Source organism: Bradyrhizobium sp. P3_C3 (assembly GCF_056402655.1).
Genome location: NZ_JBFUGY010000008.1, coordinates 1 through 52687, shown reverse-complemented (window position 1 = coordinate 52687; position 52687 = coordinate 1). Strand labels below are relative to the sequence as shown.

General features: G+C 64.1%; 64 protein-coding genes, 1 tRNA gene and 1 pseudogene (1 of these 66 cut by a window edge). 31 read left to right on the top strand and 35 right to left on the bottom strand.

The genetic code is table 11. The annotated features are described in order from the left end of the window. Positions 1-8, bottom strand: the beginning of a protein-coding gene (locus AC1DW2_RS11515) for an outer membrane protein (protein ID WP_477006060.1). Its footprint begins 775 nt before the window's first position; only the first 8 of its 783 coding nucleotides appear in the window; its start codon is at positions 6-8; its stop codon lies beyond the left edge, outside the window. Positions 9-434: 426 nt separating this feature from the next. Next, positions 435-2480 carry a DNA topoisomerase IV subunit B gene (gene parE / locus AC1DW2_RS11510; protein WP_071914292.1) on the bottom strand — a complete coding sequence of 682 codons (2046 nt, stop codon included), beginning with the start codon at positions 2478-2480 and terminating at the stop codon, positions 435-437. Between the two features lie 271 nt (positions 2481-2751). Here parE and AC1DW2_RS11505 point away from each other — a divergent pair, with 271 nt between their 5' ends. Beyond that, positions 2752-3282 (top strand): DedA family protein, encoded by a 531-nt coding sequence (locus AC1DW2_RS11505; RefSeq protein WP_063983507.1) that lies wholly within the window; start codon positions 2752-2754, stop codon positions 3280-3282. A 40-nt stretch (positions 3283-3322) separates the two neighbouring features. On the opposite strand, the gene AC1DW2_RS11500 is transcribed toward AC1DW2_RS11505, so the two are convergent. Further along, complete coding sequence (locus AC1DW2_RS11500) at positions 3323-4324, bottom strand: MBL fold metallo-hydrolase (protein WP_477006059.1); 1002 nt, start codon at positions 4322-4324, stop codon at positions 3323-3325. Between the two features lie 414 nt (positions 4325-4738). Here AC1DW2_RS11500 and AC1DW2_RS11495 point away from each other — a divergent pair, with 414 nt between their 5' ends. After that, positions 4739-5407 carry an FMN-binding negative transcriptional regulator gene (locus AC1DW2_RS11495; RefSeq protein ID WP_282519444.1) on the top strand — a complete coding sequence of 223 codons (669 nt, stop codon included), beginning with the start codon at positions 4739-4741 and terminating at the stop codon, positions 5405-5407. Then, complete coding sequence (gene argC, locus AC1DW2_RS11490; RefSeq protein ID WP_477006058.1) at positions 5404-6387, top strand: N-acetyl-gamma-glutamyl-phosphate reductase; 984 nt, start codon at positions 5404-5406, stop codon at positions 6385-6387. Before AC1DW2_RS11495 ends, argC begins: the two co-directional genes overlap by 4 nt. An 83-nt stretch (positions 6388-6470) precedes the next feature. Here argC and AC1DW2_RS11485 read toward each other — a convergent pair whose 3' ends face one another. The 3 genes from AC1DW2_RS11485 to AC1DW2_RS11475 form a co-directional block, all read right to left on the bottom strand. Further along, on the bottom strand, positions 6471-6821 hold the full coding sequence (locus AC1DW2_RS11485; protein WP_477006057.1) for a hypothetical protein: 351 nt from the start codon (positions 6819-6821) through the stop codon (positions 6471-6473). An 83-nt stretch (positions 6822-6904) separates the two neighbouring features. Beyond that, positions 6905-7303 carry an MAPEG family protein gene (locus AC1DW2_RS11480; protein WP_028153058.1) on the bottom strand — a complete coding sequence of 133 codons (399 nt, stop codon included), beginning with the start codon at positions 7301-7303 and terminating at the stop codon, positions 6905-6907. 82 nt (positions 7304-7385) lie between these two features. Next, positions 7386-9191 (bottom strand): PHA/PHB synthase family protein, encoded by a 1806-nt coding sequence (locus tag AC1DW2_RS11475; RefSeq protein ID WP_477006056.1) that lies wholly within the window; start codon positions 9189-9191, stop codon positions 7386-7388. A 253-nt stretch (positions 9192-9444) separates the two neighbouring features. Here AC1DW2_RS11475 and AC1DW2_RS11470 point away from each other — a divergent pair, with 253 nt between their 5' ends. The 6 genes from AC1DW2_RS11470 (at position 9445) to AC1DW2_RS11445 (ending at position 15469) form a co-directional block, all read left to right on the top strand. Continuing rightward, complete coding sequence (locus AC1DW2_RS11470; protein ID WP_477006055.1) at positions 9445-9720, top strand: hypothetical protein; 276 nt, start codon at positions 9445-9447, stop codon at positions 9718-9720. A gap of 209 nt (positions 9721-9929) precedes the next feature. Next, positions 9930-11150 carry an LL-diaminopimelate aminotransferase gene (locus tag AC1DW2_RS11465; protein WP_477006054.1) on the top strand — a complete coding sequence of 407 codons (1221 nt, stop codon included), beginning with the start codon at positions 9930-9932 and terminating at the stop codon, positions 11148-11150. A gap of 30 nt (positions 11151-11180) precedes the next feature. After that, a complete protein-coding gene (locus AC1DW2_RS11460; RefSeq protein WP_085401211.1) occupies positions 11181-12497 on the top strand; it encodes a homoserine dehydrogenase in 1317 nt (438 codons plus the stop codon). Between the two features lie 139 nt (positions 12498-12636). Continuing rightward, positions 12637-13638 (top strand): class II fructose-bisphosphatase, encoded by a 1002-nt coding sequence (glpX, locus tag AC1DW2_RS11455; RefSeq protein ID WP_063983497.1) that lies wholly within the window; start codon positions 12637-12639, stop codon positions 13636-13638. A 142-nt stretch (positions 13639-13780) separates the two neighbouring features. Further along, positions 13781-14500 carry a haloacid dehalogenase type II gene (locus AC1DW2_RS11450; RefSeq protein WP_477006053.1) on the top strand — a complete coding sequence of 240 codons (720 nt, stop codon included), beginning with the start codon at positions 13781-13783 and terminating at the stop codon, positions 14498-14500. 75 nt (positions 14501-14575) lie between these two features. Next, positions 14576-15469, top strand: coding sequence for a LysR family transcriptional regulator (locus AC1DW2_RS11445; RefSeq protein ID WP_477006141.1), 894 nt, complete (start codon positions 14576-14578; stop codon positions 15467-15469). Between the two features lie 18 nt (positions 15470-15487). Here the strand turns inward: AC1DW2_RS11445 and AC1DW2_RS11440 are convergent, their stop codons facing one another. The 6 genes from AC1DW2_RS11440 to AC1DW2_RS11415 form a co-directional block, all read right to left on the bottom strand. Continuing rightward, entirely contained in the window at positions 15488-15697 is a 210-nt protein-coding gene (locus AC1DW2_RS11440) for a hypothetical protein (RefSeq protein WP_028153596.1), read from the bottom strand. Between the two features lie 7 nt (positions 15698-15704). Then, positions 15705-15830 (bottom strand): MFS transporter small subunit, encoded by a 126-nt coding sequence (locus AC1DW2_RS11435; protein ID WP_014495518.1) that lies wholly within the window; start codon positions 15828-15830, stop codon positions 15705-15707. Between the two features lie 4 nt (positions 15831-15834). Continuing rightward, positions 15835-15993: a hypothetical protein gene (locus tag AC1DW2_RS11430; RefSeq protein WP_477006052.1), complete on the bottom strand. Its 159-nt coding sequence runs from the start codon at positions 15991-15993 to the stop codon at positions 15835-15837. Positions 15994-16020: 27 nt separating this feature from the next. Then, complete coding sequence (locus AC1DW2_RS11425; RefSeq protein WP_477006051.1) at positions 16021-17430, bottom strand: OFA family MFS transporter; 1410 nt, start codon at positions 17428-17430, stop codon at positions 16021-16023. Positions 17431-17695: 265 nt separating this feature from the next. Continuing rightward, on the bottom strand, positions 17696-18382 hold the full coding sequence (locus tag AC1DW2_RS11420) for an alpha/beta fold hydrolase (protein ID WP_477006050.1): 687 nt from the start codon (positions 18380-18382) through the stop codon (positions 17696-17698). A 276-nt stretch (positions 18383-18658) separates the two neighbouring features. Continuing rightward, the gene (locus tag AC1DW2_RS11415; RefSeq protein WP_354075551.1) at positions 18659-19141 is read right to left on the bottom strand and encodes a bleomycin resistance protein; all 483 of its coding nucleotides are present in this window, start codon (positions 19139-19141) and stop codon (positions 18659-18661) included. 128 nt (positions 19142-19269) lie between these two features. On the opposite strand from AC1DW2_RS11415, the pseudogene AC1DW2_RS11410 reads away from it, so the two are divergent. Then, positions 19270-19407, top strand: a pseudogene (locus tag AC1DW2_RS11410) (4-hydroxythreonine-4-phosphate dehydrogenase PdxA); the annotation flags it as partial. A gap of 10 nt (positions 19408-19417) precedes the next feature. On the opposite strand, the gene AC1DW2_RS11405 reads toward AC1DW2_RS11410, so the two are convergent. Continuing rightward, a complete protein-coding gene (locus AC1DW2_RS11405; protein WP_071914269.1) occupies positions 19418-19831 on the bottom strand; it encodes a cupin domain-containing protein in 414 nt (137 codons plus the stop codon). A gap of 50 nt (positions 19832-19881) precedes the next feature. Continuing rightward, complete coding sequence (locus tag AC1DW2_RS11400) at positions 19882-20625, bottom strand: SDR family oxidoreductase (protein ID WP_477006049.1); 744 nt, start codon at positions 20623-20625, stop codon at positions 19882-19884. 369 nt (positions 20626-20994) lie between these two features. Between AC1DW2_RS11400 and AC1DW2_RS11395 the strand changes: the two genes are divergently transcribed. Together AC1DW2_RS11395 and AC1DW2_RS11390 are read left to right on the top strand one after the other, a co-directional pair. Continuing rightward, entirely contained in the window at positions 20995-21168 is a 174-nt protein-coding gene (locus AC1DW2_RS11395; RefSeq protein ID WP_166341104.1) for a hypothetical protein, read from the top strand. Between the two features lie 74 nt (positions 21169-21242). Then, on the top strand, positions 21243-22001 hold the full coding sequence (locus tag AC1DW2_RS11390; RefSeq protein ID WP_354243546.1) for a sulfite exporter TauE/SafE family protein: 759 nt from the start codon (positions 21243-21245) through the stop codon (positions 21999-22001). Between the two features lie 80 nt (positions 22002-22081). On the opposite strand, the gene AC1DW2_RS11385 is transcribed toward AC1DW2_RS11390, so the two are convergent. Then, positions 22082-23158: a methyl-accepting chemotaxis protein gene (locus AC1DW2_RS11385; RefSeq protein ID WP_477006048.1), complete on the bottom strand. Its 1077-nt coding sequence runs from the start codon at positions 23156-23158 to the stop codon at positions 22082-22084. 283 nt (positions 23159-23441) lie between these two features. Here AC1DW2_RS11385 and recJ point away from each other — a divergent pair, with 283 nt between their 5' ends. The 3 genes from recJ (at position 23442) to AC1DW2_RS11370 (ending at position 27091) form a co-directional block, all read left to right on the top strand. Beyond that, on the top strand, positions 23442-25283 hold the full coding sequence (recJ, locus tag AC1DW2_RS11380) for a single-stranded-DNA-specific exonuclease RecJ (RefSeq protein WP_071914265.1): 1842 nt from the start codon (positions 23442-23444) through the stop codon (positions 25281-25283). A 92-nt stretch (positions 25284-25375) separates the two neighbouring features. Further along, positions 25376-26185 carry an SDR family NAD(P)-dependent oxidoreductase gene (locus AC1DW2_RS11375; RefSeq protein WP_071917473.1) on the top strand — a complete coding sequence of 270 codons (810 nt, stop codon included), beginning with the start codon at positions 25376-25378 and terminating at the stop codon, positions 26183-26185. A gap of 108 nt (positions 26186-26293) precedes the next feature. Further along, positions 26294-27091, top strand: a complete 798-nt coding sequence (locus tag AC1DW2_RS11370) for an aldolase (protein ID WP_247310652.1) — start codon at positions 26294-26296, stop codon at positions 27089-27091. A gap of 70 nt (positions 27092-27161) precedes the next feature. Here AC1DW2_RS11370 and AC1DW2_RS11365 read toward each other — a convergent pair whose 3' ends face one another. Next, positions 27162-28391, bottom strand: a complete 1230-nt coding sequence (locus tag AC1DW2_RS11365) for a lytic murein transglycosylase (RefSeq protein ID WP_477006047.1) — start codon at positions 28389-28391, stop codon at positions 27162-27164. Positions 28392-28524: 133 nt separating this feature from the next. Between AC1DW2_RS11365 and AC1DW2_RS11360 the strand changes: the two genes are divergently transcribed. The 3 genes from AC1DW2_RS11360 to AC1DW2_RS11350 all read left to right on the top strand — a co-directional run bounded on the left by AC1DW2_RS11360 (position 28525) and on the right by AC1DW2_RS11350 (position 29383). Next, positions 28525-28785 (top strand): hypothetical protein, encoded by a 261-nt coding sequence (locus tag AC1DW2_RS11360; protein ID WP_028151025.1) that lies wholly within the window; start codon positions 28525-28527, stop codon positions 28783-28785. 73 nt (positions 28786-28858) lie between these two features. Beyond that, positions 28859-29110 carry a hypothetical protein gene (locus tag AC1DW2_RS11355; protein WP_477006046.1) on the top strand — a complete coding sequence of 84 codons (252 nt, stop codon included), beginning with the start codon at positions 28859-28861 and terminating at the stop codon, positions 29108-29110. Between the two features lie 84 nt (positions 29111-29194). Next, positions 29195-29383: a hypothetical protein gene (locus AC1DW2_RS11350; protein ID WP_135213536.1), complete on the top strand. Its 189-nt coding sequence runs from the start codon at positions 29195-29197 to the stop codon at positions 29381-29383. Positions 29384-29389: 6 nt separating this feature from the next. Here the strand turns inward: AC1DW2_RS11350 and AC1DW2_RS11345 are convergent, their stop codons facing one another. Next, entirely contained in the window at positions 29390-29920 is a 531-nt protein-coding gene (locus tag AC1DW2_RS11345; protein WP_477006045.1) for a MarR family winged helix-turn-helix transcriptional regulator, read from the bottom strand. Between the two features lie 53 nt (positions 29921-29973). Here AC1DW2_RS11345 and AC1DW2_RS11340 point away from each other — a divergent pair, with 53 nt between their 5' ends. Further along, the gene (locus AC1DW2_RS11340) at positions 29974-30453 is read left to right on the top strand and encodes a carboxymuconolactone decarboxylase family protein (RefSeq protein WP_477006044.1); all 480 of its coding nucleotides are present in this window, start codon (positions 29974-29976) and stop codon (positions 30451-30453) included. A 32-nt stretch (positions 30454-30485) separates the two neighbouring features. Then, complete coding sequence (locus AC1DW2_RS11335) at positions 30486-30989, top strand: cupin domain-containing protein (protein WP_354121662.1); 504 nt, start codon at positions 30486-30488, stop codon at positions 30987-30989. A 31-nt stretch (positions 30990-31020) separates the two neighbouring features. Here AC1DW2_RS11335 and AC1DW2_RS11330 read toward each other — a convergent pair whose 3' ends face one another. Continuing rightward, positions 31021-32643, bottom strand: a complete 1623-nt coding sequence (locus tag AC1DW2_RS11330; RefSeq protein WP_477006043.1) for a M23 family peptidase — start codon at positions 32641-32643, stop codon at positions 31021-31023. Between the two features lie 17 nt (positions 32644-32660). Further along, positions 32661-33227: an elongation factor P gene (efp, locus tag AC1DW2_RS11325; RefSeq protein ID WP_063983478.1), complete on the bottom strand. Its 567-nt coding sequence runs from the start codon at positions 33225-33227 to the stop codon at positions 32661-32663. Between the two features lie 162 nt (positions 33228-33389). Here efp and epmA point away from each other — a divergent pair, with 162 nt between their 5' ends. From epmA to AC1DW2_RS11310, 3 genes are read left to right on the top strand one after another with little or no spacing between them, the layout of a single operon-like run. Next, the gene (gene epmA / locus AC1DW2_RS11320; RefSeq protein ID WP_477006042.1) at positions 33390-34454 is read left to right on the top strand and encodes an EF-P lysine aminoacylase EpmA; all 1065 of its coding nucleotides are present in this window, start codon (positions 33390-33392) and stop codon (positions 34452-34454) included. Then, a complete protein-coding gene (locus AC1DW2_RS11315; protein WP_477006041.1) occupies positions 34451-35545 on the top strand; it encodes a lysine-2,3-aminomutase-like protein in 1095 nt (364 codons plus the stop codon). Before epmA ends, AC1DW2_RS11315 begins: the two co-directional genes overlap by 4 nt. A 43-nt stretch (positions 35546-35588) precedes the next feature. Then, complete coding sequence (locus AC1DW2_RS11310; protein ID WP_063983475.1) at positions 35589-35846, top strand: hypothetical protein; 258 nt, start codon at positions 35589-35591, stop codon at positions 35844-35846. A 58-nt stretch (positions 35847-35904) separates the two neighbouring features. Here AC1DW2_RS11310 and AC1DW2_RS11305 read toward each other — a convergent pair whose 3' ends face one another. The 10 genes from AC1DW2_RS11305 to AC1DW2_RS11260 all read right to left on the bottom strand — a co-directional run bounded on the left by AC1DW2_RS11305 (position 35905) and on the right by AC1DW2_RS11260 (position 44712). Next, positions 35905-36990: a 3-deoxy-7-phosphoheptulonate synthase gene (locus AC1DW2_RS11305; RefSeq protein ID WP_354121666.1), complete on the bottom strand. Its 1086-nt coding sequence runs from the start codon at positions 36988-36990 to the stop codon at positions 35905-35907. Positions 36991-37221: 231 nt separating this feature from the next. Then, on the bottom strand, positions 37222-37800 hold the full coding sequence (locus tag AC1DW2_RS11300; protein WP_477006040.1) for an HdeD family acid-resistance protein: 579 nt from the start codon (positions 37798-37800) through the stop codon (positions 37222-37224). A 69-nt stretch (positions 37801-37869) separates the two neighbouring features. Then, positions 37870-38910, bottom strand: a complete 1041-nt coding sequence (locus AC1DW2_RS11295) for a PrsW family glutamic-type intramembrane protease (protein WP_028151012.1) — start codon at positions 38908-38910, stop codon at positions 37870-37872. Between the two features lie 578 nt (positions 38911-39488). Beyond that, positions 39489-39746, bottom strand: coding sequence for a hypothetical protein (locus AC1DW2_RS11290; RefSeq protein ID WP_063983473.1), 258 nt, complete (start codon positions 39744-39746; stop codon positions 39489-39491). A 138-nt stretch (positions 39747-39884) separates the two neighbouring features. Continuing rightward, entirely contained in the window at positions 39885-40892 is a 1008-nt protein-coding gene (locus tag AC1DW2_RS11285) for an acyl-CoA desaturase (RefSeq protein ID WP_071914245.1), read from the bottom strand. A 122-nt stretch (positions 40893-41014) separates the two neighbouring features. Next, entirely contained in the window at positions 41015-41641 is a 627-nt protein-coding gene (locus tag AC1DW2_RS11280) for a PilZ domain-containing protein (RefSeq protein ID WP_477006039.1), read from the bottom strand. Between the two features lie 141 nt (positions 41642-41782). Further along, on the bottom strand, positions 41783-42442 hold the full coding sequence (locus tag AC1DW2_RS11275; RefSeq protein WP_477006038.1) for a hypothetical protein: 660 nt from the start codon (positions 42440-42442) through the stop codon (positions 41783-41785). Between the two features lie 1224 nt (positions 42443-43666). Continuing rightward, on the bottom strand, positions 43667-43897 hold the full coding sequence (locus AC1DW2_RS11270; protein WP_081369264.1) for a photosystem reaction center subunit H: 231 nt from the start codon (positions 43895-43897) through the stop codon (positions 43667-43669). 506 nt (positions 43898-44403) lie between these two features. Then, entirely contained in the window at positions 44404-44535 is a 132-nt protein-coding gene (locus AC1DW2_RS11265) for a hypothetical protein (RefSeq protein WP_477006037.1), read from the bottom strand. A 102-nt stretch (positions 44536-44637) separates the two neighbouring features. Beyond that, positions 44638-44712: transfer RNA gene (locus tag AC1DW2_RS11260), tRNA-Glu, on the bottom strand. 225 nt (positions 44713-44937) lie between these two features. Here AC1DW2_RS11260 and AC1DW2_RS11255 point away from each other — a divergent pair. The 3 genes from AC1DW2_RS11255 to AC1DW2_RS11245 are packed head-to-tail and all read left to right on the top strand — an operon-like array spanning position 44938 to position 45668. Further along, complete coding sequence (locus tag AC1DW2_RS11255; protein WP_071914215.1) at positions 44938-45192, top strand: PilZ domain-containing protein; 255 nt, start codon at positions 44938-44940, stop codon at positions 45190-45192. A gap of 56 nt (positions 45193-45248) precedes the next feature. Further along, the gene (locus AC1DW2_RS11250) at positions 45249-45494 is read left to right on the top strand and encodes a hypothetical protein (protein WP_477006036.1); all 246 of its coding nucleotides are present in this window, start codon (positions 45249-45251) and stop codon (positions 45492-45494) included. 6 nt (positions 45495-45500) lie between these two features. Further along, on the top strand, positions 45501-45668 hold the full coding sequence (locus AC1DW2_RS11245) for a hypothetical protein (protein ID WP_014495480.1): 168 nt from the start codon (positions 45501-45503) through the stop codon (positions 45666-45668). A 132-nt stretch (positions 45669-45800) separates the two neighbouring features. Here the strand turns inward: AC1DW2_RS11245 and AC1DW2_RS11240 are convergent, their stop codons facing one another. Continuing rightward, entirely contained in the window at positions 45801-46439 is a 639-nt protein-coding gene (locus AC1DW2_RS11240; RefSeq protein ID WP_439036492.1) for a glutathione S-transferase family protein, read from the bottom strand. A gap of 341 nt (positions 46440-46780) precedes the next feature. Further along, positions 46781-47233 (bottom strand): VOC family protein, encoded by a 453-nt coding sequence (locus tag AC1DW2_RS11235; RefSeq protein WP_477006035.1) that lies wholly within the window; start codon positions 47231-47233, stop codon positions 46781-46783. A gap of 302 nt (positions 47234-47535) precedes the next feature. On the opposite strand from AC1DW2_RS11235, the gene AC1DW2_RS11230 reads away from it, so the two are divergent. Both AC1DW2_RS11230 and AC1DW2_RS11225 read left to right on the top strand, forming a co-directional pair. After that, the gene (locus tag AC1DW2_RS11230; protein ID WP_028151003.1) at positions 47536-47742 is read left to right on the top strand and encodes a hypothetical protein; all 207 of its coding nucleotides are present in this window, start codon (positions 47536-47538) and stop codon (positions 47740-47742) included. A 5-nt stretch (positions 47743-47747) separates the two neighbouring features. Then, positions 47748-48461: a hypothetical protein gene (locus AC1DW2_RS11225; protein WP_477006034.1), complete on the top strand. Its 714-nt coding sequence runs from the start codon at positions 47748-47750 to the stop codon at positions 48459-48461. Positions 48462-48829: 368 nt separating this feature from the next. On the opposite strand, the gene AC1DW2_RS11220 is transcribed toward AC1DW2_RS11225, so the two are convergent. After that, entirely contained in the window at positions 48830-49015 is a 186-nt protein-coding gene (locus tag AC1DW2_RS11220) for a hypothetical protein (protein WP_028151001.1), read from the bottom strand. A gap of 814 nt (positions 49016-49829) precedes the next feature. On the opposite strand from AC1DW2_RS11220, the gene AC1DW2_RS11215 reads away from it, so the two are divergent. The 3 genes from AC1DW2_RS11215 (at position 49830) to AC1DW2_RS11205 (ending at position 51141) form a co-directional block, all read left to right on the top strand. Continuing rightward, entirely contained in the window at positions 49830-50564 is a 735-nt protein-coding gene (locus tag AC1DW2_RS11215) for a hypothetical protein (protein WP_208086666.1), read from the top strand. A 98-nt stretch (positions 50565-50662) separates the two neighbouring features. Then, the gene (locus AC1DW2_RS11210) at positions 50663-50863 is read left to right on the top strand and encodes a hypothetical protein (protein WP_477006033.1); all 201 of its coding nucleotides are present in this window, start codon (positions 50663-50665) and stop codon (positions 50861-50863) included. After that, positions 50863-51141: a hypothetical protein gene (locus AC1DW2_RS11205; RefSeq protein ID WP_477006032.1), complete on the top strand. Its 279-nt coding sequence runs from the start codon at positions 50863-50865 to the stop codon at positions 51139-51141. The genes AC1DW2_RS11210 and AC1DW2_RS11205 overlap by 1 nt, the downstream gene beginning before the upstream one ends. A 468-nt stretch (positions 51142-51609) precedes the next feature. On the opposite strand, the gene AC1DW2_RS11200 is transcribed toward AC1DW2_RS11205, so the two are convergent. From AC1DW2_RS11200 to AC1DW2_RS11190, 3 genes are all read right to left on the bottom strand, one after another. After that, positions 51610-51735 (bottom strand): hypothetical protein, encoded by a 126-nt coding sequence (locus AC1DW2_RS11200; RefSeq protein ID WP_477006031.1) that lies wholly within the window; start codon positions 51733-51735, stop codon positions 51610-51612. Positions 51736-51877: 142 nt separating this feature from the next. Next, entirely contained in the window at positions 51878-52180 is a 303-nt protein-coding gene (locus AC1DW2_RS11195) for a hypothetical protein (protein WP_028150997.1), read from the bottom strand. Positions 52181-52343: 163 nt separating this feature from the next. Next, positions 52344-52687 (bottom strand): hypothetical protein (locus AC1DW2_RS11190; RefSeq protein WP_477006030.1); only part of this gene is annotated, 344 nt, incomplete at its 5' end.

Genomic DNA, 52687 nt, shown 5'->3' with positions numbered 1-52687 from the left:
TTCTTCATGTTAAAATCCCCAAGCTTTGGTCTGTCCGGCAGGCGCGAGCGCACTGAAGTCCGATTGATCTGATGCCCGGACTATAGCCGCTTTCCGCCGAAATGCTGTTGCCGGACAGGCACAGTCGCCGGGAAACGCTGCTCCGCAGCGATTTTTGGCGCGATCGCCGAAATCAGAAATAACTCTAATATCCCAATGTGTTGCGTTATTTTCCGAAGGCCGAATTCAGGTAACTTCTCGTTAGCAATTCCGGCTCTGTCCGAAATGGTAGCAATCCTGCCTCAGCCTTGGTTCCGATGAGTCGTTGGCCGAGTCGTTCCGCCTCAAGGTGAGTCGGGCAGCGGAGGCGGTCTGGTCGGCGCCTCCGCGAAGGGCCGCAAACAAAAAAGCCCCGGCCGTAGCCGGGGCTTCTTGCGTGACGTCAGAAGACTGCCTCAGACGTCCAGCAGTTCCTCGCTCGCGAACTCCGCCTTGTCCGAGATGAACGCGAAGCGCGCCTCGGCCTTGGTGCCCATCAGCCGCTCCACCGAATCCGCCGTGGTGTCGCGGTCGTCGGCGAGCAGCACCACCTTGAGCAGCGTCCGCTTGCGCGGATCCATGGTGGTTTCCTTGAGCTGCGCCGGCATCATCTCACCGAGACCTTTGAAGCGGTTCACCTCGACCTTGGCGTTGGCGTTGAACTCGCTCTTGAGCAGCGTCTCCTTGTGCTTGTCGTCGCGTGCGTAGACGGACTTCGAGCCATGGGTCAGCTTGTAGAGCGGCGGCACCGCAAGGAAGAGGTGGCCCTCGTCGATCAGCCGCGGCATCTGCCGGTAGAAGAAGGTGATCAGGAGCGAGGCGATGTGGGCGCCGTCGACGTCGGCGTCGGTCATGATGATGATGCGCTGATAGCGCAGATCCTCTTCGCGATATTGCAAAAGCTGGCCGCAGCCGATCGCCTGCACGAGGTCGGAGAGCTGCGCGTTCGCCGTCAGCTTGTCCTTGCCGGCCGAGGCGACGTTGAGGATCTTGCCGCGCAGCGGCAGCACCGCTTGCGTCTTGCGATCACGGGCCTGCTTGGCGCTGCCGCCTGCCGAGTCACCCTCGACGATGAAGAGCTCGGAGCCCTCGGTGCCGGCATCGGTGCAGTCGGCGAGCTTGCCGGGCAGGCGCAGCTTCTTGCCGGCGGTCTTGCGTGCCGTTTCCTTTTCCTGGCGACGGCGCAGCCGCTCCTCGGCGCGGTCGATCACGAAGTCGAGCAGCCGGTTGGCCATGTTCGGATTGCCCGACAGCCAGTGGTCGAACGGATCCTTCATCGCCTGTTCGACGATGCGCTGCGCTTCGGCGGTGGCGAGACGATCCTTGGTCTGGCCCTGAAATTCAGGCTCGCGCACGAACACCGACAGCATCACGGCCGCGCCCACCATGACGTCTTCCGACGTAATGGATGACGCGCGCTTGCCCTGACCGACGCGCTCGGCGTGATCCTTCAGGCCGCGCAGGAGCGCGCTGCGCAGGCCGGATTCGTGCGTGCCGCCATCGGGCGTCGGCACGGTGTTGGTGTAGGACGACAGGAAGCCGTCGGCATCCGCGGTCCAGGCGACAGCCCATTCGCAGGCGCCATGCGCGCCGTTGCGGCCCGATTTGCCGGAGAAGATGTCGGGATGCACCAGCGTGTCGGCGTGGATCGCTGCGGCGAGGTAATCCTTGAGGCCGCCGGGGAAGTGGAAGGTCGCTTCCGCCGGGACATCCTCGACGCCCTTCAAGAGCTCGGGTGCGCAATTCCAGCGGATCTCGACGCCGCCGAACAGATAGGCCTTCGAGCGCGTCATCTTGAACAGGCGCTGCGGCTTGAATGCGGCCTTGGCGCCGAAGATGTCGGTGTCGGGCTTGAAGCGCACGCGGGTGCCGCGGCGGTTGTTGATCTTGCCGAGATCCTCGAGCTTGCCCTTCGGGTGCCCGCGCTCGAACGTCATGCGGTAGAGCTTCTGGCTGCGCGCGACCTCGACCTCAAGCAGCGAGGAGAGGGCGTTCACCACGGAGATGCCGACACCGTGCAGACCGCCGGAAGTCTCGTAGACCTTGGAGTCGAACTTGCCGCCCGAATGCAGCGTGCACATGATGACTTCGAGCGCCGACTTCTTCGGGAATTTGGGATGCGGATCGATCGGGATGCCGCGGCCGTTGTCGGTGACGGTCAGGAACCCGTCGGCGCTGAGCTCGACTCCGATGAAGGTCGCGTGCCCGGCCAGCGCCTCGTCCATCGAGTTGTCGATGACTTCGGCGAAGAGGTGATGCAGCGCCTTCTCGTCGGTGCCGCCGATATACATGCCGGGCCGGCGGCGCACCGGTTCCAGGCCTTCGAGCACCTCGATATCGGCCGCAGTGTAGTCGGCTTCGCCGCCGGTCCCGCGCGAGGCCGCCTTGGCGGGCGCGCGCGACTTCGGCTCATCGCCGCCGAAAAAATCGTCTTTTGCTTTTGGCTTCAACTGCTTGGACATATATTTTGATGCACTTTGATGGCCGCGATGGCGGCGAATCGGTTGGGCCGACTATGCCACGGCTGGCCTGCAAAGGTCACCGCAGCTCCGCCCGGCGGGTGTGGTTGGGAGCCAATCCCGGCGATTTTACGCCGCAGGCCCCACCAATTCCCGGCAATTTGACACCTGGGCCCGGCTCAGGCCCGGCTTTGTGACTTGATGTCACACAAGTCCTTGGCTTACCAGTCCTTTTATCTGACAGGACCGTGACGGGGCGGGAAGGCAATCTGGAATGGAGCAGTACGCGCACGCGCTGGCCGATTTCGTGCGCGCTCACCAGGCCTGGGCGGCCCCGATCGTGTTCCTGCTCGCCTTCGGGGAGTCGCTGGCCTTCATCTCGCTGCTGATCCCGGCCTGGGGGGCGCTGGTTGCGATCGGCGCGCTGATCGGGGCCAGCGGCATCAGCTTCTATCCGGTCTGGATCGCCGGCGGCATCGGTGCTGCGCTCGGCGACTGGGTCTCCTACTGGTTCGGCTATCGCTACAAGGAGCAGGTCGCGCAGATGTGGCCGCTCTCGCGCTATCCGGAGCTGCTGCCCAGGGGCGAAGCCTTCGTGCGGAGCTGGGGCGTGCCCAGCATCTTCATCGGCCGCTTCTTCGGCCCCTTGCGCGCCTCGGTGCCGCTCGCAGCCGGCATTTTCGAGATGCCCTATTGGAGTTTTCAGGCCGCCAATTTCATCTCGGCGCTGGTCTGGTCCGCGGCGCTGCTGCTGTTCGGCGACGTGATCGCGAAGATCATGGAATGGATCTGGCGCGTGATCTGACCGGGCAGCTCGGCCGCCCGGTCAGCGCATACGGCAGAGCCTAAAGCGAGGCATTCCAGATCGACGGAATCCAGCGATAGCCCGAACCATCCTTCTCCTTCTCGACGCGGACGAGACCGGGGAAGGCGGCATGGAAGGCCTGGATCGGCATCTTCTCGGCAATCGCCATGTCGTAGAGCTTCCGCCGCGTCTCTTGCGCCAGCGGCTTGTCGACGTCGGAGGCGATGTTCCATTCGGGGTGCTTCACGAACAGGAACGCTGCGCCTGCGGTGATGTCGACCTGCACAAGTACCTTTTCCGCGCCGGACGCGACGATGAAGGAGTTGTGTCCCGGCGTGTGGCCCGGGCTCGCCACCGAAGTGATGCCGGGCGCGACTTCCTTGCCGGAGTCGTATTGCGTGACCTTGCGGCCGAGCGCATCGAATACGCGGCGGATGTTCTTGAAGTTGCCCTCAAGGATCGGATTGCCGGTCCCCTTGCTCATCTCGCCGTCATCCATCCAGAACTTCCATTCCACTGCCGGAACCATGATCTCGGCGTTGGGGAAGGCCGGCTTGTTCTCGGCCGCGAGCAGGCCGTTGATGTGGTCGCCGTGGAAGTGCGAGATGATGACGGTGTCGACTGCCGCGCGGTCGATGCTGGCCGCCGCAAGGTTGTTGTGGAACTGGCCGACCTTGCCTTTGGTCTGCGTGAACTGGTCGGGCCCGAGACCGGTGTCGATCACGACGAGCTTCGGCCCGGTGTTGACGACGACCGGATTGAAGGTGTGGGTGACCTTGTCGGTCGGCAGATGGTTCTCGGCGAAGACCTTGTTGATGTCGTCCTTGCTGGCGCCGGCAGCGTAATTGTCCGTCAGGTTGACGGTCGCGACGCCGTCGCAGACCACGGTGATCTGGTGGGTGCCGACATTGTAGCGGTAGAAGCTCGCATTCTGGGTCGCTGCCGGGGGCGCGGCGGCGCTCGCGGGCGAGGTCTTCACGAAGGGCAGGAGCGCCGAGGCGGCGGCGCCGGCCAGCGTTGCGCGACGGGTGATCTCGGTCATGGCGATGTCCTGGGCTGGGTTGCGAACGAAAGGCGTGGACCGGCGGGGTTGTGGCGCGCCAGTCCTCTCTCGGGAACCCCTATGCTTAAGGGAAATTCCGCTGCGACCCGATGACATCCGTGCGGCATCCTGCCGTCACTCGTGCGGCATCCTGCCGTCACGAGGTGCGGCAGCCGTCACGCCCCATCGATTTGGACTTGACCCTGGAACCCTCTGGCCTTATAGCCGCGCGCCATGATCAACGCCGCGACCATCCTGTTCGCCCGTCGCCGCCGCCGCTCTTTAGCGGTTTGGGCGGTCGATCGCGTTTGAGATCATCGTCTTTGCCGCTGGATCCGATCCGCGGCATTCTCTCTCTCCTGTCAGCGCGATCTGATCCGGCGGCCCCCCGAGGAGGCCCAGCAGGAGACCACGATGTACACGCCACCCTTTTTCAAGCAGGACCGCGCCGCGAGCCTGAAATTCGCCGAGGAGCGCGGCTTCGGCACGATGTGCGCCTTCGACGGCCACAAGCCGGTCGCCTCGCCGCTGCCGTTCTACCTGACTTACGCCGCTGACGGCACGCCGCAGGCCGCCTTTCATGTCGCCCGTCACAATCCGCTGCTAAAGCTGGCGGACGGCGCGACCTCCTGGCTGCTCGCGGTCAACGGCCCCGATGCCTATGTATCGCCCGACTGGTACGTCTCGCCGGATCAGGTGCCGACCTGGCTCTACCAGTCGGTGCATCTGAGCGGGCCGGTGCGCCTCTTGTCGGACGATCAGCTGGCGGTGCAGATCGACACGCTGAGCGACAAGTTCGAGAGCTGGCTGTTGCCGAAAGCGCCGTGGACATCGGCGAAGATGACGGCAGGCCGGCTGGAAGCGTTGAAGAAGGGAATCGTGGGCCTGGTCATGACGGTTGAAGAGGTCGAAGGCAGCTTCAAGCTCAACCAGCACAAATCGGACGCCGACTATACCGCGATCGCCAACGCGCTCGGTGCGCAACCCGCTGCCGACGCCAGAGAGATTGCACAGCTGATGCAGGACGTGAGGCCGGAGGCCTTCGCGAACGAAACCAACATGCTCGAAAGGAGCGCGCCATGAGCCTCACCGAAACCACCAAGGCCCCGACCACCGGCGCAGCCAAGAAGCCCGCCACCGTGTTCGTCGACGGCGGCTCCGGCACCACCGGGCTCGGCATCAACGAGCGGCTGAAGCTCCAGAGCGACGTCACCGTGAAGACGATCTCCGACGACAAACGCAAGGACCCCGCGGCCAAGAAGGCGCTGATGGAGGAGGTCGATCTCGTCATCCTCTGCCTGCCTGACGATGCCGCGAAGGAAACAGTGGCGCTGGTCGACAGCATGGGCGCTTCAGCGCCGAAGGTGCTGGACGCTTCCACCGCGTACCGGGTCGCGCCCGACTGGGCCTACGGCTTTCCGGAGCTGACGCCGGACCAGGCCGGCAAGATCGAGGCCGCGAAGAAGGTCTCCAATCCCGGCTGCTATCCGACCGGTGCGATCGCGCTGCTGCGGCCGATCGTCGATGCCGGTCTGTTGCCGCCCGATTATCCCGTCACCGTCAATGCGGTGAGCGGCTATTCCGGCGGCGGCAAGTCGATGATCGCGAGCTTCGAAGACGGCAGCGCGCCGTCCTTCGAGCTCTACGGCCTCGGCTTCGAGCACAAGCATCTGCCGGAGATGCAGCTCTATTCGAAACTGACGCGGCGGCCGATCTTCATTCCCTCGGTCGCCAACTACCGGCAGGGCATGCTGGTCTCGGTGCCGCTCCAGCTCGACGCGCTGCCGGGCAAGCCCAGCGGTGCGGACCTTCAGGCCGCGCTGGCCAAGCGTTACGCCGGCTCGAAATATGTCTCGGTGATGCCGCTCCAGAACGAGGCGACCAAGGGCGGCAAGCTCGAGCCGGAGGCGCTCAACGAGACCAACATGCTCGAGCTCTACGTCTTCGCCAGCGACAAATATCACCAGGCGGTGCTGGTCGCCCGGCTCGACAATCTGGGCAAGGGCGCCTCGGGTGCGGCCGTGCAGAACATGCGGCTGATGCTGGGGCTGCCGGAGGAGTAGGGCAGCCTCGTGCCCCGGGCGCAGCGCAACGCTCCTTCAGAGCGATGCGCTGCAGGCCGGGGCCTGACGTAACGCGCCGTCACTCACTGCGAAACAATGTCGGCTGGAAACGGTCGAACAGGGCGGCCGGCGCAAACATTCTCGCGGGCCGCCACGGCCTCGCGGCGATATGTCTCGAGGTCGCCAAGCAAGCGGTCGGAGATTTCGCAGACGTCCCGATGGTCGTTCGCATAATCGACCACGGCGCTCCAGGCGCGCGAGGCCCGGATGTAGGCGTCGCGGCGGTCCGACATCAAGGCGCGCGTCGTCGGTTTTGAGGCCTCGACAGCCTCGCTACGCAGGCGTGGCAGTTCAGGACATGGTGCCTGCGCGCCGGCCTCGCGACATGATCCGGCGAGCGCGAGCACCGCGAGGACTGGCAAAAGGATCCGCATCGGGATTTCCCCCGCTTCGGTTGTTACGATGCGAGGGTATCTTTGGATTGCAGCAGCGTCCAGCGACCCTGGACGCTGCGACTTCAAAACACCTTGAAGATTGCCAGCGCAAGCACGGCCTGGGCGAGGAAGCCGACGGTGAAGGCGAGAGTCCGGAACACCGGGATTCCGAGCGCATAGACGATCAGATGCGCGACACGCGACCAGAAATAGACCGCGCAGGCGAGCACGGTCCATTTCGAGGAATAGTCGATCGCGTTCAGGATCAGCACCAGCGGCGCGAAGAGCACGAGGTTTTCGACGGCGTTGTCATGCGCGAACATCAGGCGGTTCGCCCACTCCGCCTGCGGCTTGTCGGCGCGCGAGGGATTGGCCAAGGCGCCACTGAGCCCCCGAACCTGGCAGCGGTTGATGGTGTAGGGAATCCAGAGGATCCCGGTCAGGATCACCGTCAGTGTCAGCCAGAACAATTCGCGCGTCATAACCCGGTCCCCTCTGTCGTCGCTGTGTTGAACGCGAGATTATACAAGCGCGCAGGATTGCGCCATGCGCAATGAAATCCCGCTAGGCGCGAACCCTGACATAGCTGCCGGGCGCGTCCTCGATCGCGGGCAGGGCCTCGCTGCCGACCACGCGCGCCGGGACTTCCTCGGGATCGAGCCCGCCGAGCCATTCGCGCCAGTCCGGCCACCACGAGCCCTTGTGCTCCACCGCGCCCTTCATCCACTCGGCGACGTTGACGTCCTTGACGTTGTCGTTGGTCCAGTACTGGTACTTGTTCGAGGCGGGCGGGTTGACCACGCCGGCGATGTGGCCCGAGCCGGACAGGACGTATTTCACCGGGCCGCCGAAGAACTGCGAGCCGTACAGCACCGATTCGGCCGGCGCGATGTGGTCCTCGCGGGTGGCGAGGTTGTAGACGGGCACCTTGACCTTGGAGAGGTCGAGCAGCGTGTTGTCGAGCACCATCGTGCCGGTGGAGAGCCGGTTCTCCAGATAGCAGTTGCGCAGGTAATAGGAATGGTTCGACGCGGTCATGCGCGTCGCGTCCGAATTCCAGTGCAAGAGGTCGAACGCGCTCGGCTGCTGGCCCTTCAGATAGTTGCTGACGACATAGGACCAGATCAGATCGTTGGAGCGCAGCATGTTGAAGGCCATCGCCATCTTCGAGCCTTCGAGCACGCCGGCCACCTTCATGTCCTGCTCGAGGGCCGCGATCTGATCCTCGTCGACGAACACGAGGAGATCGCCGGCATGGGTGAAGTCGACCTGCGCGGCGAAGAACGTCGCCGACGCCACGCGCTGGCGGCGCTTCTCGGCGAGCCAGGCCAGCGTGGTCGCGAGCATGGTGCCGCCGACGCAATAGCCGGCGGTGTGCACCTTCAACTCGCCAGTGACCTTCTCGATCACGTCCATCGCCGTGAGCGGGCCTTCCTTCATGTAGTCTTCCCAGCTCTTGTTGCCGAGCCGCTTGTCGGGATTGACCCATGAGATCACGAACACGGTGATGCCCTGGTCGACGCACCACTTGATGTAGGATTTCTCCGGCTTGAGATCGAGGATGTAGAACTTGTTGATCCAGGGCGGCACGATCAGGAGCGGCGTGCGCAGCACGTTCTCCGTGGTCGGCGAATACTGGATCAGCTGCATCATCTCGTTCTGGTAGATCACCTTGCCCGGCGTCGTCGCCATGTTGACGCCGACGACGAGATTGTCCGGATTGGACTGGCGGATCTTCAGCATGCCCTTGCCGGCCGCGATGTCCTCGGCCAGCATCTTCAGGCCGCGTGCGAGATTTTCGCCGCTGCTCGCCACCGTCTCGCGCAGCACTTCCGGATTGGTCAGGACGAAGTTCGACGGCGAGATCGCATTGGTGACCTGCTGGACGTAGAACTCCGCCTTGCGGCGGGTCTGCGGATCGAGCTCGGCGTCGTGCACCAGCTCTTGCGCCCATTTGGCTGTGAGCAGATAGAGCTGCATCACGAAATCGAAGAACTGGTTCGACTTCCATTCCGGATCGGCAAAGCGCTTGTCGCGCGGCAAGGGCGCGATCGCGGGTGAAGCGTCCTGGCCAGCCATGCGGCGCGCCGCCGAGCCCCAGAGGTCGAGATAATCCTTGGCGAGCTTGGTCTGCAGATCGGACGCGCGGGATGTATCTGACATCCAGTATTGGGCGACCGACGTGAAGGCCTTGACCACTTCCGTAAGCTCGGCCGGCGGGCGATCCTGCACGTCGCCGCTCTCGCGTGGTTTCAGATACGCGGCGAGCGCCTTGCCGCCGCTCTCCATCGCCCGCGCGACATTCATCGCGAAGGCTTCCGCATCGAACTTCGTCTCGGGTTTGGGCGTGTCGGTTGTGGCGGTACTCATGAGCAGAACAGTAACGATTCATTCTGTATTCGTCACCGCGAAGCTCGCATGTTTGGCGTTAAACAAGCTCCAACATGTGCTGCACTGCGACAAAGCCCCTTGGTTTTGTCACAATCAGCGTGCACCTCTTCCGCAGTGGGCCTTGGAAGTATTCTCGCTCGTACCATTTGTGGGCAGCAATGGTTTGAGCTTGGGCAGGTTGTCGGGTTAAGCTCCGGCAGCCTTGCGTTGGGACGAGTAGGGGATTTCCCAAGTGTTGGCGTTGAGGGACCTGCAAAAGTCGCTGCCGATCTGTGGCGCGCTGCTGATGGCGGCGCTTGCCTTGGGCGGCTGCTCGAGTCAGCTGGCTGACTATACCCCCACCGACGCGCAGGCCCATCCCAGGGAGCCCGGCTCGTACCTTCCGGTGCACGATCTGCCACCGGATCGTGATCAGGTGATCATCCCGCCGGACCAGCGCGCCAAGATTGAAGCCGAGCTGGCCGCCGCGCGCGACCGCCAATCGGTTGCCGCAAAAGACGCCAAGTAACGCGGCGTAATCGCTGGCGCCCCCGCCATGCCGTGCTAAAAGACCTCAGTTCAGCCGAGAGTCAGGGCGAACGACTTCAGCTCCTGCCGTCGAATATTGCTCTAAGCGTTTGATTTTGAGTGATTTTCGCGAGGGGGCGAGGGCTTTCCCGAGCGGCTGTCATGGCCGGTCGATTCTGTCCTGACCGGGTGCCCGGAGCCCAGAGAGCCATGGAAGAGTTTTACCGCATCCGCCGCCTTCCGCCTTACGTGTTCGAGCAGGTCAATCGGGCCAAGGCGGCCGCGCGGAATGCCGGCGCCGACATCATCGACCTCGGCATGGGCAATCCGGACCTGCCGGCGCCAGCACATGTGCTGGAGAAGCTGAAGGAGACGCTGGGCAAGCCGCGCACCGACCGCTACTCGGCCTCCCGCGGCATCCCCGGGCTGCGCCGGGCCCAGGCCGCTTATTACGCCCGCCGCTTCGGCGTGAAGCTCAACCCCGATACCCAGGTCGTCGCGACGCTGGGTTCGAAGGAGGGCTTTGCCAATGTGGCGCAGGCGATCACCGCGCCCGGCGACGTCATCCTCTGCCCGAACCCGAGCTACCCGATTCACGCTTTCGGCTTCCTGATGGCGGGCGGCGTGATCCGCTCGGTGCCCTCGGAGCCGACGCCGCAATTCTTCGAGGCGGTGGAACGGGCGATCGTGCATTCGATCCCGAAGCCGCTCGCGCTCGTCGTCTGCTACCCCTCGAATCCGACCGCCTATGTCGCGAGCCTCGACTTCTACAAGGACCTCGTCGCGTTCGCGAAGCAGCACGAGATACTGATCCTGTCCGATCTCGCCTATGCCGAAGTCTATTTCGACGAGAACAACCCGCCGCCCTCGGTGCTCCAGGTGCCCGGCGCGATCGACGTCACCGTCGAGTTCACCTCGATGTCGAAGACCTATTCGATGGCCGGCTGGCGCATGGGCTTTGCGGTCGGCAACGACCGCGTGATCGCCGCGCTCGCCCGCGTCAAATCCTACCTCGACTACGGCGCCTTCACGCCGGTGCAGGTCGCCGCGACCGCCGCGCTGAACGGCCCCGACGATTGCATCAAGGAGATGCGCGACACCTACCGCAAGCGCCGCGACGCGCTGGTGGAGTCATTCGGCCGCGCCGGCTGGGAGATCCCGCCGCCGGAAGCCTCGATGTTCGCATGGGTGCCGCTGCCGGAGGCCTTCCGCAGCGTCGGCAGCATGCAGTTCGCAACCCTGATGGTGGAGAAATCCGGCGTCGCGGTCTCGCCCGGTGTCGGCTTCGGCGAGCACGGTGAAGGATATGTCCGCATCGCCATGGTGGAAAACGAGCAACGGATCAGACAAGCCGCGCGCGGCGTGCGCCGCTTCCTTGAAAGCGGCATCGAAACGTTGCACAACGTCGTTCCGCTCGCCAATCGGCGTTAAGTTTCTCTTCGGCAGGTTTTCTAAAGCATCATGGTTGCACCCCTGAAAGTGGGCATAGCGGGGCTCGGCACCGTGGGCGCCGAAGTTGTCCGTTTGATCGAGACCCAGGCCCGCGTGCTCGCGGGCCGCAGCGGCCGCGGCATTCGCGTCGTCGCCGTCACCGCGCGCTCGAAGGCGAAGAAGCGCGGCGTCGATCTGCGCGGCATCGAATGGGTCAGGGACCCCATGGCACTGGCCACGCATCCCGGCATCGACTGCTTCGTCGAGCTGATGGGCGGCGCCGGTGATCCCGCTCTCTCTGCGGTCGAAGCGGCACTGAATGCGGGCAAGTCGGTCGTCACCGCCAACAAGGCGCTGCTCGCCAAGCACGGCCTGAAGCTTGCCAAGGCCGCCGAAAAGCACGGCGGCGCGCTGAATTTCGAGGCAGCGGTCGGCGCCGCGATCCCTGTCATCAAAACGTTACGCGAAGGGCTTGCCGGAACCGGCGTCACCCGCGTCTACGGCATCCTCAACGGCACCTGCAATTACATCCTGACGCGGATGGAGCAGGAGGGCCTGTCCTTCGCCGAATGTCTCAAGGATGCGCAGCGGCTCGGCTACGCCGAGGCCAATCCGTCCTTCGACGTCGATGGCCACGACACCGCGCAAAAACTTGCCATTCTCGCCAGCCTCGCTTTCGGCACGAAAGTTGCTCAAAGCGCTGTGTATGTCGAAGGTATCTCATCCATCGCGCCGGAAGATCTGCGCGCGGCCGACGATCTCGGTTACCGGCTCAAGCTGCTCGGTGTTGCCGTCCGTACCGCCAAGGGCATCGAGCAGCGCGTGCACCCGACCATGGTTCCAAAATCCTCCTCGATCGCGCAGGTGATGGGTGTCACCAATGCGGTCACGATCGATGGCGAGGGCATTCCTCCGATCACGCTGGTCGGCCCCGGTGCCGGCGGTGCTGCGACCGCATCCGCCGTCGTCGCCGACATCGCCGACGTTGCGCGCGGCATCCGCGCCAATCCGTTCGGCCGGCCGATCTCGCATCTGCGCGACACCAAGAAGGCGCCGATGGAGCGGCACGAGGGCGGCTACTATATCCGCCTGCTGGCGCGGGATTTCCCGGGCACTGCGGCCGCGATCGCGACCCGGCTCGCGGAGCAGAAGATTTCGATCGAGTCGATCGTGCAGCGTCATCCCAATGGCGGCGCTGCGCCGGCGAACGGCAAGGCGGTGCCCGTGCCCGTCATCCTGATCACCTATGCGACGCATGAGGACGCCGTGCGACGCGCGCTCGCGGCCGTGCAGAAGGACAAGGTGATCAGCGGACGGCCACAGGTGATCCGGATCGAGAAGAACTGAGCATGACCCGGAAAAGTGTGAAGAGGTTTTCCGGAAAGGTCATGCTCAAACAATAGGACACGGTTCGAACGAACTGTGGGTGTTACGAGTTGATGCGGACGGAGATCTCCGTCCAAAACTGTTCCGAAGGAGTTAGCCGATGTCGACCCATATTTCAGTCCCGCCGCACGCGTTGCTCGAGCGCATCCTCACGCTGGAGATCGTGCGGGTGACGGAGCGGGCGGCGGTTTCTTCGGCGCGGCTGCGCGGGCACGGCAACGAGAAGGCGGCCGACCAGGCCGCGGTGGACGCCATGCGGCGCGAGCTCAACAAGCTGCCGATCGAGGGCACCATCGTGATCGGCGAGGGCGAGCGCGACGAGGCGCCGATGCTGTTCATCGGCGAGAAGGTTGGCATGAACGCCGGCCCGCAGGTCGACATCGCGGTCGACCCGCTCGAAGGCACCACGCTGTGCGCCAAGAACATGCCGGGCTCGATTGCCACCATGGCGATGGCCGACGGCGGCACGCTGCTGCACGCTCCTGACGTCTACATGGAGAAGCTCGCGATCGGTCCCGGCTACGACAAGGGTGTTGTCGAAATTGATGCCTCGCCCGCCGACAACGTCCGCCGCCTCGCCAAGGCCAAGGGTGTCCAGCCGGAAGGCATCACCGTTCTCGTGCTCGACCGCCCGCGCCATGCCAGCATCATCGAGAGCGTGCGCTCGACCGGTGCCGCCGTCCGCCTCATCACCGACGGCGACGTGGCCGGCGTAATCCACTGCGCCGACCCCGATAACACCGGCGTCGACATGTATCTCGGCACCGGCGGCGCGCCGGAAGGCGTGCTCGCGGCCGTGGCGCTGCGCTGCATCGGTGGCCAGATGCAGTGCCGCCTGATCCTGGATTCCGACGAGAAGCGCGAGCGCGCCGCCAAGATGGGCGTCAACGATCCCAAGATGATCTACGGCATCGAGGACATGGCGCGCGGCGACTGCCTGTTCGCTGCCACCGGCGTCACCACGGGCTCGTTGCTGTCGGGCGTCAAGTTCCGCAAGGACGGCGTGATCGAGACCGAGACGGTCGTGATGCGCTCCGTCACCGGCACCGTGCGTTACATCAAGGCCGAGCACCGGCAGTTGGAGAAGTTTTACCTGGGCTGACGCGCTTCGTCATTCCGGGGCGACGGGACCGCGCAAAGCGCGCGGCCCGGAGAAACCGGAATCTCGCGCCATAACTTCTGGATTCCGGGTTGGTGCTGACGCGCCCCCCGGAATGACAAGAACAACAAAAGAGGAAGCGCACATGTCCGATCTCTCCTCCGTCAAAGCCCTGGTCTTCGACGTGTTCGGCACCGTCGTGGACTGGCGCACCAGCCTGATCACCGACCTCACGTGGTGGGGCAAGGGCCGCGGCATCTCCGCCGACTGGACCGCTTTGGTCGACGGCTGGCGCGGCATGTACACGGCCGCCATGGATGACGTGCGCAAGCACCCCGAACGTGGCTATGTCATCCTCGACGTCCTGCACCGCCGCTCGCTGGACAAGCTGGTCGAGAAGTTCGCGATCAAGGGTTTGACCGAGGCCGACCTCGACTACATCACCAAGGGCTGGCACCGTCTGCATCCCTGGCCCGACAGTGTCGCGGGCCTCACACGGCTGAAGTCGAAATTCGTGATCTCGCCGCTGTCGAACGGCAACGTCGCGCTGCTCACCAACATGGCGAAGTTCGCAGGCCTGCCGTGGGACCTCATCATGTCGGCCGAGCTGTTCGAGCACTACAAGCCCGATCCCGAGACCTATCTCGGCGCCGCGCGCCTGCTCGGCCTCAAGCCGGAGCAGGTGATGATGGTCGCCGCCCACAACGGCGATCTCGCCGCCGCCCAGAAGAACGGGCTGAAGACCGCTTTCGTGGCGAGACCCACAGAGTACGGTCCGCTCCAAAAGGTCGATTTCGAGGCGACCGGCAACTGGGACATCGTCGCCAAGGATTTTGGCGGGATTGCCGACAAGCTCGGCTGCTGAGCGGCACTGCTTCGGTTTGACATCTCTCAAGACAGCGCCTTTCATATCGACAATGTCGATGTGTGAGGTGCGCCCCTGGATACCGAGCTCGCGCGTACATTCCTGACCGTGGTCGCGACCGGCAATTTCATCACCGCCGCCGACCGGCTTCACGTCAGCCAGTCCACCGTCAGCACGCGGATACACTCGCTCGAGGAGCTGCTCGGCTGCACGCTGTTCGTGCGCAACAAGGCAGGCGCGACGCTTACGGTGGCTGGGCGGCAATTTCAGCGCCATGCCTCGACGCTTGTTCGCACCGTCGAGCAGGCCCGCCACGACGTCGGCCTCCCCAAGGGCTTTAGCGGGGCGCTGGTGGTCGGTGGCCGCATCGGCCTGTGGGAGGAGTTCCTGCTGCTTTGGGTGCCGCGCATGCAGGAGGCCAATCCGCAGATATCCATCCGGGCCGAGAGTGCCCTTGAGCCCGAACTGATGCAGGGGCTGGTCGAGGGACGCATCGACATCGGCGTGATGTACACCCCGCAAAGCCGCCCCGGCCTCAAGGTCGAGTTGCTGATCGAGGAGCAGCTCGTGCTGGTGTCGACCAATCCCAGGAGCGACCCGGAGCCGCAGGACGGCTACGTCTATGTCGACTGGGGGCCGGAATTCTACGCGCGCCACAGCGCCGTCTTTCCCAATTTCGCTGGGCCTGCGCTGACCGCCAACATCGGCTGGCTCGGGCTGCAGCACGTTCTCGCCAACGGCGGCTCCGGCTATTTTGCGCACCGGATCGTCGAGCCGCTGCTGAAGGCGCGGCGGCTGCACCTGGCGGTGGGAGCGCCGAAATTCTCGATGCCGGCCTATGTCGTCTATTCGGTCGACCAGCCCGACGACCACGTGCAGAGCGCGATAGCGATCATGCGCGACCTCGCCGCCGAGCAGACCCGGCGCGTGACGGAACCGCCGGCGCGTGGCGCGCGCAAGCGCCGCTGACGGCTCGTTTGACTGGATCTATCCGCGCCGGTGCAGGCGGGTCTCGGCCAGCGCCGTCACCGCGCCAAGTGCGAGCGTCGCGACGACGATGTCCGCAGTCGCGTCGAAGCCGACGGCGAGAACTGCAGCGGCGATCACCGCGGCCAGCACGGTGATGGCGAAGCCTTCGTCGGTTATCAACCGTCGCGCGCCGCTGAGAAGCGTTGCACGCTTGTTCGTGGGACGCATTCGCCGCCTACTGAAACAGCTTCATGGCGTTGAGCAGGGTCTGGATCACGCCCGCAAGCAGGGGGATGCCCGCAAAGCTCCAGGCCAGCGCCAATTGCAGCGGGGTGGTCTTTGCCGTCTGAGCGGTCTGCATGATGTCACGCCCCCGAGGGATTGTTGCTCGCCGCGGCTGCGGCCGCGATCTCGGTGGCACGATGCACCGGCCGCATCGCCGCGATCGTCCGTGATACCCGCCAGGCGATCCAGCTCAGCAGCGATTGGGAGAATGACGCTTCGCTCCGTGATGTCGTGGTCATGGTCGCCTCCTTGTGTTCGTCCGAACGTCAGGCAGCACGCGCCGCCTCGAGACCTGAACGGTCCTCGTCTTCCATGTGATGACGCTTGTCGACGGCGCGGACGCAGAGATTGGCGAGGAAGCCGACCACGAGCAGTCCGGCCATGATGTACATGGTCGTGTTGTAGGCCTGCGCCTTCGGCACGCCGTGCGTGACGTTGTATTCGCGGATGTAGTTGATCAGCACAGGCCCGGCGATTCCGGCCATCGACCAGGCCGTCAGCAGGATGCCGTGGATGGCGCCGACATAGCGCGTGCCGAACATGTCGCGCAGATAGGCCGGCACGGTGGAAAAGCCGCCGCCATACATGCTGACGATGATCAGGAAGCACAGCACGAACAGCACGACATTGCCGCTCGCGCCGGCATAGGGCACGGTCACGTAGAGGGCGATTCCGAGCACCATGTAGACGAAATAGGTGTTCTTGCGTCCGATGAAGTCGGATAGCGAGGCCCAACTGAAACGTCCGCCCATGTTGAACAGGCTCATCAGGCCGACGAGACCTGCGGCCGCCACCGCGGTGATGTGGCCGGGGAACATCTCCTGGCTCATCGCCGAGGCCTGGCCGAGCACGCCGATGCCGGCGGTGGTGTTGCAGAACAGCACGATCCAGATCAGCCAGAACTGCGGCGTCTTGACCGCCTGGTAGACGAACACGTCGTTCCTGGTCATCAGCTTGGTGGCGGCCGCAGGCGGCACATAACCCTCCGGCTTCCAGCCCTGCGCCGGCACGCGCACGATGGCGGAGCCGACCATCATGAAGACGAAGTAGACACAGCCGAGCGTGATGAAGGCGCCGAGCACGCCGACGTCGCTCGTGGTCGCAAACTTGCTCATCAGCCATACGGAGAGGGGGGAAGCGATCAGCGCGCCGCCGCCAAAGCCCATGATCGCCATGCCCGGCCGGTCGGGAAACCACTTCATGAGCGTCGAAACCGGGGAGATGTAGCCGATGCCGAGCGCGCAGCCACCGATCACGCCGTAGCCGAGATAGATGATCCAGAGATTGTGGAAATAGACGCCGAGGGCCGAGATCAGGAACGCGCTCGCCCAGGCAACGCCGGCGGTGAACATCGCCTTGCGCGGGCCGCCTTCCTCGACCCAGCGTCCGAACACTGCGGCCGACAGTCCGAGGAACACCATCGCGATGGAGAAAATCCAGCCGAGCTCGGTGAGCTTCCAGTCGCCGGAGGCCGATTGGGTGACGCCGATCAGCTTGGTCATCGGCAGGTTGAAGACGCTGAAGGCGTAGGCCTGCCCGATGCACAAATGCACGCAAAGCGCCGCGGGCGGCACCATCCATCGGCTGTAGCCCGGCCTCGCGATCGTGTGCTCGCGATCAAGGAAGGGCAGCAGCGAACGTGCAGGCATTCCCGATGCGTCGAGCGTCGTCGTCATCCAATCCTCCGGTGCCTCGCTGTTCTCGGGGGCGGCCTTTACGGGCAGCCGGGCGATGGCGCGGGATCAGGCTACGCAGAAGGAGGATTTTGACAAACGAATAATATGCGCTGTTACAATCGGATTAATCGATATTAGAAAAAGCAGAAATCGGCATGGCGTTTTCGCGATGGACAAAAGGTCCGGGCGGTCTCGCGCCGCCCGGACCTGATCTGAAGAATGACAACGTCATCTGCATTGGTTCGGTATGGTATGTCAGCCGATGCTACTTCGCTGTGACCGCATTCGCAGCCTTCCGGATCACATCCAGCACCACATCCGGCTTCGACAGCATCGGGACGTGGGACGAAGGCACTTCGGTCACGGTGGCGTTCATGCGCTTCGAGACGAAGTGTTGCAGATCGGGGTGAACCGTCTGGTCCTTGCTGGCGAGGATGTACCAGCTCGGCTTCGAGGTCCACGCTGTGCCATCGACCCTTTGGGTCAGGAGATCCGCAACCGGCGCCCCTTGCGTTGCGTAGACCAGCTTTTGCTCGGCTTCGGGCAGGTCGCCGGCAAAGTGCGTCAGGCCGCTTGGCTTGAGCCAGACACGGCCCGCCGGCGCGTCGATGTGGCCGAACACCTGCGTCGTCGGAAATTTTGCAATCTGGCTCTGCGAAGTTTCGTCGGCAGCGGGCGCGAGCGCCGCGATGTAGACCAGCGCGGCGACCCGCGGATCGGTTCCGGCATGCGTGATCAGTGTGCCGCCATAGGAGTGGCCGACGAGGACCACGGGTCCGGGAACACGGCCAAAACACGCCGTCACGCAGGCGACGTCGGTTGCGAGTGAATCGAGCCCGTGCTGGCTCGCCAGGACTTCGTGGCCTTCGGCTTGCAGCGTCGGGATCAGCTTGCCGAAGCACGATCCGTCAGCCCAGAGGCCGTGCGCGAAAACGATGCTTGGTTTGGTCATGAGATGGTCTCCGTTGGCTGCGCAACGGCGAGCCGAGGTGCTCGCGGAGCGTGAAGCGGGGGAGCTTCACGTCTAACGCGCGACCACGTCAGCTGACAGAGGGGCGCAAGGATAATCGGGCGAATGCGAAATTGAGCAAGTTCGGCTCGTGAGCCGAATGCAGCTTACGCCCCACACAACGGAGAGCGTGCATCAGTTCAATGGTCCGGGCAGCGTGCACCGTCGCGATTGTGTCTCCTGATTGCGCGATGCGGCAGGACTGGACGAATCTTTGCGTCAGGATGGCGTGCGCATGCCCAGGCGTTCGACGAAGCGCACGAGGTAACCGTCCGGATCCTGGACGAGGAATTCGCGCTGGCCGAATTCCTGGTCGCCGACCCGATACCAGGCTTCGTTCGGCTGCTCGTAGAGCGGCCATTTGGCATCGCCGAGAGCCCTCAGCATGGGATCAATGCGATCGACGACCATCTGGAAATTGACGCCGCGTCCGAATGGCCGCTGCATCTCGGCCGTCTCCCAGCGTCCATTCAATTCGCAGAGCATGACCTGCAAACGCCCCCTGACGAGATACGCAAATCGCGCATCGGGGCGATCATAGGCGAGCTCGAAGCCGAGCAAGTCGCGCCAGAACGGCAGGCTGGCTTGAATGCTGGAAACGCCGAGTTCGGGAACGAGATCGGCAAAGCCGCCTTGCGGCGCGCTTCCCGTGCTGTCGGAGGTCGCACGCGCGGCGGGGTCTGAGGGCAGCGGTTTGTTCATTGCGGCGTCGCCTGATCTTATGACCGATCTTCGGGGCGGTTATCGCAGCGAAGCGGCGCGAAGGCCAGACGCGGAATGGGGCGAACGAGTGCTCGCCGGCGAGCGCCTCGAGACCCTGGCAGACCTTCGGTGGCTTCCCATTCCCGATCTGCACGCCCGCGCACGGCACCGCCTACGACATCGCAGGGCAAGGCATCGCGTCGATCGGCGCCAGCCGCGCCGCGTTGCTGCTGGCCGCTGAGATGGCCGCGCGCCGCGCTGCGTGACGAGGCGGCGCTACTTCGTGATCGGCGTGACCAGCTCCTTGTCTGCCGAATCCACGACGAAGACGGCCAGCAGCTTCGCAGGTTCGGTATCGCTGGCATTCGCGCTTATGGCGTGACGGTCGCCGGGCTTTTCGAAGAAATTCTCGCCTTTGCGATAGACCTTGGCGGGCTCGTCATTGACCTGACTGCGGATCGCTCCTTCCAGGATGGTCGCATAGATGAATGCGGAGCGCGGATGCATGTGGGCCGGCGAGGAGCCTCCGGGACCATACTCGACCAGCACGCCCTTCATGCTCTTGCCTGGGACGTTCGGCAGCGCCTGGTCGAACACGACCGTCACTTTTGCCAGAGGTGCCGGTTCGGCCGCATGACCCGTTAGGACTGATGCGGCATAAACCGCCGTTGCGATCAGCAATCTGCGCATGGGATTTCCTTCATTGCAGTGGTTGTCGTGATTGAAGCTCTTGCGGTCCCTCAGAGCCTTGCGAGCCACGTTGCGAGCGGCGTTTTTCCAAGCCGCGCCTCGCCGAGCGGGTTCAGTGATGTGTCGTCAATGGGGGCGCCGTAGTACGGTGCCTTCGGGTCTCCCACCACCGGTCGGGTGTCGCCGGACGCCTTGAGGCGCCGCGCAATGAATTCATTGAAGGGGGCCTTCTCGGGTCCTGCGATATCAATGGTGCCGTTGAGCGGCCGGCCCATGGCGACCTCCGCGAGGCGATCAGCTACGTCTTCGGCGGCGATCGGCTGAAACAGTGCGGACGGGACGACGATCTTTCCTTCGACCACAGCCGTTTCGGCAATGGCGCCGAGGAATTCGAAGAACTGGGTGGCACGAACGATGGAGTAGGGGACCGAAGAGGATTTGATGATGGTCTCCTGGGCGAGCTTGGCCCGAAAATAGGAATTGTCAGGCGACCGTTCGGTCCCCACGATCGACAGCGTTACGTGATGCTTCACGCCCGCGACCGCCTCTGCCGCGACGAGGTTTGTGCTCGAGCGCTGGAAGAAATCGAGCACGGCGGCGGGCTCCCAGGACGGTGCGTTGGCAACGTCGACGACGACATCCGCCCCAGCCAGCGCTGCTGCGAGGCCTTCCCCGGTCACGGCGTTCACGCCTGATTTCGGCGAGGCTGCAACGGCCTCGTGGCCGTGTTGTTTCAACTTTGTCACGAGCTTGGATCCGATCAATCCGGTCCCGCCGATCACGACGATCTTCATGGCATGTCTCCTCGGCATGTGACGAGCGTGAGTGATCCCAATCCGTGGGCCGATCACGTCACGTCCGCCCAACGTGATGCGAAGCGCAGCGTAGTCGAGCAATGCGGCAAGCTCTTGCCTGTAACCGGCCTGCCTTGCCGGAAAATGCCAAGAAGACTCGTTGCGACGGGGTGGGCGCCGCGCCTGCCGCGGTCGGATTGAAGCCCAAGGCAAGAAGTTTGCTGCATCTGCTCTGCTCGCGCGGAGGCGGCAAAATTGCACCGAGATCAATGTTCTTATTGTACTGAGTAATGTACCGGTTCATATTGCGCCGCATCGACCCTCAAATGCACCGAGAGGTGGTCGCGCCCGACAAAGCGGAGCAACAGAATGAGCGTGAGTTATCTTGATGTGTTTCTGGCATTCCTCGGAATGACTTTTGGCCTGCCGTCAGTGCTGCCCGGTCTCTTTTTCCAGCCGAAGGCCGAGCCGCCTCGAACCTCGCAAGCGGCGTCGACCGACGCCGGCCCAACGGCAACCGATGACGACGTCACGGCGACCTGAGCCCGAGTCTCGCCCGCGATGTTTCGGCGTGACGCGAGCCGAGGCGCGAGCGTGCCGGTCATGGAGATGCGCAGATGGATTTGACTGTCGCCACGGTGATCATCGCCTTTTCCGGTGTCTTCCTGATCTGCTTCATGAAGGGCGCATTCGGCGGCGGCTTCGCCATCGTCGGCATTCCGTTGCTGTCGTGCGTGATGGATCCGGTCACGGCGGGCGGCCTGCTCGCGCCGCTCTTCATCGCCATGGACCTGTTCGCGTTGCGCTACTGGAAGCCCTCGACATGGTCGAAGCCGGACCTGGTGCTGCTGTTGCCCGGGCTCGTGATCGGCATTGCCCTCGGCTATCTCTTGTTCCGTGTATTGGACCATCGCGCCGTCGCGATCGTGATGGCGGTCGTGACGTTGAGCTTCGTTGGCATATGGCTCGTGAGTGACCCGAAGGTGGTCATTCGTCCGCGCTCCTCGCCGAAGGCGGTTGCTGCCGGTCTTGCCTCGGGTGTCACGACCATGGTCGCGCATTCCGGCGGACCGCCGCTGGCGATGTACCTCCTGCCGCTTGGCCTCAGCAAGGAGGTCTACGCGGGAACAACGAGCCTGTTCTTCACCGTCGGCAACGCGATCAAGGCGGTACCTTGGCTGCTGCTCGTGCGGCCGGCGGGCAACGTCTGGATCGTGATGGCGGCGTGCCTCTTTGCCATTCCCAGCGGCGTCTGGCTCGGCTGGCGGCTGCACGGAAAGCTGGACCAGCGGCAGATCTACCGGGCGTGCCATGGCTTGCTGGCCGTGACGGCGTTGAAGCTGTTGTGGGACGGCGTGTCTGGCTATCTCGGATAGGCTGCAAGTTGCGCCGCGTCACGGCGCGACCATCGTTCGACGGTCACGCTGCCGCGCTCACAGATCACGCGATGATGTCGTCACGCCCCGCAGACGATCACGCCGTACCAGCCGAGGCCGCGATAGGTCTCGTAGCCTGGGGTCGCATGGAACGCGACCAGCGCGCCCGTGCGGTCGTGATAGAATCCGGACCGCTGGCCGTTCAGCGAGATCGAGATGCGCTCGCTCAAAATACCCTGGCCGTCGGAAGCTGCGATGACACGCAGATTGGAGTCGACCAGCAGCACGCGCGCCTTGTCGCTGTCCCCGACGCGCACGCCCTGCACGATGGCGCGGGCCTGTGCCTCCCAGTCGAAATGGATGGCGAGCACGCCGATCGGCGCGCCGTTGGCCTGGCCGCCGGCGCGGACGCTGGCACAATAGGTCGCGACCTGCGCATTGCCGAGCAGCGGCTGGTTCTCGACGTCACCGGCGACATAGTCGTCGCCGGAGCGCAAGGTTCGCGCCTCGCGAAACCACCTTGTGTGCGCGACGTTCTGGCCGACGACGCGAAAGCGGTCGCCGCGGCCATTGGCGATGACATTGCCGTCGAGGTCGCAGAGCCAGAGGTCGAGATAGACGGTGTAGGCGCCGAGGATCACGCCGAGGCGCTGCGAGGCATGGGAGACGGCTGCGGCGCTCGGCGAGGCCGCGCAATCGACCACGGCGGAGTCGGTCGCCCACCAGCGCACGTCGCAGGTGCGTTCATAKAGATTGCGATCGATCAGCTCGATGGCGTTGAGCGACAGGTCGACCATGCGCTCGCCGCGCGAGCGCTGGCTCATGCGGTCGATCGAGGCAACGAGATCGCCGGTGCGCTTCGTCAGCTGGGTTTCGAGCTCGCGCGCGATGGTTTCGACCTGCTGGCCGACGCCGCGCACCTCCTGCGCCACCACCGCGAAGCCGGCGCCCTGCGCGCCGGCGCGCGAGCTCTCGATCAGCGCGTTCAGCGCCAGCATCTTCATCTGGTTGGTGATCTGCTGAATCGCCTTGGTCTTGTCGACTGCGATCTGGTTGACCTCCGCGGTCAAGCGATTGATCAGTGCGGAGATATCGGAATCGTCATCAGCGGGTTCGGTGGCGATCGGCTTGGCTTTCAGACCCAGCGCAGCAGACATCGGGGAGCTTCCCTTGGCAATGAGGCCTGATCTGCAACGAACCCGGAACAACTAATTACAGATCGAATACGAGTCTTTTTCGAAGATTCCGCCTAACGCCTGCTTAATTTGCTGTTCCACGGAATGCCCAAATGATAGTCAGTCCGCGCAGCAAAGCGGCAATCCACCGCTTTGTGCGGCGTGGACATTGCAAATCCCGGGGGATTCCAGGTCAATCGTCATTGTCGGCCGATCGCCGCAACGCCCGGTTCGATTCCCGGGTTCCTCAAGCCAGTCTCGACTCATGACGCCGCCCGCAACCGCCTTGCCCGTCGAAGTGCCCCAGGCGTTTCTGGGCGTCGCGCGCTCGCTCACCGACAAGCTCTGGCTCGACCGGCTGGATGCGCGCGGGGCTGCCAAGGCGCTCGCCATCGTGCAGCGGCACCAGCTGCCGGAGTTGCTGGCACGGGTGCTGGCGGGCCGCGGCATCGACATCGATGGCGTCAGCGACTTCCTGGATCCGACCATCCGCAAGCTGTTGCCGGACCCGTACACTGTGACCGAGATGGAGGCCGCCGCGAAGCGGATCGCGGACGCAGCGATGCGCGGCGAGAAGGTCGCGATCTTCGGCGACTACGACGTCGACGGCGCGACCTCGGCGGCGCTGCTCGCCTGGCATCTGCGCCATTGCGGGCTCGATCCGCTGATCCATATTCCCGACCGGATTTTCGAAGGCTACGGCCCGAACACTGAAGCGATCCGCGCGCTGGCCGCGAAGGGCGCCACGCTGCTCGTCACCGTCGATTGCGGCACCACCAGCATCGAGCCGCTCGCTGAAGCCAAGCGCCTCGGCATGTCCGTGGTCGTGATCGATCATCACCAGGCCGGCACGGAGCTGCCGGAGGTCGATGCGCTGGTCAATCCGAACCGGCTCGACGATCTCTCGGGCCTTGGCCATCTCGCCGCCGTCGGCCTCGTGCTGGTGACGCTGGTCGCGGTCAACCGCGAGCTGCGCCAGCGCGGCTTCTGGACGAGCGAGATGCCCGAGCCCGATCTCCTCGGCATGCTGCATCACGTCGCGCTCGGCACGGTTGCGGATGTCGCGCCGCTGATCGGGCTCAATCGTGCTTTCGTCGCAAAAGGCCTGATCGCGATGCGGCGGCGCGACCATGTCGGCCACACCGCGCTGATGGACGTGGCGCGGCTCAACGGCCCGCCGGAGGCCTGGCATCTCGGCTTCATGCTGGGGCCGCGCGTCAATGCCGGCGGCCGCATCGGCCGCGCCGACCTTGGCGTGCGGCTCTTGCTCGAAGGCGACAGCGTCGAGGCGGCTCGGATTGCGGCCGAGCTCGATCGCCTCAACAGCGAGCGCCGCGTCATCGAGCAGGCGGCCGAAGCGCAGGCCGAAGCCGAGGCGCTGGCCTCGATCGGGCTAGAGGACAAGATTGGCGTCATCGTCACGGCCTCCGAAGGCTGGCATCCCGGCGTGGTCGGCCTCGTCGCGTCCCGCCTGAAGGAGAAGTTTTCACGGCCGGCCTTTGCGATTGCGCTGGAGCCCGGCGGCATCGGCACCGGCTCGGGCCGCTCCATCGCCGGCGTCGATCTCGGCAAGGCGGTGCGGCAGGCGGTGACCGACGGCATCTTGCTGAAGGGCGGCGGCCACGCGATGGCCGCGGGCGTAACGTTGCGGAAGGAGAAGCTCGCCGAATTCCGCGCCTATCTCGAAAATGCGCTGGCGCGGGACGTTGCCGAGGCGCGCCATGTCAACGAGCTCTATGTCGACGGCGCGGTGTCCGCGCGCGCCGTGACGACGGAGCTTGCGACCACGCTCAACCGCGCCGGTCCCTTCGGCAGCGGCAATCCGGAGGTCGTGCTGGCGCTGCCATCGCATCAGCTCGTCTATGCCGATGAGGTCGGACAGGCGCATTTGAGGCTACGCTTCAAGTCTGGCGACGGCTCGATCGTCAACGGCATTGCGTTCCGTTCGGTCGGCCAGAAGCTCGGCAATGCACTTCTCGCCAATCGCGGTCAGCAATTGCATGTCGCGGGATCGTTGTCGGTCGACCGGTACCAGGGCGCCGAGCGCGTGCAATTCCGCGTCGTCGACGTCGCGCTACCGGACCAGGGGCCATCCGTGATTAGATAACGCAAGATCCCTCGCGACAAACGCGGTACGCGTTTGCGCGGAGATCATGCGTCAAAAATGAGCCGCTCAAACAACAAAAAATGGGAGTGAACATGGCAGGGCAGGTTGAGGGCAAGGTCGCGCTGGTGACGGGCGGTGCGTCGGGTATTGGCGAGGCGATCGTCGAGCTGTTCGCCCGCGAAGGCGCCACAGTCGTCGTCACCGATATCGACGAGCTGCGCGGCCCCGAGCTCGCCAAGCGCGTGACCAAAGCCGGCGGCAAGGCGATCTTCCTGGAGCAGGACGTCACCAGCGAGGAGCCCTGGATCGAGATCGTCGCCGAGATCGCCAAGCGCTATGGCCGGCTCGACATCATGGTCTCCAATGCCGGCATCGGCATTGCGGTACCCTCGATCGTCGATATGACGCTCGCTGACTGGCACAAGCAGAACGCGATCAACCTCGACGGCGTGTTTCTGTCCGTGAAGCATTGCCTGCCGCTGATGCGCAAGACCGGCGGCGGCTCCATCGTCATGATGTCCTCGCTCGCGGGCTTGCGCGGTGCGCCGGGCCTGTCGGCCTATTCGCTGACCAAAGGCGGTGTGCGGCTGTTTGCCAAATCGATCGCGATGGAGTGTGCGGCGGCCGGCGACGGCATTCGTGTCAACTCCGTGCACCCCGGCATCATCGACACCCCGATCTGGGGCAAGATCCCGACGGGGGCGACGGGGGCCGGCCAGAACGCCCCGATCGACCCCGAGGAGCGGGCCAAGGTCGCGACGCCGCTCGGTCGCGCCGGGCAGGCCGCGGAGATCGCCTCCGGCGTGCTGTATCTGGCCTCCGATGCGTCGCGCTACGTCACCGGCAGCGAGCTCGTCATCGACGGTGGCATGAACGCCGGCGGCGTGCCGCGGCGGCAATAAGCCGCCGCGCGAGACGCGAAGGGCAGGGTGGCGCCCGCAGGGGCTGACGCAGAGGCGTCGGCCCTGTACAACGCGGGGCTCTTCCGACCGATAGAGGTTTCCTTCGCCATGGCGCACAGCCTTCAATCTTCCTCATCCGCACCTGCGCCGTTCCGCTCGAACCGGCCTGATCTCGCCACCGACGCGATCCGCACCGCGCGCGAGGACCTCGCGGCCTGCTTCCGCATGGCCGCGCGCAATGGTTTTGAGGAGGGCATCTGCAACCATTTCTCGGCCGTGGTGCCTGGCCACGACGATCTCTTCCTGGTCAATCCATATGGCTACGCCTTCCGCGAGCTGACGGCGTCAAAGCTCCTGATCTGCGATTTCCACGGCAACGTGCTCGACGGCGATGGCGCGCCCGAGGCGACCGCGTTCTACATCCACGCCGAGATGCACAAGCGCCTGCCGCGCGCGAAGGTCGCCTTCCACACCCACATGCCCTACGCCACGGCGTTGTCGATGACGGAGGGCGATCCCCTGATCTGGGCCGGCCAGACCGCGCTGAAATTCTACGGCCGCACCGCAGTGGACCGCGATTACAACGGCCTCGCACTCGACAACCGCGAAGGCGCGCGGATCGCATCCGCCGTCGGCGATGCCGACATCGTCTTCATGAAGCATCATGGCGTGATGGTGCTGGCGCCAACCATCGCGGAGGCCTGGGACGATCTCTACTATCTCGAGCGCGCCGCCGAGGTGCAGGTGTTGGCGATGTCGACGGGACGAAAGGTGCTGCCGGTCGATCCCGCGATCGCGGCGGAAACCTACAGGCAGATGCGCGAAGGCGATTCCGAATCCGCGCGATTGCATCTCGCCGCGATCCGCCGCCAGCTCGACGCCGAAGAGCCGCAGTACCGGCACTGACCCCAACCATCGTCATTCCGGGCTCGCGCCAAGTGGCGCGCCCTGGAATGACAAAGTGAGAGAGCGGGCTCTACGACCCCTGCCGCAACTTCGCCAGCACCTTCAGCCCGCCATAGCCATCCGCGGGCGTGATCCCCGCACGCTGCTGAAAATCCTTGATCGCCTTCATGGTGTCGTTGCCGACGCGGCCGTCGGTGCCGCCGGTGTCGAACCCGGCCTTGGTCAGGCGCGTCTGCATCTCCTGCACCTCGGCGAGCGTCAGCGCGCGCTCTGAGCCGGGGAAGGGCTGGATGAAGGGCGGCGCGCCGAGGCAGCGGTCGCCGAGATGGCAGATCGCCAGCGCATAGTTCATCGAGGGATTGTAGCTCTTCACCGAATAGAAATTCGGTCCCAGCAGGAATGTCGGCCCGCCCGCAACCGGCGTCCACATCTGCGCGGATGCATTCGGTTGCGGAAACGGCTGGCCGTCGGCGCGGGTGACGCCGGCCGATGCCCACGCCGCGTAGGTCCGGTTGCCGCTCATATCGCCGGACGCGCGCACCTCGTAGCCCCAGTGCTCGCCACGGCGCCACTTGCCGCGATTGACGAGGTACTTTGCCGTTGAGCCCAGTGCATCGTCGGGCTTGCCGAACGGCGAGACCTTGCCGTCGCCGTCATAGTCGATGCCAACATTGAGCCAGACTTCCGGCATCCATTGCGAATGCCCCATCGCGCCGGCCCAGGACCCCTGCATCTGCTCCGGCGTGCTCCAGCCCTTGTCGACGATGCGCAGCGCGTTGATCAGCTCGGTCTCCCAATAGGCCTTGCGGCGCGGCTCGTTCCAGGCGAGCGCGGCGAGCGAGGGGAATACCGGCGTCATGTGGTTTTGCTGCACCAGCGGATCGCCGTAGGCCGACTCCACGCCCCACAGCGCCAGCAGCGTACCGCGCTCGACGCCGAAATCACGCTCAATGCGCGCGAGCAGCGCCTCGTTGTTCCTCAGCGCGATCTTGCCGTTGATGATGCGCCAGTCCGAGACGCGACGGTTGATGTATTGCCAGACCTGCTCGTGGAATTCGGGCTGGTTGCGCATCTGCTTGAACACGCTCATGTCGGGCTCGACCCGCGCCATCGCGCGCTGCCAGGTCGCAGCCGAAATGCCCTTCGCCATGGCGCGTGCACGAAAACCCTCGCGCCATTCGTCGAAGCCCGGAGGCGCGGCGAGAAGCTGCGTGGGGAATGTGATGAATGCGGCTGCACCGAGCGTGGATCGAAGCAGGGCGCGGCGGCTGCGATGGGCCGAGGAATCAGCTTGTTTCATGGACCCATTCTAGCGGGAATCACGGCTGCTGTGGGCCGGTTCCTGGAACACGGGGAACAGGCCATCGCGCCGCGTTCCGCCGGAACAAAGTGTCGCAGTCCCGCATTCCCTCCGCATACACTGGAGGATGAAGATGAAAAGATATCTGTTTGCCGCCGCCATGGTCACGGCCATCGCCGCCCCTGCATTCGCTGACGAAGTCGGCGTTCACGTCGGCCCGGTCGGTGCCGGCGTGACGGTCGGACAGTCCCACGAATATCGTGAGCGGGACCGCGATCGCGACCGCACCACGGTCATCAGGGAGCGCGAGCCTGCCAACCGCACCACGGTGATCAAGAAGGAAGATGAATTCGGCAATCGCAGCAAGACCGTGATTCATCACGACAACGACTGACGGAGCTGGGCCCCGGCCGAGCGCCGGGGCCCGCCGTCTGCACGCAATCTGCTCATCGAGAATTCGGGGTGGAATGAAGATACGGGCACATGCGGAAAGCCACGTCGTCGAGCTCGACGACGGATCGCAATGGCGGATCTATCCCGGCGATCTCGCGACCACGTTGAGCTGGAAGCCCGAAACCGATCTGCGTCTCGAGCCGAGCGGTGATCGGACGAGTTCGCATGCGCTGGTGAATGCCGCCGATCAGAGCCGCGTGCGCGTGAGCGCGGCGGGCGATGCCTGGCCCGACGGCGAGGTTAAGCAAGCGTTGAAGGGCGGCTGAGCGTCCTTAGGCTTGCCCGGATATCCCCAATTTCAAGCCTGTCGCTTTACGGTCGGTTTGCTTCCGTCTGCCCAGAATGCGCGCATGCGGGAGCTGTTCGACATCATCCGTACCAATCCCTGGCCGTTCGGCGCCGGGCTGTTTGTCGTGATCCTGATGATCATCGCCGAGAACTTTGGCCGCGGCATTCAGGGCGACGGCGCCGTCAGCGATTTCTCGGATGCCGATGGAGGCGACGGCGGCTGCGGTGGTGACGGAGGCGGCGGCGACTAGAGCCGGTTAGTCCTCCTGCAAATCGGCGGCGATGCCGGCGAGCCAGCGCCGGATCGCGGTCTCTGCCTTGGCGTCCAGACTTGCGGCAAGGCGCTTCTCCAACGCGATCACGCGCTCCCTGCACGCCTTCAACAGCGTCGTTCCCCGCTGCGTCAGCGTCCATTGCTGGATCCGGCCGTGGACCGGATGAGGCGTCATTGCGATCGCACCGTCGCGATCGAGGTTGCGAATGATCACGCCGACCGTCTGCGGGGTCAGGAAGGTGAGCCGGGCGACGTCGGCACCCGAGAGGCCCGGATAGGCGTTCAGCATGGTCAGCACGGCAAATTGCGGCGACGTCACGCCGAGGTCGGCGAGCGTCCGTTCCATCGTCAGGCGGACCGCGGCATGGGCTTGTCGCAGCAGATAGCCGAGATAACCTTGCTCGCCGCGCTTGCCTTCTCCGGGCGCGGGCACGCGAACGGCAGCGATTTCGGCAGGCGCGGCCGGCTTCCGCGAAGCCTTCGATTTCGTGATGGCAGCGGTCTTGCGTGTCATATAAGAGCTCTTATAAGATGTAAGCAGTCTTACAATACACGAGGTGAACGCCAATGTCACACGCCCGCGGCGAGTACGAGGATTTCAAGAAGATCGCGCCCGATGCGTATGAGCTGGTGCTGGCGCTCGGCCAGGTGGCGGCCAAGGCGGGCCTCGACAAGCAGCTGCTCGAGCTGGTCAAGCTGCGCGCCTCGCAGATCAACGGCTGCGCCTTCTGCGTGCAGCACCACGTCCTGTTGTCGGAGCGGATCGGCGTGCCCGTGGACAAGCTCAATCTGGTCGCGGTCTGGCGCGAGGCGCCGGTCTTTTCCGCGCGCGAGCGGGCCGCGCTGGCCTGGGCGGAGGCGCTGACCTTCCTGCCCGATGGCGTCAGTGAAGAGGTCTATGCGGACGCTTCCGGCGAATTCTCCGAGGCCGAGCTGATGTACCTGACCTCGGCGGTCGCCTCGATCAACGTCTGGAACCGCTTTGGCGCCGCGTATCGCTGGACGCCGGCGAAGCGGCCGGTCGCAGCGAGTGCCGCGGCATCTTGAGTGCAACAACGAGAAAACAAGGGGAGGTTATCATGACTGCAATGAGTTTGACCCATGCGCAGCGTCCGGTGCCGTCGCGCTCGATGGCGCTGGCCGTCGTCGGCGGGCTCGCCTGCGCGCTCGCGATCGGCAAGGCGTTGCCGGTGACCATGGACACGATATCCGGCGCGTTGGCGCCGCTCTGCGCGACCGCGGCGGAGAGCTCGCCGCTCGACAAGGTCGAGCCGATCGGCTCCTACGCGCTGCCGAACGTCCCGGGCAAGCGCGTCACCATCGTGCGTGTGTTCTACGGTCCCGGCGGATTTTCGCGGCCGCATCGTCACGCGGGTTCGGTGACCGCCTACATCACCAAGGGTGAAATCCGTTCCCAGCTTGGCGGCGGTCCTGTCGAGACATTTGGTGTCGGCCAGTCCTTCTTCGAGCCGCCGGGATCGACGCATCTGGTCTCGGCCAATGCCAGCACGACCGAGCCGGCGGAATTGATCGCGGTATTCGTGGCGGACGAGGGCGCGCAACTGACGACGCTGTTGGAGTAGTCCGTAGCGGCCGCATGAGCGAACTCGCCCCTCAATTCTCCTCGCCGCTCGATCCTTCGCGCAGGTCCGGCTTGATCACGTCCTCCGGCAACGCGTGCGCCACCGGCTGCGGCGTGCCGGCGATCTCCGGGCCGACTTCGCGGCCGCGGGCGTGGATCAGGCGTTCATAGGCCGAGACCAGCGTGACGTAAGGACTGACCCAGATCCAACCGTCGCGAGTAAATACCTGCACGTCGAAATGCAAATGCATCGATGTGCCGGCGGGATGGTCGAGATAGTTGGAGACCACGCCGATCTTCTCGCCTTCGGTGACGATGCGGCCGTTGAGCATGCCGTCGGCGGTCAGCGCCTGCGGGTTCATGTGCATATAGCGGAAGCGAATATGCTCGGTGCGGCTGTTGACCTCGAGCGTCGCGGCCTGATCCTTGGCGCCGCGGATCACGATGGCGTCGCGCACCGCGACGACGCCGCGCTGCTTGCGATCGCAGGGTTCGTGGCCTTCGCCGGGCGGTGGGCATTCGGCGGCACGGATGTCCTCGCCCTGGTGGCCATAACCGCCGCCGCACTGCCAGACCTCGAAACTGCGGGACTCGCAGAAATTGTCGCGCCAGGGATAGGCCGTCGGGCCGTCGCTCTTGTCGCGCTTGCCGTAGGATTGCGAACGCACGAAGGCGGGCGCCTTTTCGAGCGGAAAACGGATCTGCGCATAGGCCATCACATCCGGATGGCCGGCCTTGTTGCGATAGCCGGTGTTCGGGATGATGTCGCCGCTCGGTCGGTAGGTGAAATCCGGCGACCGCGCTGAAGGACGATCGATGATGCCGGAGGCCATGTCTGTGAGCGGCCGCATGCGCTGGCCGCCGGCGATGCGGAGCCCTTTCAGGAAGCGCTCGGCAACCGGATAGGCTTCCTTGCAGGCGAGCCTCCGCGGCTTTGCGATGCTGTCCAGGCACTGGATGGAGACGACATAGGCAACGCCGAAGCGGGTGAAGGCGTAGCGCACATAGCCTTCCCGGATGAACCTGCGCAGGTCCGGATAGGTTGCCGCAAGCGGCTTGACCTGCTCGCCCTTGCCGCCGGCGGGATCGGCGACGTCATAAACGAGTGCCGAGCCCGTGATCTGCACCTCGACCGGCCTTGTGTAGACGCGGCTCGGCATACCGTCGCCGGCACCGGGTTCGAGCGAGAAGCTGGCACTGTAACCTGAGGGGCCGGCATCGAACATGTCGACGGGATTGAAATCGGCCTGATAGTGCGAGAGCGCGAGTGTCCCCGGCGCGCGATTGCGCTGCGCCTCGAGATAGGCGGCAGCATCGAACGGCAGCAGCACGGGCACGGAGCTGCGGGCGATTCCGGTGAAGAATTGCGATGAGACCGCGTTGAGCTGCACCAGCGCAGGCATCGCGCGCGGATCGTAGCGTGGCACCGAACGGCGGGGCGCGAAGATGAAGTCGCCCGCGATCGGGGGACGACTGTTGACCTCGGTGCGGAACTGGTCGAGCGCTGCGCGCCAATCGATGCGCAGAGCCGTGAGCGAAGGGCTGCGGATTTCGTCCGCAGCGAGCGGAGTGGCGGTGAGGAGCGAAAGCGCCGCCAGAACCAGCGAGACGAAGCGGAAACTTTTCCCAACCACTGCCTCGGCCCCCGGCGGCACCTGCTCTGATTCCTCGCTTAGTCCTTGGCGCGCTCGGAGTAGGAGCCGTCTTCGGTCATCACCACGATACGGGTGCCGACGGCGATGTGCGGCGGCACGGTGGTGCGCAGGCCGTTGGAGAGCACCGCGGGCTTGTAGGAGGAGGAGGCGGTCTGGCCCTTGGTCACGGGCTCGGTCTCGACCACTTCCAGCGTCACGCGCTGCGGCAACGCGATCGACACCACGTTGACGTCATGCGTCGACAGCTTGACCGTCATACTCTCCTGGAGATAAGCGGCCGCATCGCCGATGACGTCCTTGGACACCTGGACCTGGTCATAGGTTTCCGGGTTCATGAAATGGAAGCCGTCGCCATCTTCATAGAGGAAGGTGAAGTTGCGCTCTTCGATCGTGGCCTTCTCGACCTGGTCGGTGGTCTTGTAGCGCTCGGAGATCTTTACCCCGTCCGAGATTCGGCGCATTTCGATCTGGCTGACCGGAGTGCCCTTGCCGGGATGGATGTTCTCGGCGGTCACAACGACATAAAGCTTGCCGTCTTGCTCGATCACGTTGCCCTTGCGAATAGAACTGGCGATGACTCTCAAAGCTATATTTCCTGCTTGCTTGGCCCGGCTCCGGCCAGGACGTGGTCAAATTGATGGGGGACCTGGGGCCTCAAATCAGACCGCGGCACCCGTTTCGGGCCGCAACATACGCATTTTGTCGTTGAATGCCAGCATTTTGCTGGCCTGCGGGGCGGCCGGTTGATGGTTGGGGACAAGCCGATTTCGCCGTTCTGGTCGCCCTCGCGGCACCTCGACCGGCGGCCGTTCCTCCAGGCCAGGGGGGCCATTACCGGGTCTCTCAGGGGCTTTTTCGCCGAGCAGGGGTTCCTCGAGGTCGAAACCTCGGTCCTTCAGGTCTCCCCGGGCAACGAAACCCATCTGCACGCCCCCCGGACCGAGATCATGCGGCCCGATGGCAGCCGTGCCAGCCGGTACTTGCGGACCTCGCCGGAATTCGCCTGCAAGAAGCTGCTGGCGGCGGGCGAGGAGCGGATTTTCGAATTCGCACGGGTGTTCCGTGATCGCGAGCGCGGCGACCTGCATCTGCCCGAATTCACCATGTTGGAATGGTACCGGGCCAGCGCCCCCTATGATGCCATTATGGCGGACACCGTCGTCGTCATCGCCCGCGCCGCGCAGGCGACCGGGATCGGGAATTTCTCCTTCCGCGGCCGGACCGCGGATCCCTTCGCCGAGCCGGAGCTGGTGACGGTCGCCGGCGCCTTCGAGCGGTTCGCAGGGATCGACCTGCTGTCGACAATTTCGGGCGGCGAGGGTAACCGTGCCGCGCTCGCGCAGGCGGCCGGCGGCAAGGTCCGGGTGGCGGAGGACGACACCTGGTCCGACATCTTCAGTAAGGTCCTGGTCGAGCATGTCGAGCCGCATCTGGGGCAGGGGCGTTTGACCATTCTGTTCGAATACCCATCTCCAGAGGCGGCGTTGGCGCGCGTGAAAGCAGATGACCCGCGGGTCGCCGAGCGGTTCGAGGTCTATGCCTGCGGCGTCGAACTCGCCAACGGCTTTGGCGAGTTGACCGACACCGAGGAACAGCGCAAGCGCTTCACGGAGTCGATGGCGGAGAAGCAGCGCCGCTATGGCGAGGCCTATCCGCTGGACGAGGATTTTCTGGCCGCGGTCGCCCAAATGCCGGAGGCGAGCGGTGTCGCGCTCGGCTTCGACCGGCTGGTGATGCTGGCGAGCGGCGCAGCGCGGATCGATCAGGTGGTGTGGACACCGCCTGCAAATGAAACGTTAAGTGAGACATGACGAAGACCAACCTTGCACGCACCCTGCGTGAGCCGGCCGAACTTGTGGCCGCACAGCTTGCACCTGCCGAAGCGCTGCCCGCGCTCGAACGTGTCGCCGCGCGGTATGCGGTGGCGATCACGCCGGCGCTGGTCGAGCTGATCGACACGTCCGATCCCGACGATCCGATCGCGCGGCAATTCGTTCCGACCGCCGCGGAACTGGAGATGCAGCCAGGCGAGAGCGCCGATCCGATCGGCGATCATCCGCACTCGCCGGTGCAGGGCATCGTGCATCGCTATCCCGACCGCGTGCTGTTCAAGCTCGTCCACGTCTGCGCGGTCTATTGCCGCTTCTGCTTCCGCCGCGAAATGGTCGGGCCCGGCAAGGAGAACGCGCTCTCGGACGGCGCCTATCGCGCGGCGATCGACTACATCCGTTCGCACAGCGAGATCTGGGAAGTGATCTTGACCGGCGGCGATCCCTTGATGCTGTCGCCGCGCCGGATGAGCGAGATCATGGCCGATCTCGCGGGAATCGATCACGTCAAGATCATCCGCCTTCACACCCGCGTGCCGGTGGCCGATCCCGCGCGGATCAGCGACGAGATGGTGGCTGCGTTGAAGGTCGAGGGCGCGACCACCTGGGCGGCGGTGCATGCCAACCATGCGCGCGAGTTGACGGGGCCTGCGCGCGCGGCCTGCGCACGGCTTGCCGATGCCGGAATTCCCATGGTGAGTCAGTCCGTGCTTTTGCGCGGCGTCAACGACAGCATTGCCGCTTTGTCGGATTTGATGCGAGCTTTCGTCGAATGCCGGATCAAGCCCTATTATCTGCATCACGGCGATCTCGCGCCGGGCACCGTGCATTTGCGAACGACGCTGGCCCAGGGCCAGGATTTGATGCGGCAGTTGCGCGGACGGGTGTCAGGACTGTGTCAGCCCGACTATGTCATCGACATTCCCGGCGGCGCCGGCAAATCGCCGGTGGGGCCGAATTATGTGTTGGCGGTGCAAAATACCGCAGCCGACGCGCGTGAAGCGGAGACGGAAACGCGCTATCGTATCGTGGATTATTGCGGCGACGTTCATCTCTATCCGCCCGAGACGTGAGCGGCGATGCAGAGAACGTGGGTTTGAGAATGGAGGAACGGACATGAAGAAGATCATGGTGGTGGCAGCGTCGCTCGTGGTCTTGCTGGGCGGCGCGGCGGTTGCACAGCCCAGCGGCTCCAAGGGTGCGACATCCGGCGGCGCCACGTCGGGATCGGTGCCGCAAGCGCCGATCGGGCATCGCCAGCCGCGCGCCGGCGATGTGCCGAACGAGAAAAATCTGAGCGATCCGAATAATCCCGTGAACAAGGAAGACGCGGCGCTCGACAAGAAGATCAAGAGCATCTGCCGCGGCTGTTAGCTTGTGGCTAGCAGCGGGCAGGGCGCGACAGCTCGCCCCGCCCGCGTTGGCTTTGGCCTTACGCCGAGCGTTCGTGCAGCCCCGCGCGCTTCGTGTTGCGCCTGATCTCTACCGCGTCAGCGAGCTGCTCGAGCGCGGTTGCCGTGGTCGCCCAGTCGATGCATCCGTCCGTGATGCTCTGGCCGTAGGTCAGCGGCTTGCCTGGCACCACGTCCTGGCGGCCGGCGACGAGATTGCTCTCGATCATCACGCCCATGATGCGGTTCTCTCCGCCCGAGATCTGGCCGGCGATGTCGGCCATGACCAGCGGCTGGTTTTCCGGCTTCTTGCTCGAATTGGCGTGGCTCGCATCCACCATCACCAGCGGCGCGACGCCGGATTTGGCCAGATCGTTGCAGGCCGCCGCGACGCTTGCCGCATCGTAGTTCGGCTGGCTGCCGCCGCGCAGGATGATGTGGCAATCCTCGTTGCCCGCGGTCGAAGCGATCGCCGAACGGCCGAGCTTGGTCACCGCCATGAAATGATGCGGATGTGAGGCCGACTTCACCGCGTCCGCCGCGATGCGCACATTGCCATCGGTGCCGTTCTTGAACCCGACCGGGCAGGACAGCCCCGAGGCCAGCTCGCGATGGATCTGGCTCTCGGTCGTGCGCGCGCCGATCGCGGCCCAGGACACGAGGTCCGCAATGTATTGCGGCGTCGTCATGTCCAGAAATTCTGCGCCGGCGGGCAGGCCGAGATTGTTTACCGCGGACAGCACGTTGCGCGCCAGCCGCAGGCCCTTGTTGATGTCGAAGCTGCCGTCCAGATCGGGATCGTTGATCAGGCCCTTCCAGCCGACGGTGGTGCGCGGCTTCTCGAAATAGACCCGCATCACGATCTCGAGCTGGTCGGCCAGCTCTTCGCGCAAGCTCGCGAGGCGCTCGGCATATTCGAGCGCGGCCTTGGGATCATGCACCGAGCAGGGGCCGACCACGACCAACAGGCGGTCGTCCTGGCCGTTGAGGATGGCATGGATGGCGTTGCGCGCCGCCATCACCACACGCGTTGCGGTGAGCGTGCGCGGGACTTCCCGCATCACCTCTTCCGGTGTGCTCAGCTCTTTCAGTTCGCGGATACGAAGATCGTCGGTCGTGCTCAGCACGGCGGGCTCCTGTTTGTTTGAACCTGCCGGCAATAAAAAAGCCGCCAGGTCTGGCGGCTTGTTCGGACGTTTGCTTCAATATTCAGATTGAGCGCGATCCTCCTGCCGCCAGCGAGCTGTCGTAGCTAAAGTACCAAAAATAGCTGGTGACGAGGGTGATCATGGCCGGTCATATAGCGCGCGATTGGCGGGTTGTCACCCCCCAATCGGCGCGAGGAGCCACGAGGCGCCTCAACTGTTGCTCTTGCGTGCAGCCAGCGCCATGCCGATCAGGGTGGCGCCGCCGAACAGCAAATTGATACCGACGAGGATGCCGATCGCCCATTCCGCCGAGCTCGGCAGCCCCGTGATCACCATGAACGCGATGGCGATGTCGACGAGGCCCGAGATCAGGAGCCAGGACCAGCGGCTGCTCAGCTCGCGGCGGTGCTCCAGCGCATACATGATGGTAGCGACGCCCTCGGCGAGGAAGTAAGCGCCGAGCACGATGGTCAGCGTCAGCACGGCCTGCATCGGCCGGGCCAGCAGGAGCATGCCGGCGAGCACGGCCAGCGCGGCCGAGATCAGCGACCACCAGAAACCCGGCGAGCTGCGCGCCCAATAGGTCACGATCAGTCCGCCGATGCCGCTGATCAGGAACATCCAGCCGAGAAAGATCGTGATCGCAAGGCTCGCGAGCGGCGGCAGGATCAGCGCGGCGACGCCGAGAACGGTAAGCAGGATGCCTTCGAACAGGAAGGCCTTCCAATGCGCCTTGACCGTTTCGCTCATGGCGGATTGCAGCCGGGAAAAATCCTCAGGCGATGTCATCGGCAGGCTCCAGATCGTAAGATGTGTGCTCAATCTAGTATGCACACACCGCGCTTGCCATCCCGGGGCTCAACCGCCGCCGTGCGCTGACGAAAAACCTTCGCCGCTGGTGCGAACGCGGTTGCGGCCGAGAATGTAGATCGCGATCGTGACGATCAGGAGCGCGAGGCCGAGCAGGATCGAGACGAAGCCGATCGGGATCAGGGCCAGCGTCAGATTGCGCTCGGGGTTGATCAGCCAGTGATGGATCGAGGTCAGCACGAAGGCGAGGCCGAGGAAGCCGACGCCGCCGCCGGCGAGCAGCAGCGCCCACATCCGGCGCAGCTGGCTGAGCCGCTCCCGCGCGATATCGGTCCTCGGCGCGTGATGGCGCGCGACCCGCCGCACCAGGCGGATGGCGAAGGCGATCGAGCTGAAGCCGATCAGCAGGCTCGCTCCGCCCAGCCACATCCGCAGCGTCGGATCGAGATCGGGCATCCGCTGCAAGGTCAGCAGCGGGAAGTCGAAGGCCGAATGCAGCGCGAGCGGACCTGCGAAGATCAGCAGGCGGCTGGACAGGCGGGCCCAGTCGCGATGGTGGCGGTTGGCGCCCAGCGCCGTGCCGGCCCGCGCGATCGTCAGGTAGGCGCCGGCGATGATGCCGAGCGCGCCGTGGAACGGCACGGTCAGCACGCTGCGCAGCGCGGCCAGCGAGCGCCACATCTCGGCGTGCTGGACGAGGTAGGCGAGGTTCTCGTAGGCGGCGAAGCCGAGGCCGACCGCGGCGCCATAGACCACGGTGTCCATCGGATTGGCGAAGGTCCGCCGCTTGGTCGAGGAGACCAGCACGATGGCGATCACCTTGACCGCTTCCTCGGGCAGCGCGACCCCGAAGACCGAATGCATGGCGAGCGCCGCCCAGGGGTTGTCGGGGGCCGCAACCATCTTGGCGAAGGGCGCGCGGGCAAGGCCCAGCAGCGAAATGCTGGCTGCGCCGAGCAGAAAGGCAGTCCAGACCTGGGCCGGCGGTCCTGGACGCTCCTCGGCGGCAATGACGAGCCACAGCATCAGCAGCGCCGGGGCGATGGCGGCAGTTCCGATGACGGTGGGCAAAGCTTCAATCAGGTACATCGGCGCCGAAAATAGGTTCCCTTGATCTGCTTATCTACGTCTCCCGATGCGACCATGTGTCATGCATTTGCTGTCGCGTCACTTAACAGGCGCGACAGCCGGCGTTCATCGGGATCGGCACCGAACGTGTAGAATACGAGCGCAATCAAGCGCATGACAGAACCAATTCGTCATCGATGGGAGCGGTCCGCGCCCGCCACCGGATCGCGATTGGCAAGTCAGATCAAGGCACTGCGCAGGTTTCTTCGATTCACGATGCACGTGCGCGAGAGGCGTGTCCAGAGGCGGCGTGGCTGCCGCCTGGACAACGCTGGGCCGGGCCAACCGGCCTAGTCACGCTTCGTTGTGCGCCCACGGGGCGGCGCAGCGACCCGGCGTGCCCGCACCTGCTCCAGCTCCCAGAAGGCGCGTACGAGGCACGTGCCAAGGCAGAAGACGATGAGCAGCAGCAGGAAGGCCTGGTCGACGGCGGGGATGTGCATCATGACGTTGATTAAGCAACGTGCATGCCATGCGTTCCCGCAGTCGCCTGCGCCGCGCGCAGCCCGCAAGGCGATTTGGGCCGGCGTTCCCGCGCTTCAATGCGTGGTGAACGGCGGTGGGGTGTCCGGCGCGATGTCGAAGGCGCCGAGATGGAATTCCTCACCGACGGCCTCGTCCGGCTCGGCGTGGTGCGCGAGCAGCGTGAAGGCGGCTTGCGGATATTGCTTCCAGATATCGAGATCGCCGGCCGTAATCGTCAGCCAGCCAAAGGTGTACATGTAGCGTCCGGGCTCGGTGACCCGGCCAACCCTGTCCCAAGTGATCTTATCAATCCTAATCTTGTTGACTGCCATTCGGTCCCCCGATCGCAAGTCTGCAAATGAGGTCCGGCACGAGGCACAGACCCTCAAAAGCTGATCCCGCAATGGGGCCGCGATAGGGCAGCGGAGCGGAGGCAAGGCGGCCGGAGGAACGGCCGCCGCCTGCCGCCTTTAGCGCGCCGTCGTGGCTGCCTGCGCTTCCGCTTCGGACGCCAGCTCGAGCTGACGGTGCGAGGCGTGGAAGACGTCGTGGACGAGGCCGATCTTCTCCATGCCCAGAATGATCAGGCCGTTGAGATCGATCTCCCACCAGGCGTGCGAGATATAGGCGTCCCGCGGGAAGCGGTGATGGTTGTTGTGCAGACCCTCGCCGAAGGTGAGGATCGTGGTCACGAACTCGTTGGTCGAGGCGTCCTCGACCTCGAAGCGGCGATAGCCGTAGGCGTGGCAGACCGAGCCGGTGAGCTGGCTGGTGAGGATCAGCAGGTAGCAGCGGAGCAGGCCGGAGAACAGGACGCAGCCGATCATGGTGTGCACGCCGCCGAAAGTGTAGCCGATTACGCCGGGAATGAAGACGCCGGACATCCCGTACCAGACCCAGCGCGTGCGGACGAAGAACATCGCGATCGGATCGGCCAGGATGTCCTTGGCATAGTATTCGTTGTCGGTGGTCGCCTGGTCGAACACCCAGCTGCCCTGGGCGTGCAAAAAGCCCTTGAGCGCGCTGACATAGCGATTGCCGAAGCCGTCGAATTGCGGGCTGTGGGGATCGCCGACGTCGTCGGCATAGAGGTGGTGGCGGCGGTGGTTGGCGACCCATTTCGCGATCGAGCCCTGCACCGCCATCTGGGCGATGGCGCAGAAGAAGACGCGCATGATCGGGCCGGTGCGGAAGCTGCGATGGACGAACAGGCGGTGCATGCCCGCGCCGATGCCGAACGTCGTCAGCGCGAACATCCAGGCGAAGGTAAACAGCTCCACCTTGCCGACGCCTTGCGTGATGGCCCAGATGATGCCCGCGACAGCGCCGACATAGAGAATACCGAGGAGGAGATAGCTTTCGCGCAACTTGGCCTGGACGAGTGGGCCTTCAGTGATGACGCCGGGCGGGAGTTGCGGCTTTGCGGCGGCGGGCGCGTTTTGGGCGGTCTCTGCCGGGGCGAACTCAGCGATGGACATTCCGGGACTTCCAATAACTCGGGGCCCGCAGTGATTGCGGACGTGCTGGGTCACACCCTACCGCGCGGGGATCAGCACCTCCAGTATTTAGTTAAAATTGAGTTAAAATCGATCGAGCCGATTCAGGCCGATTGCAGCAGGGGCGTACGGACGACCAGGCGGACGAGGTCGTCCCGCTGCTGTTTTTCGGCGAACTTGACCGCAAAGCCGTTGTCGAATTTGCGAATGACGCGCCCGACGCAGGCGCCGACCGCAAGCGGGGTTCCGATCACCGGGTCGTATTCGCAGGATATCGCGACGCCGGCCGTGGAGACGTCGATGATAAAGCAGGGATGGGTGCTGCCGTCGGCGAGCGTCAGAAAGCTGTGCGAGACTTGGGGAACGAAGCGCGCGTCATTGCGCAGTTCCAGAATGCTGGCGTCCTTCTGCTTCTTCTCCAGCCAGGTCAGCTTTTCCGACATCCAGGCGCGCCGCTCCCGCGTCATATCGAGTTCCATCAGGAAGCCCGCCTTCAGTGTCGCGCTGATGGTGCACTGGAATTCGCCAAAGTCCTGAAAATAGGAGGTCAGGCGCTCGCCGACCTTTCCGACAACAGGCACGTCGACGATCATGCGGAACGGGGAGACACGCTTGGTGCGGCAGGCGAAGGTGCGCAGCTGGCCCTCACAATCGTACCAGCGCGGCAGCGAGTAGCTGCCGCTCACGCTGACTTCCACTGCACGCTGCCGGAGGAACTCTGAGACGGACATGAACGCCAATCGTGTTTCGGATTGTTTCCGTAGATTCACGGTAGGGCGCAACGTCTAAGCAAACGATACGCCGATCAAATAGCAGGGGTAAATTTCCGGTAAACGGCCCGGCCGTCTCACGACATCGTCATTGCATGCCGCTCAGAGAGATCCGAGCAGCACCAGCAAGGCGAGCAGGCCAAGGGCCATGAGGAGCTTGATCGCCGTCGCGGTCAGGCTGTCCGGTCTGATCTGGAATCCGAACCACGGCAATACGTGCCGCATCGCCAGCCCCGCAGACGCTTCGACGGTCGCGAACACGACGGCGATGCCGGCAATGGCGGACCAGGATGTGTCCGGCGGCATCCATGCCGCAAGCCAGGCCGGGACGGAGCCTTGCAAGGATGCGAGCAGCGCGAACCATCCGAACAGGGATGCGAAGCCCTTGACGATGTCGGGACCGACCGTATCCGGCTCGAACCGGATGCCGACCACTCTGAGCGCGTGCTCGATGCGCTCGCCGTCGGTGAGGAAGAGATAGGCGCCGAGGTAGAGCGGAATGCGCGACTGGAAGAGCAGGGCGATGACACCGAACAGGACCGTGTAGCCGAAGGCATCGCCGAGAATGTCCACGCCGCTCGTGTGCGACGGCGTCGGCACCGTCGCGGCCTGGGGCTGCGGAAGCGATCGGGCGCGTGCCATGTGCTCCAGCATTCTGGCGCGCCGCTCCGGCGCGTAGGGCGCGGTACGGTGCATCCAGGACGGCGGTGCCGGCGAGGCGGCGCCGGTCTGGCGGTCCGAGGGGGATTTGCGCTGCGCCATGGGCCTGTACCGGTTCCAACGGGACATTGGTCGTCGGTCAGGGGCGGGGAGGTTCATGGAGGGGCGGCGGATTTCGCCGCATCACCCGACCCGATGGCCCGGATGATGGCGCTCCCTGGCGGAATCGAACCGCTCTCTCCACCGTGAAAGAGATGGGATGATGTCCATGGTCGTTTATCCCCGTCTAAAAATGCGTGCTGCTTCGGCTTCCTCGTCGAGCTTACGCATCCGCTCCTGGTGGTAGGCCCTGGCGGCCGCTCGGTTCTCTGCCTTGGTCATTGCGCCATCGAAGCCTGGCGCCGCGAGAGTCAAATTATCAATCCCTTGGGCCGCGGAACGAACGCGGGCTACTGCGCATCGTGGGTGTGGAAAAGCAAAGGCCTCGCCGGTTCACGCTGGCGGGCCCCAGCCTTGTTGCATGCGCTAATCATTCGTGAATTGCCCAGCCCTGACGCCGTAGAAATACTGATCCAGCTATGATGGCGGTGGCGTTGATTACCGGCTGTGTCAGCGTTTTGGCTCTAGGCGCCACATTCGCGGTGGTCATCAATTTCGATGCTAGAGCGGATCGCAGGCGCCAGCAGTAAGGCCGCGCCGGAAGTTGATTACCTGATGAACAGGATCACTCAAACGTTGGGCCGGACGGGGATGTCCCTTGTTGTCGTCTCTCTCGTCTCTGCCTGCTCCAGCTCAGAACATGCCGCTCCGAAGTCAGTTGCTCGATCTGGCGCGCCGTGGGCCCGAGACCTCAATGAGCCGCCCCCAAATCGAGAGCCCGCGAGTGCCGCAACTGCACAGACAAAGGCAGGCCTGAACGCTGCGCGCCAGAAGGCGGTTACCGGGCGGTAGGGGGGCTTTCGCGCTGAGTCGTCCGCAAGCTTACCTGTGCTGGCAGAACTTCACGAGCGGCGGGGCTTTGGTCCCGCGCCTAGATCAGCGGAAAATGGTTGTTCCTATATTGAAGGGCTGACGGATCCGCAGGGCTCATGGGTTAGGAGCACGTGCCCGTGCCAACATTCATGGTGCGTTTGGGCGAAGCCAATCAAGGCCAGGATAATCAAAGCCACTGCGACGCATCCGGCTACAACGTTCTGCATCATGGCTGCCACTCCAGGTAAACTGTGACTGGCTTACTCGGCCAGGCACCGGCGAGCAGGCCTTCGAAGTCCGCGCTGGGCGCCCGGTCACCGAGTGATCACCGCGGACGGTGACCGGGCGGACAAGCTATCTGGCGAAACCGGAGTCTAGAAGCTTCAGAGTCGAAATCGGCCACTTGCCGTCGTGGCCACCGATCGAGATCCGGAGCCCGTGCACCTCGTCAAGGAAGACGTGATCAACCGTCCCCGCCTTACCGTCGGTCAGGATAACACCCCTGCCGATTAGCTCCGTCTCAGCAGCATGAAGTTCTCGAAGGATGTTCGTCGCTCGTTTGGTCCAGTCATCGGACATGGTCATGCCCTACGCGGCTGGCGGACTAGTGAAGATCAGTCAGAGCGGCAGATGCATTGAGGCCATCGCCGCTTCGTGCGAGTCAGTGCCGCCAACCGTCCTTGTCGAGCTCGACCCTGAAACCTTCCGGCAGCCGCGGCGTCTCGCCTTCGGTCACGACTTGCAGCGCGGGTTACTTCGGTGGGCGCAAATCGCCTTGAAGCCAGCGGCCATTGGAATGCATGGGATCTTCATGCGTTGCGAATGTCGTAAATGCGTGATTGCAGACAGCGCAGCGAAACATGTGCAAGTCCACGCTTTGGCTTTTTGGCTCGATGCTGACGAGCATCATCTGGGCCTTGCACCTCGGACAGGCTGGGCGCGCAAATGGAGCCGGCGGAATGGGCCGCGCCAATCTGGCGGCCCACCGTTGTTCGAACTTTCTTTCGAGGTCCGCAGGGATCGTGCTCATGATCCGAACTCCGGGGTTCGCGATCCTGCCCCGGTGCTAACGCCTCAACGCTCACCGCGCCCTAAAGGTCCCAAACACCAGAGGGAACCATCGCGTCCGCAGCGGCGCGGTAGTCGGCCGCCAGCGCGTTCGGTCCGTCGCGCGCGAGAACGAGATCGTCATCGTCCGCCCAATCCGAGCAAAGGCGCTCCATTTCGCGCAGCTCCGCGACCCGGCGCTGTGTACGAGTCCACACGCGTATATTGGCCATGTGTTGGACAAGGCGGTAGGGCAGGGCAGTAAGTGATTGATTTGTTGGCGCTCCCTAGCGGAATCGAACCGCTCTCTCCACCGTGAAAGGGTGGCGTCCTAACCGATAGACGAAGGGAGCAAACACAAGGCCCCGCCGCTTTTCACGGCATGGCCGCCGGCCATCCGAGTCGAGCCCGGCGGCTGCAGCGGGCGAACGTATAGTGGCCTTTGGCGCCGTGGGCAAGCCGTTCGGGAACGGTCTTTTGGCACCGGTGGATAGCCTCCACCCCCGTTACATTCGGGGGCGATTTCAACGGTTTCTTAGGGGGCCCTGAGCTAGCGCTGGAACCGGAGAAATTTGTCCATGCCCCAGCCCAAGAAGCGCGCAGCCCGCAAATCGCTGTCGCGGCACGCCTGGATCACGCTCGATGGCGGATTCGCGGCGCGGCATTGCCTGGTCCAGGACATCTCCGATACCGGCGCGAAGATCATGCTGGACGAGGACGCAAGCCAGCTCCCGGGCGTGATCCGGATGGCCTTCGCTCGCGATGCCCGCACCGGGCGGAGCTGCCAGGTGATCTGGCGCCGCGGCAAATCGGCCGGCGTCAAGTTCATCTGATCCCGGCCGAGGCGACCCGGATGGCGCGTGGCGCCGGTCCGGGCTAGAACGGCTGCATGCGCGCGCCGCTCCTCATCCTCCTCCCGTTGCTGGCCACCTCCGCAGCCGCGGCCGAGGACCTGCGCCTTCCGCCTGCCGAGCGGCCACAGGCCGGCAAGGCTCTGCCGCTGAAGGGCGCGGGCGGCACAGTGAAGGCCGGCTCCTGCGCCGCCTATGGCCCGCGCTTCGTCATGGTCGAGAGCACCGGCACCTGCGTGAAGATCGGCGGCTCGGTCAGCGTCGAGACCACGGTCAGGCGCTGAAGCCGGATGCCGCCCGATCTCATGCGGCCCGACATCATCGTCCCCTTCGTGATGTATTGCGCGCTGCTGTTGTGGGTCGGCCGCGGCCTGAGCTGGACGGCCAAGCTCGCCACCGCCGCCGTGACGCTGGTGCTGATCATCTGCGTGCTGCTGGTCGAGCGCGGCTGGCGCTAGGCACCACCCGAAACAAAAAACGCGAAAACAACCCCATGCACAGTAGCCGTCAACTCCCGGCGCGACGCCCGAGAGGTGCGCCATGACGGCGATTCATCGCGCGCTCAGCACAGCTTGGGCCGCGCCGCCGGCTCACGACATCGGCGGTGCGACAAACTGTGCAAATCCGGGCCGTTTGCCGAGCTCGGCGAGCCAGCGGGTCAAATGCGGTTGCGCCGGGCGGGTGATGCCCTCGACGCCGAGCCAGCGCCGCGCATAGGCGCCGATCGCGATGTCGGCCAGCGTGAACTGGTCGCCGTCCATAAAGCGGCGCGACGAGAGCAGGCGGTCGGCGATGGCCCAGACCTCGGCGGCGGCGTCGGCATCCCGCTGCACCTGGATCATGTCGCGCTCGGCGGGGGCCGTGCGCACGATGCCCCAGAACACCGGCCGGTCGACCGGCTGCACCATCGACAGCGTCCAGTCGAGCCAGCGGTCGACGCTGGTGCGCAGCTTCGCGGCCTCGGGATAGAGCGGCGTGCCGCGGCCATGCGCGAGGCAGAGATAGCGCATGATGGAGTTTGACTCCCACAGCACGAAGTCGCCCTCGACCAGCGTCGGGATCCGCGCATTGGGATTCATCGCGAGATAGTCGGGCTCTCGGGTCTTGCCAAAGCTCATGCCGGCGTCGATGCGCTCATAGGGCAGGTCGAGCTCGGCGAGGCACCACAGCACCTTCTGCACGTTGACCGAGTTGGCGCGGCCCCAGATCGTCCGCTTGGTGTCCGGCATGAAGTCCTCCCGCATTTCGCTTTGGCGCGCGTGATAGCGGAATTCCCTGGCGGGAGCGACGGCGATTGCGGCGCGCCCCTCATGCAAAAAGCTCCGCCGTCGGCGGAGCTTTCATTGCAAGCCAAACTCGGCAAGTTGAACTTGGTAAATCGAACTTGGCAAATCGAACCTGGCAGATCGAGCCCGATGATCAGTGGCCGAAGAACAGCCACAACAGAATGATCACCGGGATCGGCACGCCAAGCATCCACAGCAACAGTCCTCGTCCCATTGCGTCCTCCTCCAATCGTTATGTCGGAGGGACAACACCGGTCGCGAGGGCTGGTTCCTGCGTCGCGGCCCTACCAGTGGCCGGTATTCGGCATCGACGACCAGGGCTCGGCCGGCGCCTTCGGCTCGCCCTTCTGCAGCAGCTCGATCGAGTGCAGATCCGGCGAACGGACGAAGGCCATGTTGCCGTCGCGCGGCGGACGGTTGATGGTGACGCCGGCCTTCATCAGCTGCGCGCAGGTTGCGTAGATGTCGTCGACCTCATAGGCGAGATGGCCGAAGAAGCGATCCTCGCCATATTTCTCCTCGTCCCAATTGTAAGTGAGCTCGACCAGCGGCGCGCCGCGGCTCGAGGGCTGCTTCTTCAGCGCCTCGAGATCGTCCGCCGAGCACAGGAAGACGAGCGTGAAGCGCCCCTTGTCGTTCTCGATCCGCCGCACCTCCTTCAGTCCCAGCGCATCCTGGTAAAACTTCAGCGCGACATCGAGATTGCGCACGCGCAGCATGGTGTGGAGATAACGCATGGTTGTTGCTCCCTGATACGGAGGTGTTTTGGTTTGGGCCGGGACGGCGGGGACAGGAGATAGCAGGAAAGTGGGAGGAGGGGCAGGGGGCGCAGGCACATGTGCGTGAGGGAGAGACGGTGGGTGCGGTCAGCCAACTCAGCATGGACGGACAAGCCGTAGCGTCAGCCGGGACACGCAGATGAGTTCAATGCGCTGTCAGCGGAATTCAGCGCTTCTCGTCAATGAGCAAGCCCGGTCCTGCCGATGAACCATCCTCAATGTCACGGTCACTAATGCCCATATCTGGAAGGTATTTCGCCGTGAAATGGTTCAAGCGATATGCAATTGGCTGCCTGATCTGGTTGATCCTCGGCGGCATCAACGATGGCTACAGACGGCCCGGCGAAGACATGCGTTGGGGCGCTATCGTCATGGTGGCGGGTTTTTGGCCAATCGTGACCGCCGTCATCGTTGGCAGCTCTGTTGGCGAGGTTGCGCACAAGATCAATGAAGGGAAGCTGGGGTGACTGACGTGTCCAACACCCAGAAACTGATGCCCGCACTCTCGACGCCTAGGCGCGACCTGCTGAGGCGAGAAATATATAGGCAATTCGGAGTTGATGGTCGAAAGACGCTCTTCTTGCTCCTTCTCCTTTTCGCGATCCCCGCGGACGACTGCTCCGCGCAGACACCGCCGCCCCCAGTCGACGAACATGCGTTCGAGCGCGTGCCGCCGACAGTCGTGAAGAGATTGGCGACCCGCTTTTCGCTAGGCGCATTCGCCGGCCGCTTCGAAGAGACGCGGCTCGGCGCGGTTCGCGAAGCCGTGGGCGAAGGGACCATCCGACACCAAGGCGACGCTGGAGATAGCATCTATTGGCTGTGTTATCGGCGCGCGCAGCATCGATTATGGGTGGTGTCCAGCGGAGAGATGGGCGGCCCGGACCATCTCGTCACGGAGATCGTTGAAGAGCTCACCGAGAAAGACGCCGGGGCCTCGGCCGATTGCGCCATCATCCCGGAAAAGTTCTCGCCCGTCGTCCTCGACAGCAAGCTGCATTTAGGTATGTCGCGTCAGGAGGTCATCACGGCGTTGGGACCGCCGTCGAAGTCGGAAGCTGCTCAGATCGTGTATTCTCACGAGGGAAAGCTCGCAGACGGTTTCGATGAGACCGCTTGGCTCATTCTCGGATTTGGTGAGGACAAGCTCGTGTCCATGCGCGGCGGCAAGACCACGACGAATTGAAGTGGCTGCGAGCAGCGTTCGCGCTTCGCGACGGACGCGAACGAGTCACGCTCGCTGCCGCACCAGCCCCATCACATACCCCAGCTTCTCCACCACCTTCGGCGAAAGCAAGCCAATGGCACTTGCGCCACGCGCGTCGACCGGGCCCCAGGGGATCTGGTCCGGCAATATGACGATCTCCCCTTGATTGGCGCCGGTTGAAGTTGCACCTTTTGGTTGCGGTGGGCGCGAGAGGGTCCTATTGCCGACGCAAGGCGTGGGCCGCGCATGCGTGACCTTCTGTCCGCGCGAGGACATGACACGACGCGGCTGCAACATCAAAAAGGGGGATCGCGGTGTGCGCGCGACAGCTACGTCACTTGGCTAGCTCACTTGGCGTAACCCTGGGAACGGAGCCATGCGATCTTGCGATCGCCGTTGATCCAGTCGTCGGCATCTGCCTTGCTGGCGAATCCGGTGATTTCGCGCTGTTCGTGGTCGGGGTAGTCCGCCAGTATCTTCCAGTCGCTGTCTGAGAGGCGGACGGTTTTGAAGGTCACTTTTGCTTTAGCCATGCTGCACTATGCAGGGAATTCTCTTAAATGAGAACCCGCCTTGCGGCGGGCTTTTCGTCAATCCGCATCGGCATCACTCACGGTGAAAAACCAATCCGCCCCCGATCGGCCCGTTCCTCGGCGATGATGGCTGTTTATGAGTGTCGAGCAGTGACCTTGCCAGCAACCTATCGAACCGGCACCCGCAATGGCCAACCCTTGGCAGTTGAACCCCGCCAGAGGGCAGCCAAGGACGCTCGGCGACGACCGCTTTCTGGCCGGTATCGAACGCTAGACCGGGCGCGTCCTCAAGCCAGCCAAGCGCGGACCCAAGCCATCTGCGCCAGACGGCGAATGAGGCCATTGCACTGTCACCGTAATTTCGGCACGGCCGAATATCGTCACTCGCCATACCGTGCTGGCGCCGGTACCGGGAAGCATGGTGAGCCCACGGTGCCCATGAGGGTGCCGCTGTCGCTGGTGGAAGAGGTCGAGAATCTGGTGCGAATCCGGGGCCGCAAACTACCGGTGTACGGGGTGGACCGGAGAGCTGGTCGGTGGATAACTCAGACGGGGTGACTGACGAGACCAAGCAAAATCAATGGACTAGTACTGTCGGTTGCAAATAATTCTTGCGGACCCCTTGCACGAGTCCCGAAAAGCCGGGCACATAAATCATCCCCCTGAAAGACATGATTCGCCTCTCAATGGAGAACTGCGTCATGTCGAAACATCATCTGGAATTTAAGGGCTGGGGATTCAGCATCAGCGCGACCGGGCTCGGTATTATCGCCGCCGTCGCGATCATCGCCTTGGTGGTGTGGGTGCCTCGTCCATGGTGAAACACACCCACTGCTATCTCTGCGGCAAGCCCTTAGAGAGGCCAACCTCGGCTGACCATGTACCTCCTCAGTTGTTCTTCCCGAAAGAACTGAGGCGCAAGTACAACATCGACAAGCTGCTCACGATACCGGTACATCCTGGCTGCAATCTCTCGTACCAGTTGGACGAGGAGTATTTCGTGCACACGCTGTTGCCGATGACGAAAGGAAGCATAGCGGGTGATGCTCACCACTTCCGCGTCCGCGAGAAGATGCGGGCTGGGAAAAACGTCGCCTTGGTCAACAAGGTGATGGACGAGTTCAAGCACGTCGTGAAGGGGGTACACCTACCCGCGAACCGTGTGGCAAAGATGATCGACCACAACCGGTTCTTCCGGGTGCTCTGGAAGATCATCCGCGGGCTGCACTACCACCACACGGGTGAGATACTGCCTCCTGAATGGGGAATGCGGTACTGGATCACGGCGCCCTATGAGCCCCCAGAGGAGTTCTTCAAGCTCTATACCGAGAGTGGGCGGGAAGTGATCCACGGCGAGTACCCGCTCATCTTTGCCTATTTCTTCGACCGCTTCACCCCTGACGGCTGGAATTTTCAGTATTGGGGCTTCCACCTGTGGGACAGCATCATCGTAACGGCGATGTTTCATGACCCCACCTGCGGGTGCGAGGTTTGCCAGTTCGTCGGCCCGGTGTTTCCGGAGCCGATGCCGGGAACGATCCGGGCTTGACTGTGACGTTCTACTTTCAGGTTTGGTCATGACTGTCACCGTAATCCCGTAGTTCGTAGCCCAATTGAACCCCGCCAGAGGTGAAGCGACAAAACGCCATGGCCGCTTTCTTTGCAGAACTCCTGTTTGATCTCGTCAGAATCCTCGTCGGTGACTGGCTGAGACGGGCTGCGGTGGCGGTTTGTGCGTGGCTCGATACGAGGATTCACGGCCGCGCTGCACGCCTTGTCGTGGGCGGCCTTCTCGGGCTCGCCGCCTATTTCCTCGTTCCGATTTTCGCCGGGTTGCTGGGGTTTTGATGCTCTCCGTGAAAGCAAACCTCATCATCGCATTGGCCCTCGGGGCGCTCATCTCCTCGGTGCTCCTCGCCATCGAGCCGCTGACCGACTTCGCTTTTCTTTCGCTGGAGTGGCCCGGCATCAGCGCAGCGTATTTGTTCTGGGGAGCGGTCGGAGGCTCCAGCTTCGCAGGGATTGCCATTTCCTGGCTCGTGAATGCACTCACCTACGCTCTCGGTGCTTTCGCCATTCTCATCGTTCTCAGCGCTCTGAGGCTGCTGGCCAGGCCGAAGAGTTGAGGCGCGCGGCGACCTCCTGGAGCTTATGAAAGCTGATCCGGACAAAGGCGGCAGCTGAGATCCACGCCATGATGAGGGCGGCATGACGCGCTGGCTTCAAAGGCTCGGAAAGATTGCGAGGGTTGCGGCGATTTGCGGGACCGTCGCGTGGCTTGTGCTCTTGACGAGCTCTCCCCAAGTGCCYGATGCCGCGCATCCTGAGCGTTACAGCCACCGGCACGATGTCCGGTACGTGAGCCAGGAGATGGGATCAACCCTGCGAATTCTGCTCGGCTCGACGTTTGCTCTGGTCCTGGTGGCGTTTGGATGTCACTTCGCGACCAGGGACATGCGAGATGGGACGTAGCCGCAGCGTGTTCGTCGCTGTTGGACCATGCTTCGCATCGCCGCGAGCGCTGCGTCCGGGGCACGAGCGCACATGAAAAACCGCCCCTGACATGGCCAGGGGCGGTTTTGAAAACAGTCGGTCTAGTGATCGGTGCCGGGCTTCGTCGTCTTCGGCGGCTTGCCGTCTTCGACGCGGCCTTCGTTCCTGAGGTCGCGACCCTCCTGAGCCTTCTTCTGGCTCTCGGGCGACTTGCCGTGCTCGTACAACTCTTCCTTGACGTAGCCGGCGGCTTCCTTGGCTTTTCCTTCACGCTCATTGCAATCTCCTCATCTGGAGATGGGTCAATGTGCGGGAGAGCCGACCGTTCCTATCCAGCGGTCATTGTGAGGATGCGCTTGCCGTGAGCCGCTACGCAGCAATCCGCCGTTCGACAGGTGCCGTCAGATATTTGAGCATCTGCGCATGCTCGAGGTCGGGAACCGCGATCGCCGTGTGGCTGTAGATCGCATGGGTCCGCGAATTGGCAATTCTGTCCAGGATCTCTTTGCCCTTGATGACGTGGAGGCCCATGCCTTCCTGCGAGGGGAAGATCGCCAGCACCACGTCGTAAGCCGCGATGACGGCCTTGAGCGCTTCGGCCTTGTCTTCGGCGATGTCAACAAACACGCGAACATCAGCTGCGAGTTCACGCAGCTCGTCAAAATTCAGCACTGTGGGTTTACTCCAACGCAACGATACTGGCGGGGAGAGTGGATGGGTTAGGTTACCGAAGTCTCAACAAGGCGTGCCGGGCCGCAGGTTTCACGACGAGGTGACGCGATGGCTGGGGATAACCGGGTTGCGGTGACGGTCCGCTCATTTCGGCGCAGCGCGCCTAGCGCTTGGCTTCGTCGTTGCGAAGCCCGTTATCCCAGGCCTCGTCCACGAGCTTCAAGGCGCTGCCGTCGTAGCTCAGCTTGAGCCCACGGCCGACGATCCACGTCCATCCCTCGCGGGCGTCCCTGGTCGGCCGGGCGTTGAACTGGTTGGAGATCGATTTGACGGCCGCGTCCTGCGGCCCCGGATTGTTCAACTCGGCATTGACGCGCCGGATGGGGTGGCTGGCGTCGACGTCGTCATTATAGACGGTGACTTTGGCGCCGTTGATTTCGCATTCGAGGATGTACGAACCCCGACCCTGTCGGCAGCGGTAGTGACGTTGCGTGACGAGCTTGTTGG

Bases quoted from the DNA above. Each gene is read 5' to 3' on its own strand.
- AC1DW2_RS11480 (WP_028153058.1), bottom strand. From the start codon at position 7,303: ATGACGCGCGAATTGTTCTGGCTGACACTGACGGTGATCCTGACCGGG.
- AC1DW2_RS11390 (WP_354243546.1), top strand. From the start codon at position 21,243: ATGGATTTGACTGTCGCCACGGTGATCATCGCCTTTTCCGGTGTCTTC.
- AC1DW2_RS11395 (WP_166341104.1), top strand. From the start codon at position 20,995: ATGAGCGTGAGTTATCTTGATGTGTTTCTGGCATTCCTCGGAATGACT.
- AC1DW2_RS11425 (WP_477006051.1), bottom strand. From the start codon at position 17,430: ATGACGACGACGCTCGACGCATCGGGAATGCCTGCACGTTCGCTGCTG.
- AC1DW2_RS11495 (WP_282519444.1), top strand. From the start codon at position 4,739: ATGTACACGCCACCCTTTTTCAAGCAGGACCGCGCCGCGAGCCTGAAA.
- recJ (WP_071914265.1), top strand. From the start codon at position 23,442: ATGACGCCGCCCGCAACCGCCTTGCCCGTCGAAGTGCCCCAGGCGTTT.
- AC1DW2_RS11485 (WP_477006057.1), bottom strand. From the start codon at position 6,821: ATGCGGATCCTTTTGCCAGTCCTCGCGGTGCTCGCGCTCGCCGGATCA.
- AC1DW2_RS11355 (WP_477006046.1), top strand. From the start codon at position 28,859: ATGAAGATACGGGCACATGCGGAAAGCCACGTCGTCGAGCTCGACGAC.
- AC1DW2_RS11295 (WP_028151012.1), bottom strand. From the start codon at position 38,910: ATGTACCTGATTGAAGCTTTGCCCACCGTCATCGGAACTGCCGCCATC.
- AC1DW2_RS11205 (WP_477006032.1), top strand. From the start codon at position 50,863: ATGCTCTCCGTGAAAGCAAACCTCATCATCGCATTGGCCCTCGGGGCG.
- AC1DW2_RS11340 (WP_477006044.1), top strand. From the start codon at position 29,974: ATGTCACACGCCCGCGGCGAGTACGAGGATTTCAAGAAGATCGCGCCC.
- AC1DW2_RS11280 (WP_477006039.1), bottom strand. From the start codon at position 41,641: ATGTCCGTCTCAGAGTTCCTCCGGCAGCGTGCAGTGGAAGTCAGCGTG.
- AC1DW2_RS11265 (WP_477006037.1), bottom strand. From the start codon at position 44,535: ATGGAGCGCCTTTGCTCGGATTGGGCGGACGATGACGATCTCGTTCTC.
- AC1DW2_RS11315 (WP_477006041.1), top strand. From the start codon at position 34,451: ATGACGAAGACCAACCTTGCACGCACCCTGCGTGAGCCGGCCGAACTT.
- AC1DW2_RS11440 (WP_028153596.1), bottom strand. From the start codon at position 15,697: ATGCGTCCCACGAACAAGCGTGCAACGCTTCTCAGCGGCGCGCGACGG.
- AC1DW2_RS11500 (WP_477006059.1), bottom strand. From the start codon at position 4,324: ATGACCGAGATCACCCGTCGCGCAACGCTGGCCGGCGCCGCCGCCTCG.
- AC1DW2_RS11405 (WP_071914269.1), bottom strand. From the start codon at position 19,831: ATGCGCAGATTGCTGATCGCAACGGCGGTTTATGCCGCATCAGTCCTA.
- AC1DW2_RS11360 (WP_028151025.1), top strand. From the start codon at position 28,525: ATGAAAAGATATCTGTTTGCCGCCGCCATGGTCACGGCCATCGCCGCC.
- AC1DW2_RS11350 (WP_135213536.1), top strand. From the start codon at position 29,195: ATGCGGGAGCTGTTCGACATCATCCGTACCAATCCCTGGCCGTTCGGC.
- AC1DW2_RS11465 (WP_477006054.1), top strand. From the start codon at position 9,930: ATGGAAGAGTTTTACCGCATCCGCCGCCTTCCGCCTTACGTGTTCGAG.
- AC1DW2_RS11460 (WP_085401211.1), top strand. From the start codon at position 11,181: ATGGTTGCACCCCTGAAAGTGGGCATAGCGGGGCTCGGCACCGTGGGC.
- AC1DW2_RS11370 (WP_247310652.1), top strand. From the start codon at position 26,294: ATGGCGCACAGCCTTCAATCTTCCTCATCCGCACCTGCGCCGTTCCGC.
- AC1DW2_RS11335 (WP_354121662.1), top strand. From the start codon at position 30,486: ATGACTGCAATGAGTTTGACCCATGCGCAGCGTCCGGTGCCGTCGCGC.
- AC1DW2_RS11270 (WP_081369264.1), bottom strand. From the start codon at position 43,897: ATGACCATGTCCGATGACTGGACCAAACGAGCGACGAACATCCTTCGA.
- epmA (WP_477006042.1), top strand. From the start codon at position 33,390: ATGGTTGGGGACAAGCCGATTTCGCCGTTCTGGTCGCCCTCGCGGCAC.
- AC1DW2_RS11415 (WP_354075551.1), bottom strand. From the start codon at position 19,141: ATGAACAAACCGCTGCCCTCAGACCCCGCCGCGCGTGCGACCTCCGAC.
- AC1DW2_RS11300 (WP_477006040.1), bottom strand. From the start codon at position 37,800: ATGACATCGCCTGAGGATTTTTCCCGGCTGCAATCCGCCATGAGCGAA.
- AC1DW2_RS11250 (WP_477006036.1), top strand. From the start codon at position 45,249: ATGCGCGCGCCGCTCCTCATCCTCCTCCCGTTGCTGGCCACCTCCGCA.
- AC1DW2_RS11275 (WP_477006038.1), bottom strand. From the start codon at position 42,442: ATGGCGCAGCGCAAATCCCCCTCGGACCGCCAGACCGGCGCCGCCTCG.
- AC1DW2_RS11505 (WP_063983507.1), top strand. From the start codon at position 2,752: ATGGAGCAGTACGCGCACGCGCTGGCCGATTTCGTGCGCGCTCACCAG.
- AC1DW2_RS11255 (WP_071914215.1), top strand. From the start codon at position 44,938: ATGCCCCAGCCCAAGAAGCGCGCAGCCCGCAAATCGCTGTCGCGGCAC.
- AC1DW2_RS11245 (WP_014495480.1), top strand. From the start codon at position 45,501: ATGCCGCCCGATCTCATGCGGCCCGACATCATCGTCCCCTTCGTGATG.
- AC1DW2_RS11375 (WP_071917473.1), top strand. From the start codon at position 25,376: ATGGCAGGGCAGGTTGAGGGCAAGGTCGCGCTGGTGACGGGCGGTGCG.
- AC1DW2_RS11365 (WP_477006047.1), bottom strand. From the start codon at position 28,391: ATGAAACAAGCTGATTCCTCGGCCCATCGCAGCCGCCGCGCCCTGCTT.
- AC1DW2_RS11290 (WP_063983473.1), bottom strand. From the start codon at position 39,746: ATGGCAGTCAACAAGATTAGGATTGATAAGATCACTTGGGACAGGGTT.
- AC1DW2_RS11450 (WP_477006053.1), top strand. From the start codon at position 13,781: ATGTCCGATCTCTCCTCCGTCAAAGCCCTGGTCTTCGACGTGTTCGGC.
- AC1DW2_RS11210 (WP_477006033.1), top strand. From the start codon at position 50,663: ATGGCCGCTTTCTTTGCAGAACTCCTGTTTGATCTCGTCAGAATCCTC.
- AC1DW2_RS11345 (WP_477006045.1), bottom strand. From the start codon at position 29,920: ATGACACGCAAGACCGCTGCCATCACGAAATCGAAGGCTTCGCGGAAG.
- AC1DW2_RS11285 (WP_071914245.1), bottom strand. From the start codon at position 40,892: ATGTCCATCGCTGAGTTCGCCCCGGCAGAGACCGCCCAAAACGCGCCC.
- argC (WP_477006058.1), top strand. From the start codon at position 5,404: ATGAGCCTCACCGAAACCACCAAGGCCCCGACCACCGGCGCAGCCAAG.
- AC1DW2_RS11420 (WP_477006050.1), bottom strand. From the start codon at position 18,382: ATGACCAAACCAAGCATCGTTTTCGCGCACGGCCTCTGGGCTGACGGA.
- AC1DW2_RS11235 (WP_477006035.1), bottom strand. From the start codon at position 47,233: ATGCGTTATCTCCACACCATGCTGCGCGTGCGCAATCTCGATGTCGCG.
- AC1DW2_RS11430 (WP_477006052.1), bottom strand. From the start codon at position 15,993: ATGACCACGACATCACGGAGCGAAGCGTCATTCTCCCAATCGCTGCTG.
- AC1DW2_RS11310 (WP_063983475.1), top strand. From the start codon at position 35,589: ATGAAGAAGATCATGGTGGTGGCAGCGTCGCTCGTGGTCTTGCTGGGC.
- AC1DW2_RS11435 (WP_014495518.1), bottom strand. From the start codon at position 15,830: ATGCAGACCGCTCAGACGGCAAAGACCACCCCGCTGCAATTGGCGCTG.
- AC1DW2_RS11215 (WP_208086666.1), top strand. From the start codon at position 49,830: ATGGTGAAACACACCCACTGCTATCTCTGCGGCAAGCCCTTAGAGAGG.
- parE (WP_071914292.1), bottom strand. From the start codon at position 2,480: ATGTCCAAGCAGTTGAAGCCAAAAGCAAAAGACGATTTTTTCGGCGGC.
- AC1DW2_RS11220 (WP_028151001.1), bottom strand. From the start codon at position 49,015: ATGGCTAAAGCAAAAGTGACCTTCAAAACCGTCCGCCTCTCAGACAGC.
- glpX (WP_063983497.1), top strand. From the start codon at position 12,637: ATGTCGACCCATATTTCAGTCCCGCCGCACGCGTTGCTCGAGCGCATC.
- AC1DW2_RS11475 (WP_477006056.1), bottom strand. From the start codon at position 9,191: ATGAGTACCGCCACAACCGACACGCCCAAACCCGAGACGAAGTTCGAT.
- AC1DW2_RS11240 (WP_439036492.1), bottom strand. From the start codon at position 46,439: ATGCCGGACACCAAGCGGACGATCTGGGGCCGCGCCAACTCGGTCAAC.
- AC1DW2_RS11400 (WP_477006049.1), bottom strand. From the start codon at position 20,625: ATGAAGATCGTCGTGATCGGCGGGACCGGATTGATCGGATCCAAGCTC.